This window comes from Streptomyces sp. NPDC007917 (genome assembly GCF_042959105.1).
Lineage (GTDB): Bacteria > Actinomycetota > Actinomycetes > Streptomycetales > Streptomycetaceae > Streptomyces.
Window position 1 is genome coordinate 1 of record NZ_JBIBKK010000028.1, and the last position, 56,403, is coordinate 56,403.

General features: G+C 72.2%; 54 protein-coding genes and 1 pseudogene (1 of these 55 only partly in view). 36 read left to right on the forward strand and 19 right to left on the reverse strand.

The window, feature by feature from the left end:
- The 3 genes and pseudogenes from ACFZDL_RS37475 to ACFZDL_RS37485 form a co-directional block, all read left to right on the forward strand.
- A pseudogene (locus ACFZDL_RS37475) lies at positions 1 to 148 on the forward strand (4-hydroxy-3-methylbut-2-en-1-yl diphosphate synthase); the annotation flags it as partial.
- 33 nt (positions 149 to 181) lie between these two features.
- Positions 182 to 2,191: a 1-deoxy-D-xylulose-5-phosphate synthase gene (dxs, locus tag ACFZDL_RS37480; RefSeq protein ID WP_353591653.1), complete on the forward strand. Its 2,010-nt coding sequence runs from the start codon at positions 182 to 184 to the stop codon at positions 2,189 to 2,191.
- A complete protein-coding gene (locus ACFZDL_RS37485) occupies positions 2,188 to 3,588 on the forward strand; it encodes an aspartate aminotransferase family protein (protein WP_353591652.1) in 1,401 nt (466 codons plus the stop codon). The genes dxs and ACFZDL_RS37485 overlap by 4 nt, the downstream gene beginning before the upstream one ends.
- Before the next feature lie 54 nt (positions 3,589 to 3,642).
- Here the strand turns inward: ACFZDL_RS37485 and ACFZDL_RS37490 are convergent, their stop codons facing one another.
- Positions 3,643 to 4,452, reverse strand: a complete 810-nt coding sequence (locus tag ACFZDL_RS37490) for a tyrosine-protein phosphatase (RefSeq protein ID WP_353591651.1) — start codon at positions 4,450 to 4,452, stop codon at positions 3,643 to 3,645.
- 193 nt (positions 4,453 to 4,645) lie between these two features.
- Here ACFZDL_RS37490 and ACFZDL_RS37495 point away from each other — a divergent pair, with 193 nt between their 5' ends.
- Both ACFZDL_RS37495 and ACFZDL_RS37500 read left to right on the forward strand, forming a co-directional pair.
- Complete coding sequence (locus ACFZDL_RS37495) at positions 4,646 to 6,751, forward strand: alpha-galactosidase (RefSeq protein WP_353591650.1); 2,106 nt, start codon at positions 4,646 to 4,648, stop codon at positions 6,749 to 6,751.
- Between the two features lie 79 nt (positions 6,752 to 6,830).
- A complete protein-coding gene (locus ACFZDL_RS37500) occupies positions 6,831 to 7,655 on the forward strand; it encodes an SGNH/GDSL hydrolase family protein (protein WP_353591649.1) in 825 nt (274 codons plus the stop codon).
- 95 nt (positions 7,656 to 7,750) lie between these two features.
- Here the strand turns inward: ACFZDL_RS37500 and ACFZDL_RS37505 are convergent, their stop codons facing one another.
- Positions 7,751 to 8,191, reverse strand: a complete 441-nt coding sequence (locus ACFZDL_RS37505) for an ATP-binding protein (RefSeq protein ID WP_353591648.1) — start codon at positions 8,189 to 8,191, stop codon at positions 7,751 to 7,753.
- 136 nt (positions 8,192 to 8,327) lie between these two features.
- Here ACFZDL_RS37505 and ACFZDL_RS37510 point away from each other — a divergent pair, with 136 nt between their 5' ends.
- The 3 genes from ACFZDL_RS37510 to ACFZDL_RS37520 are packed head-to-tail and all read left to right on the forward strand — an operon-like array spanning position 8,328 to position 10,313.
- Complete coding sequence (locus ACFZDL_RS37510; protein WP_353591647.1) at positions 8,328 to 9,194, forward strand: helix-turn-helix transcriptional regulator; 867 nt, start codon at positions 8,328 to 8,330, stop codon at positions 9,192 to 9,194.
- Between the two features lie 3 nt (positions 9,195 to 9,197).
- Entirely contained in the window at positions 9,198 to 9,449 is a 252-nt protein-coding gene (locus ACFZDL_RS37515) for a DUF397 domain-containing protein (RefSeq protein WP_353591646.1), read from the forward strand.
- 60 nt (positions 9,450 to 9,509) lie between these two features.
- Positions 9,510 to 10,313: an SAM-dependent methyltransferase gene (locus tag ACFZDL_RS37520; RefSeq protein WP_353591645.1), complete on the forward strand. Its 804-nt coding sequence runs from the start codon at positions 9,510 to 9,512 to the stop codon at positions 10,311 to 10,313.
- Here the strand turns inward: ACFZDL_RS37520 and ACFZDL_RS37525 are convergent.
- The 6 genes from ACFZDL_RS37525 to ACFZDL_RS37550 form a co-directional block, all read right to left on the reverse strand.
- Positions 10,251 to 11,165, reverse strand: coding sequence for an STM4011 family radical SAM protein (locus tag ACFZDL_RS37525; RefSeq protein ID WP_353591644.1), 915 nt, complete (start codon positions 11,163 to 11,165; stop codon positions 10,251 to 10,253). The genes ACFZDL_RS37520 and ACFZDL_RS37525 overlap by 63 nt on opposite strands.
- A 10-nt stretch (positions 11,166 to 11,175) precedes the next feature.
- A complete protein-coding gene (locus ACFZDL_RS37530; protein WP_353591643.1) occupies positions 11,176 to 12,558 on the reverse strand; it encodes an STM4012 family radical SAM protein in 1,383 nt (460 codons plus the stop codon).
- Complete coding sequence (locus tag ACFZDL_RS37535) at positions 12,555 to 13,358, reverse strand: STM4013/SEN3800 family hydrolase (RefSeq protein WP_353591678.1); 804 nt, start codon at positions 13,356 to 13,358, stop codon at positions 12,555 to 12,557. The genes ACFZDL_RS37530 and ACFZDL_RS37535 overlap by 4 nt, the downstream gene beginning before the upstream one ends.
- A 7-nt stretch (positions 13,359 to 13,365) precedes the next feature.
- Positions 13,366 to 14,526 carry an STM4014 family protein gene (locus ACFZDL_RS37540; RefSeq protein WP_391193486.1) on the reverse strand — a complete coding sequence of 387 codons (1,161 nt, stop codon included), beginning with the start codon at positions 14,524 to 14,526 and terminating at the stop codon, positions 13,366 to 13,368.
- Positions 14,527 to 14,539: 13 nt separating this feature from the next.
- The gene (locus tag ACFZDL_RS37545) at positions 14,540 to 15,520 is read right to left on the reverse strand and encodes an STM4015 family protein (protein WP_353591641.1); all 981 of its coding nucleotides are present in this window, start codon (positions 15,518 to 15,520) and stop codon (positions 14,540 to 14,542) included.
- 64 nt (positions 15,521 to 15,584) lie between these two features.
- Entirely contained in the window at positions 15,585 to 16,556 is a 972-nt protein-coding gene (locus tag ACFZDL_RS37550; RefSeq protein ID WP_353591640.1) for an STM4015 family protein, read from the reverse strand.
- A gap of 195 nt (positions 16,557 to 16,751) precedes the next feature.
- Here ACFZDL_RS37550 and ACFZDL_RS37555 point away from each other — a divergent pair, with 195 nt between their 5' ends.
- The 8 genes from ACFZDL_RS37555 (at position 16,752) to ACFZDL_RS37590 (ending at position 23,297) form a co-directional block, all read left to right on the forward strand.
- On the forward strand, positions 16,752 to 17,078 hold the full coding sequence (locus ACFZDL_RS37555; RefSeq protein WP_353591639.1) for a hypothetical protein: 327 nt from the start codon (positions 16,752 to 16,754) through the stop codon (positions 17,076 to 17,078).
- A gap of 133 nt (positions 17,079 to 17,211) precedes the next feature.
- The gene (locus tag ACFZDL_RS37560) at positions 17,212 to 18,321 is read left to right on the forward strand and encodes a DUF6745 domain-containing protein (protein WP_353591677.1); all 1,110 of its coding nucleotides are present in this window, start codon (positions 17,212 to 17,214) and stop codon (positions 18,319 to 18,321) included.
- Positions 18,322 to 18,423: 102 nt separating this feature from the next.
- Entirely contained in the window at positions 18,424 to 19,329 is a 906-nt protein-coding gene (locus tag ACFZDL_RS37565) for a glycoside hydrolase family 19 protein (protein ID WP_353591638.1), read from the forward strand.
- 125 nt (positions 19,330 to 19,454) lie between these two features.
- On the forward strand, positions 19,455 to 20,735 hold the full coding sequence (locus ACFZDL_RS37570) for an MBL fold metallo-hydrolase (protein WP_353591637.1): 1,281 nt from the start codon (positions 19,455 to 19,457) through the stop codon (positions 20,733 to 20,735).
- 206 nt (positions 20,736 to 20,941) lie between these two features.
- Positions 20,942 to 21,829 carry a chitosanase gene (locus ACFZDL_RS37575; protein WP_353591636.1) on the forward strand — a complete coding sequence of 296 codons (888 nt, stop codon included), beginning with the start codon at positions 20,942 to 20,944 and terminating at the stop codon, positions 21,827 to 21,829.
- 85 nt (positions 21,830 to 21,914) lie between these two features.
- Entirely contained in the window at positions 21,915 to 22,334 is a 420-nt protein-coding gene (locus ACFZDL_RS37580; protein WP_353591635.1) for a hypothetical protein, read from the forward strand.
- A 63-nt stretch (positions 22,335 to 22,397) separates the two neighbouring features.
- Complete coding sequence (locus tag ACFZDL_RS37585) at positions 22,398 to 22,715, forward strand: trypco2 family protein (RefSeq protein ID WP_353591634.1); 318 nt, start codon at positions 22,398 to 22,400, stop codon at positions 22,713 to 22,715.
- A 183-nt stretch (positions 22,716 to 22,898) separates the two neighbouring features.
- The gene (locus tag ACFZDL_RS37590) at positions 22,899 to 23,297 is read left to right on the forward strand and encodes a hypothetical protein (RefSeq protein WP_353591633.1); all 399 of its coding nucleotides are present in this window, start codon (positions 22,899 to 22,901) and stop codon (positions 23,295 to 23,297) included.
- A gap of 93 nt (positions 23,298 to 23,390) precedes the next feature.
- Here the strand turns inward: ACFZDL_RS37590 and ACFZDL_RS37595 are convergent, their stop codons facing one another.
- The 3 genes from ACFZDL_RS37595 to ACFZDL_RS37605 form a co-directional block, all read right to left on the reverse strand.
- Positions 23,391 to 24,092, reverse strand: coding sequence for a gamma-glutamyl-gamma-aminobutyrate hydrolase family protein (locus ACFZDL_RS37595; RefSeq protein ID WP_353591632.1), 702 nt, complete (start codon positions 24,090 to 24,092; stop codon positions 23,391 to 23,393).
- Between the two features lie 30 nt (positions 24,093 to 24,122).
- Positions 24,123 to 25,592, reverse strand: a complete 1,470-nt coding sequence (gene eat, locus ACFZDL_RS37600) for an ethanolamine permease (protein WP_353591631.1) — start codon at positions 25,590 to 25,592, stop codon at positions 24,123 to 24,125.
- A gap of 112 nt (positions 25,593 to 25,704) precedes the next feature.
- The gene (locus ACFZDL_RS37605) at positions 25,705 to 26,535 is read right to left on the reverse strand and encodes an FCD domain-containing protein (protein WP_353591630.1); all 831 of its coding nucleotides are present in this window, start codon (positions 26,533 to 26,535) and stop codon (positions 25,705 to 25,707) included.
- A 100-nt stretch (positions 26,536 to 26,635) separates the two neighbouring features.
- Between ACFZDL_RS37605 and ACFZDL_RS37610 the strand changes: the two genes are divergently transcribed.
- The 4 genes from ACFZDL_RS37610 to ACFZDL_RS37625 all read left to right on the forward strand — a co-directional run bounded on the left by ACFZDL_RS37610 (position 26,636) and on the right by ACFZDL_RS37625 (position 31,278).
- A complete protein-coding gene (locus ACFZDL_RS37610; RefSeq protein WP_353591629.1) occupies positions 26,636 to 28,003 on the forward strand; it encodes a glutamine synthetase family protein in 1,368 nt (455 codons plus the stop codon).
- Positions 28,004 to 28,014: 11 nt separating this feature from the next.
- Positions 28,015 to 29,397, forward strand: coding sequence for an aldehyde dehydrogenase family protein (locus ACFZDL_RS37615; RefSeq protein WP_353591628.1), 1,383 nt, complete (start codon positions 28,015 to 28,017; stop codon positions 29,395 to 29,397).
- Between the two features lies 1 nt (position 29,398).
- Positions 29,399 to 30,199, forward strand: coding sequence for a 3-oxoacyl-ACP reductase (locus ACFZDL_RS37620; protein WP_353591627.1), 801 nt, complete (start codon positions 29,399 to 29,401; stop codon positions 30,197 to 30,199).
- Positions 30,200 to 30,270: 71 nt separating this feature from the next.
- Complete coding sequence (locus tag ACFZDL_RS37625; protein ID WP_353591626.1) at positions 30,271 to 31,278, forward strand: DUF2510 domain-containing protein; 1,008 nt, start codon at positions 30,271 to 30,273, stop codon at positions 31,276 to 31,278.
- Positions 31,279 to 31,336: 58 nt separating this feature from the next.
- On the opposite strand, the gene ACFZDL_RS37630 is transcribed toward ACFZDL_RS37625, so the two are convergent.
- Positions 31,337 to 32,557, reverse strand: a complete 1,221-nt coding sequence (locus ACFZDL_RS37630) for an amino acid deaminase/aldolase (RefSeq protein ID WP_353591625.1) — start codon at positions 32,555 to 32,557, stop codon at positions 31,337 to 31,339.
- Positions 32,558 to 32,771: 214 nt separating this feature from the next.
- Here ACFZDL_RS37630 and ACFZDL_RS37635 point away from each other — a divergent pair, with 214 nt between their 5' ends.
- Positions 32,772 to 33,944 carry a hypothetical protein gene (locus ACFZDL_RS37635; RefSeq protein ID WP_353591624.1) on the forward strand — a complete coding sequence of 391 codons (1,173 nt, stop codon included), beginning with the start codon at positions 32,772 to 32,774 and terminating at the stop codon, positions 33,942 to 33,944.
- Positions 33,945 to 33,957: 13 nt separating this feature from the next.
- Positions 33,958 to 35,193 carry a type VII secretion-associated serine protease mycosin gene (gene mycP / locus ACFZDL_RS37640; RefSeq protein WP_353591623.1) on the forward strand — a complete coding sequence of 412 codons (1,236 nt, stop codon included), beginning with the start codon at positions 33,958 to 33,960 and terminating at the stop codon, positions 35,191 to 35,193.
- Positions 35,194 to 35,197: 4 nt separating this feature from the next.
- Here mycP and ACFZDL_RS37645 read toward each other — a convergent pair whose 3' ends face one another.
- Positions 35,198 to 36,031 (reverse strand): serine hydrolase, encoded by an 834-nt coding sequence (locus ACFZDL_RS37645; protein WP_353591622.1) that lies wholly within the window; start codon positions 36,029 to 36,031, stop codon positions 35,198 to 35,200.
- Between the two features lie 135 nt (positions 36,032 to 36,166).
- Here ACFZDL_RS37645 and ACFZDL_RS37650 point away from each other — a divergent pair, with 135 nt between their 5' ends.
- Positions 36,167 to 36,901 carry an SseB family protein gene (locus ACFZDL_RS37650; protein ID WP_353591621.1) on the forward strand — a complete coding sequence of 245 codons (735 nt, stop codon included), beginning with the start codon at positions 36,167 to 36,169 and terminating at the stop codon, positions 36,899 to 36,901.
- Positions 36,902 to 37,039: 138 nt separating this feature from the next.
- Positions 37,040 to 37,870, forward strand: coding sequence for an aquaporin (locus ACFZDL_RS37655; protein ID WP_353591620.1), 831 nt, complete (start codon positions 37,040 to 37,042; stop codon positions 37,868 to 37,870).
- Between the two features lie 71 nt (positions 37,871 to 37,941).
- On the opposite strand, the gene ACFZDL_RS37660 is transcribed toward ACFZDL_RS37655, so the two are convergent.
- A complete protein-coding gene (locus ACFZDL_RS37660; RefSeq protein WP_353591619.1) occupies positions 37,942 to 38,313 on the reverse strand; it encodes a DUF1844 domain-containing protein in 372 nt (123 codons plus the stop codon).
- Positions 38,314 to 38,706: 393 nt separating this feature from the next.
- Here ACFZDL_RS37660 and infC point away from each other — a divergent pair, with 393 nt between their 5' ends.
- The 10 genes from infC to ACFZDL_RS37710 all read left to right on the forward strand — a co-directional run bounded on the left by infC (position 38,707) and on the right by ACFZDL_RS37710 (position 49,560).
- Entirely contained in the window at positions 38,707 to 39,315 is a 609-nt protein-coding gene (gene infC / locus ACFZDL_RS37665) for a translation initiation factor IF-3 (RefSeq protein WP_353591676.1), read from the forward strand.
- A gap of 115 nt (positions 39,316 to 39,430) precedes the next feature.
- A complete protein-coding gene (gene rpmI, locus ACFZDL_RS37670; RefSeq protein WP_319691807.1) occupies positions 39,431 to 39,625 on the forward strand; it encodes a 50S ribosomal protein L35 in 195 nt (64 codons plus the stop codon).
- A 101-nt stretch (positions 39,626 to 39,726) separates the two neighbouring features.
- On the forward strand, positions 39,727 to 40,110 hold the full coding sequence (rplT, locus tag ACFZDL_RS37675) for a 50S ribosomal protein L20 (protein ID WP_014175141.1): 384 nt from the start codon (positions 39,727 to 39,729) through the stop codon (positions 40,108 to 40,110).
- Between the two features lie 116 nt (positions 40,111 to 40,226).
- Positions 40,227 to 41,060 (forward strand): RNA methyltransferase, encoded by an 834-nt coding sequence (locus tag ACFZDL_RS37680; protein ID WP_353591618.1) that lies wholly within the window; start codon positions 40,227 to 40,229, stop codon positions 41,058 to 41,060.
- 41 nt (positions 41,061 to 41,101) lie between these two features.
- The gene (locus tag ACFZDL_RS37685; RefSeq protein WP_353591617.1) at positions 41,102 to 42,280 is read left to right on the forward strand and encodes an ATP-binding protein; all 1,179 of its coding nucleotides are present in this window, start codon (positions 41,102 to 41,104) and stop codon (positions 42,278 to 42,280) included.
- 147 nt (positions 42,281 to 42,427) lie between these two features.
- Positions 42,428 to 43,546 (forward strand): phenylalanine--tRNA ligase subunit alpha, encoded by a 1,119-nt coding sequence (pheS, locus tag ACFZDL_RS37690; RefSeq protein ID WP_353591616.1) that lies wholly within the window; start codon positions 42,428 to 42,430, stop codon positions 43,544 to 43,546.
- A complete protein-coding gene (gene pheT / locus ACFZDL_RS37695) occupies positions 43,546 to 46,071 on the forward strand; it encodes a phenylalanine--tRNA ligase subunit beta (protein WP_353591615.1) in 2,526 nt (841 codons plus the stop codon). Before pheS ends, pheT begins: the two co-directional genes overlap by 1 nt.
- A gap of 280 nt (positions 46,072 to 46,351) precedes the next feature.
- The gene (locus tag ACFZDL_RS37700; RefSeq protein WP_353591614.1) at positions 46,352 to 47,533 is read left to right on the forward strand and encodes a PP2C family protein-serine/threonine phosphatase; all 1,182 of its coding nucleotides are present in this window, start codon (positions 46,352 to 46,354) and stop codon (positions 47,531 to 47,533) included.
- Between the two features lie 100 nt (positions 47,534 to 47,633).
- Positions 47,634 to 48,971 carry a transcriptional regulator gene (locus tag ACFZDL_RS37705; protein ID WP_353591613.1) on the forward strand — a complete coding sequence of 446 codons (1,338 nt, stop codon included), beginning with the start codon at positions 47,634 to 47,636 and terminating at the stop codon, positions 48,969 to 48,971.
- Between the two features lie 58 nt (positions 48,972 to 49,029).
- Positions 49,030 to 49,560, forward strand: a complete 531-nt coding sequence (locus ACFZDL_RS37710) for an NUDIX hydrolase (protein WP_353591612.1) — start codon at positions 49,030 to 49,032, stop codon at positions 49,558 to 49,560.
- A gap of 56 nt (positions 49,561 to 49,616) precedes the next feature.
- On the opposite strand, the gene ACFZDL_RS37715 is transcribed toward ACFZDL_RS37710, so the two are convergent.
- Positions 49,617 to 49,874, reverse strand: coding sequence for a hypothetical protein (locus tag ACFZDL_RS37715; RefSeq protein WP_353591611.1), 258 nt, complete (start codon positions 49,872 to 49,874; stop codon positions 49,617 to 49,619).
- 217 nt (positions 49,875 to 50,091) lie between these two features.
- On the opposite strand from ACFZDL_RS37715, the gene ACFZDL_RS37720 reads away from it, so the two are divergent.
- Positions 50,092 to 51,111, forward strand: a complete 1,020-nt coding sequence (locus ACFZDL_RS37720; RefSeq protein WP_353591610.1) for a glutathione S-transferase C-terminal domain-containing protein — start codon at positions 50,092 to 50,094, stop codon at positions 51,109 to 51,111.
- 29 nt (positions 51,112 to 51,140) lie between these two features.
- On the opposite strand, the gene ACFZDL_RS37725 is transcribed toward ACFZDL_RS37720, so the two are convergent.
- Complete coding sequence (locus ACFZDL_RS37725; RefSeq protein ID WP_353591609.1) at positions 51,141 to 52,001, reverse strand: 3-hydroxybutyryl-CoA dehydrogenase; 861 nt, start codon at positions 51,999 to 52,001, stop codon at positions 51,141 to 51,143.
- A 168-nt stretch (positions 52,002 to 52,169) separates the two neighbouring features.
- Entirely contained in the window at positions 52,170 to 54,452 is a 2,283-nt protein-coding gene (locus ACFZDL_RS37730) for a xyloglucanase (protein ID WP_353591675.1), read from the reverse strand.
- 352 nt (positions 54,453 to 54,804) lie between these two features.
- Between ACFZDL_RS37730 and ACFZDL_RS37735 the strand changes: the two genes are divergently transcribed.
- Positions 54,805 to 56,055, forward strand: a complete 1,251-nt coding sequence (locus ACFZDL_RS37735; protein WP_353591608.1) for a family 10 glycosylhydrolase — start codon at positions 54,805 to 54,807, stop codon at positions 56,053 to 56,055.
- Between the two features lie 15 nt (positions 56,056 to 56,070).
- Here ACFZDL_RS37735 and ACFZDL_RS37740 read toward each other — a convergent pair whose 3' ends face one another.
- Together ACFZDL_RS37740 and ACFZDL_RS37745 are read right to left on the reverse strand one after the other, a co-directional pair.
- Positions 56,071 to 56,277, reverse strand: a complete 207-nt coding sequence (locus ACFZDL_RS37740) for a DUF1918 domain-containing protein (protein WP_014175108.1) — start codon at positions 56,275 to 56,277, stop codon at positions 56,071 to 56,073.
- A 54-nt stretch (positions 56,278 to 56,331) separates the two neighbouring features.
- Positions 56,332 to 56,403, reverse strand: the 3' portion of a protein-coding gene (locus ACFZDL_RS37745; protein ID WP_353591607.1) for a DMT family transporter. The gene runs 978 nt beyond the window's last position; the window shows 72 of its 1,050 coding nt (coding positions 979–1,050); the start codon falls outside the window, past its right edge; the stop codon is at positions 56,332 to 56,334.

A 56,403-nucleotide genomic window follows, 5' to 3' on the forward strand; every position in this document is an offset into this window, starting at 1 on the left:
GGGCCAGATCTTCGTCAAGGGTGAGGTGATCAAGACGGTGCCCGAGTCGAAGATCGTGGAGACCCTGATCGACGAGGCCATGAAGATCGCCGAGCGGATGGCGGACGCCGGGGCCCCTTCGGGGATCCCCGAGGTCACCGTGAGCTGACACACGCAGATACGCAAGGAGGGGAAACCGCGCATGCCACTGCTGGAGCGCGTCGGGGGCCCACGTGACCTCAAGGCACTGACCGAGGGACAGCTGACCGAACTGGCGGAGGAGATCCGTCAGTTCCTGATCACCGCGGTGGCGAGAACCGGCGGGCACCTGGGCCCCAACCTCGGTGTCGTCGAGCTGTCCATAGCACTGCACCGCGTCTTCGACTCGCCCGTGGACCGCATCCTGTGGGACACCGGGCACCAGTCCTACGTCCACAAACTGCTCACCGGCCGCAAGGACTTCTCCAAGCTCCGCGGCAAGGGCGGGCTGTCCGGCTACCCCTCCCGCGCCGAGTCCGAGCACGACGTCATCGAGAACAGCCACGCCTCCACCGTGCTCGGCTGGGCCGACGGCCTGGCCAAGGCCAACGAGGTGCTGGGCCGCACCGACCGGCACGTCGTCGCGGTCATCGGCGACGGCGCGCTGACCGGCGGCATGGCCTGGGAGGCGCTCAACAACATCGCCGCCGCCCGGGACCGCCCGCTGATCATCGTCGTCAACGACAACGAGCGCTCCTACGCGCCCACCATCGGCGGCCTCGCCAACCACCTGGCCACCCTCCGCACCACCGACGGCTATGAGCGCTTCCTGGCCTGGGGCAAGGACGTACTGCAGCGCACGCCCGTGGTCGGCCAGCCGCTGTACGAGTCGCTGCACGGCGCCAAGAAGGGCTTCAAGGACGCCTTCGCGCCGCAGGGCATGTTCGAGGACCTGGGCCTGAAGTACGTCGGCCCCATCGACGGACACGACATCGCGGCCGTCGAGTCCGCCCTGCGCCGCGCCCGGCGCTTCCACGGCCCGGTCCTCGTCCACTGCCTCACCGAGAAGGGCCGCGGCTACCGGCCCGCGCTGGAGGACGAGGCCGACCGCTTCCACACGGTCGGCGCCATGGACCCGCTGACCTGCGTGCCCCTCGCACCCTCCGGCGGCCGGTCGTGGACCTCGGTGTTCGGCGAGGAGATGGTACGGATCGGCGCCGAGCGCCCCGACGTGGTGGCGATCACCGCCGCGATGCTGGACCCGGTCGGCCTGACCGAGTTCGCCCGGGCGTATCCGCGGCGGGTGTGGGACGTCGGCATCGCCGAACAGCACGCCGCGGTCTCGGCCGCCGGCCTCGCGACCGGCGGGCTGCACCCGGTCTTCGCCGTCTACGCCACCTTCCTCAACCGCGCCTTCGACCAGCTGCTGATGGATGTCGCGCTGCACAGGTGCGGGGTGACCTTCGTCCTGGACCGCGCGGGCGTCACCGGCACCGACGGGCCCAGTCACAACGGCATGTGGGACATGTCGATCCTGCAGGTGGTGCCGGGCCTGCGGGTCGCCGCCCCGCGCGACGCGGACCAGCTGCGCGCCCAGCTGCGCGAGGCGCTGGACGTGGCCGACGCGCCGACCGTCATCCGCTTCCCGAAGGAGTCGGTAGGCGAGCCGGTCCCGGCGCTCGGCCGCGTCGGCGGCATGGATGTGCTGCGGCACGGCGGGCCCGAGTCGGCCGACCGGGGCGGCGGCGGTGATGTGCTGCTGGTCGTGGCCGGGGTGATGGCCCAGGTCGGGCTTACGGCCGCCGAACTGCTGGCGGAGCGAGGCATCGGCTGCACGGTCGTCGACCCGCGCTGGGTCAAGCCCGTCGACCCCGCCCTGCCCGGGCTGGCGGCCCGCCACCGCGCCGTGGCCGTCGTCGAGGACAACAGCCGCACCGGCGGGGTGGGGGCGGCGGTGGCGCAGGCGCTGCGCGACGCCGAGGTGGATCTGCCGGTGCGCACCTTCGGCATTCCCGAGGCGTTCCTGGCGCACGCCAAGCGCGGGGAGGTGCTGGCCGACATCGGGCTCACCCCGTCCGAGATCGCGGGCCGGATCGGCGCGGCCCTGGCCCGTATCGACGCATCCGTCGCCGCGCCCGTCACCGCCCCCGCCCCCGCCACCACCGGAGCCGGGCGGCGCGCGGCCACCGCCCGGCCGGCCCCGCCCGCGGCCCGCAAGGAGAAGGACGCATGACAGCAGCCGAGCAGCGATCGGGCTTCGACCTGGGCAAGCTCCTGGCCGAGCGCGGGTCGGAGCGGTACGACCTGCACGCCCGGCACCTCAACCACCAGCTGCCGCGCATGCTGCACACCATCGGCTTCGACAAGGTCTACGAGCGGGCCGAGGGCGCGTACTTCTGGGACGACGAGGGCCAGGACCACCTCGATATGCTCGCCGGCTTCGGGGTGATGGGCCTGGGCCGCCACCACCCGGTCGTCCGCAAGGCGCTGCACGACGTCCTGGACGCCCAGCTGGCCGATCTGACCCGCTTCGACTGCCAGCCGCTGCCCGGCCTGCTCGCCGAGAAGCTGCTCGGCCACGCCCCGCACCTGGACCGGGTCTTCTTCGGCAACAGCGGTACGGAGGCGGTGGAGACCGCCCTCAAGTTCGCCCGGTACGCGACGGGCAAGCCGCGCGTGCTGTACTGCGCGCACGCCTTCCACGGCCTGACGACCGGTTCGCTGTCGGTCAACGGAGAGGACTCCTTCCGCAAGGGGTTCGCTCCGCTGCTGCCGGACACGGCGATTCCGCTGGGCGACCTGGCCGCGCTGGAGCGGGAGCTGCGGCGCGGCGATGTGGCCGGGTTCGTGGTCGAGCCGATCCAGGGCAAGGGCGTCCACGAGACCCCGCCCGGCTTTCTGCGCGCCGCCCAGGACCTGCTGCGCAGGCACAAGGCGCTGCTGATCGCCGACGAGGTGCAGACGGGGCTCGGCCGGACCGGGGACTTCTTCGCGTACCAGCACGAGGCGGGTGTGGAGCCGGACCTGGTGTGCGTGGCCAAGGCGCTGTCGGGCGGGTATGTGCCCGTCGGCGCGACGCTCGGCAAGGACTGGATCTTCAAGCGCGTCTATTCGTCGATGGACCGGGTGCTGGTCCATTCGGCGAGCTTCGGGGCCAACGCCCAGGCGATGGCGGCGGGCCTGGCCGTCCTCGCGGTCATGGAGGACGAGAAGGTCGTCGAGAACGCCCGGCACACCGGCGATCTGCTGCGTACCCGCCTCGCCGCGCTGGTGGACCGCTATGAACTGCTCCATGAGGTGCGCGGGCGCGGGCTGATGATCGGCATCGAGTTCGGGAAGCCGACGTCGCTGGGGCTGCGCAGCCGCTGGGCGATGCTGCAGGCGGCCCGTAAGGGGCTGTTCGCGCAGATGGTGGTCGTACCGCTGCTGCAGCGCCACCGCATCCTCACCCAGGTCTCCGGCGACCATCTGGAGGTCATCAAGCTGATTCCGCCGCTGACCATCGGGGAGCGGGAGGTGGACCGCTTCGTCGAGGCGTTCACGGCGGTCATGGACGACGCGCACGGGGGCGGCGGGCTGATGTGGGAGTTCGGGCGGACGCTCGTCAAGCAGGCGATGGCCCACCGCTGACCGCCCCCGCCTGAGCCGGCGGCGGCCCACGCCGGCTCAGGCGCATCGAACGCCTCAGCTCGCGAGCAGCCGCTCGCGCAGCCGCTCCCGCTTGGCCGCGTCGAGCCCGAGCCCCTGGGCGAGGTACTTCTCGGTGTCGCCCCAGGCCTCCTCGATGGCCTCGAAGGCGCTCGCCAGATATGTGGCGCGGGCGTCGAAGAGCGGTGCGAGCAGCGCCATGACCTCGGGGGACATCCCGTCCTCGGCATGGGCGGCGCGCCACACCTTGTAGCGGCGGTGGACGGCGGCCGACTCCAGATAGTCGGCCTCGATGGCATCCCGCTCCACGCCGAGGGCCAGCAGGGTCACCGCGATCGACAGGCCCGCGCGGTCCTTGCCGGCCGAGCAGTGCATCAGCGCGGGCGAGGCGCCGTCGGCGAGCTCGTCGAGCACCCGGCTGTGCTCGGCGGTCCGGGTGGTGATGATCAACCGATACGAGTCGATCATCCGCTGCTCCGCCCGCCCGTCCCCGAGCATGTCGCGCAGGGTGGCCAGGTTCCCCTCGCGGACCATGGTCCAGAACCCGGCGCCGTCGGCCGGGTCGGACAGCGGGAGGTTGACGGTCCGTACGCCCGTCAGCGCCACGTCCAGGCCCTCGAGCTTGATGTCGGCGGAGTTCCGGAAGTCGAAGACGGTGTGCAGTCCGAGCGAGTCGAGGAACGCGGCGTCGGTGTCGGTGGCGTGTGCCAGATGGCCGCTGCGGAACAGTACGCCACGTCCCACGCGCCGCCCGTCGACGGTCGGCAGATCGCCCACGTCCCGGAAGTTGCGCACGCCCGTGAGCTCGGGCTCGGTCGACGGAACCTGCGGCGTCTGCTGCGTCACGGGCGCTCCTTCGGCTCGGCCGCCGGCGCCGCTCTTCGGCGAGGCGGACTGTGCTGACCATACGACATGCGTGTGCGGGGACGACCCCGCCGCGACCGGGCAGCGCTCCGTCGCGGCGGTGGGCGCTTTGGGCATTGCGCGCCGGGTGCGCTACCCGGATGATGTTCTGGTCTGTGTGGAATTGGGGAGAGTAATGATTGAAATCGGTGGTAGCGGTCGGGTCTGGCTGCTGTCCGGGCGGCGCAGCAGCTATGCGCTGCACCTCACGGAGAACGACGAGTTGCTTCACCTCCACTGGGGCCCGCGCATCGCGCTCCCCGACGCGGAGGCGCTCGCGCTTATGTCCGTCCCCCTGTCCTGGGGATTCGAATCACCCTTGGACGGGCGCGAGGAGTTCCCCGTGGAAGGCGGGCCCCGCTTCGTGCGCCCCGCCCTGTCCGTGCGGTCGCAGGGCGTCAGGGGCACCGAGTGGCGCTTCGAGCGGAGCGAGGTGACCGATTCCGGCGAGGAGCTGCGGCTCCACTTCCACGATCCGCTGCACCACCTCGCCCTCACCCTCCACTACCGGATGCGCGACGACTTCGACGTGATCGAGCGCTGGACCACCGCGGCCCACGCGGGCGGCCCGGACGACGCCCCCCTGGAACTGCTGCGCATCGACTCCGCCGCCTGGTCCCTCCCCGCACGCGACCGCTGGCGACTGACCCATCTGTACGGGCGCTGGGCCGCCGAGAGCCAGGTGGCGCGCGCCGACCTCACCCCCGGCGAGAAGGTCCTCGGCAGCCGCCGCGGCCACACCAGCCACCAGCACCTGCCCTGGATAGCGCTGGACGCCGGCGAGGCCACCGAAGAAACGGGCGAGGTGCACAGCTGCGCCCTCGCCTGGTCCGGGTCCTGGCGGATCGCCGTCCAGCAGCTGCCCGTCGGCGCCGTCCAGGCGGTCGGCGGCGTCGGCCACGACGATTCGGGCCAGCTGAGCCTGGCGCCCGGCGAGTCCTTCACCACGCCCGTCTTCGCGGGCCTGTGGACCGACGGCGGGTTCGGTGCCGCCAGCCGCGCCTGGCACGCCTGGCAGCTGGCCCACGTCATTCCCGGCGCGGACAGCCACCGGCCGGTCCTCTACAACTCGTGGGAGGCCACCTTCTTCGACGTCAGCGCGGAGCAGCAGCGCAAACTCGCCCACCGCGCCGCCGAGATGGGCGTGGAGCTGTTCGTCGTCGACGACGGCTGGTTCGGGGCGCGCACCGACGACCGCGCCGGGCTCGGCGACTGGACCCCCAACCCCGACCGCTTCCCCGGCGGCCTGAAGCCTCTCGCGGACGAGGTGCACGCGCTGGGCATGCAGTTCGGCATCTGGGTCGAGCCGGAGATGGTCAACGCCGACAGCGACCTCTACCGGGCCCACCCCGACTGGGTGCAGCACCACCCCGGCCGTACCCGCACCGAGTTCCGCAACCAGCTGGTGCTCAACCTCGCCAGGCCCGACGTACGCGAGCACCTGTGGGAGCGGCTGGACACCCTGCTGACCAGCGCGCCCATCGACTATGTGAAATGGGACTTCAACCGGTCCTTCTCGGACGCGGGATGGCCGGGCGACCCGTACCCCCAGCGGCTGTGGATCGAGCATGTGCGGGGGCTGTACGAGCTCCTGGGGCGGCTGCGGGCCGCGCACCCGGGCGTTGCCTTCGAATCCTGCTCGGGCGGGGGCGGCCGGATCGACCTGGGCGTCCTCGCGCTCACCGACCAGGTGTGGACCTCGGACAACACCGACCCGCTGGACCGGCTGGCCATCCAGCACGGCTTCACCCAGCTGCACCCGGCCCGCGTCATGGCCGCCTGGGTCACCGACACCCCCAACGCCATGGGCGGCAAGCGGGTCACCTCGCTGCGCTTCCGCTTCATCAGCGCGATGGCCGGGGTGCTGGGGGTGGGCGGCGACCTGAACCGGTGGAGTGAGGAGGAACTGGCCGAGGCGCGCGACTGGGTGGCGCGCTACAAGCGCGTGAGGCCCGTCGTCCAGCACGGCGAGCTGTACCGGCTGCGGCCGCCCGGGGACGGCGGGCTCAGCGCGGTGCAGTACGTGCGCGGCGAGGAGACCGTGGTGCTGGCGTGGCTGCACGCGCAGACCCTCGGCGAGCGGCAGCCCGCGCTGCGGCTGCGCGGCCTGGACCCCGAGGGCCGGTACGAGGACCTGGAGACCGGAACCGTCCACCGGGGGGCCGTGCTCAGCCACCACGGCCTCGACACCGGGCTGGGTCACGACCTGGACGCCGCCGTATTCCACCTTCGGCGGATCTGACCGGGTGGGATAGATCACCCCTCGTCAACCCCTGCCTACGATGGCGTAGGTCACTCGTCAGGGTGGAGGATGTCGGGACGTGGCAGACGATGCGAAGAGACTCAACAGCGGTGTGATCGGGGCGTACGCCGCCATCGGGGACAGTTTCACCGAAGGCGTCGGCGACCCGGGCCCCGAAGGTGTTTTCATCGGCTGGGCGGACCGACTGGCCGTCCTGCTCTCCGACCGGCATTCCGGAGCCGGGTCCGCCGGCGGCCCGGCCCCGGCCGACTTCCGCTATGCCAATCTCGCCGTACGCGGCCGGCTCCTCGACCAGATCGTCGAGGAGCAGGTCCCGCGCGCGATCGAACTCGGCCCCGATCTGGTGACGTTCTGCGCGGGCGGCAACGACATCCTGCGGCCCGGCAGTGACCCCGACGACGTCGCCGAGCGCTACGAGGCGGCCGTGGCCGAGCTCACCTCCCACGTCGGCACGGTGCTGCTGTGCACCGGGTTCGACACCCGCGGCGTGCCGGTGCTGCGCCATCTGCGGGGAAAGATCGCCATGTACACGGCCCATGTGCGGGCGATCGCCGACCGGTACCAGTGCCCGGTGCTCGACCTGTGGTCGCTGCGCTCCGTACAGGACCGGCGGGCCTGGAGCGACGACCGGCTGCATCTGTCACCCGACGGGCACACCCGGGTCGCGCTGCGCGCCGCCCAGGTGCTCGGCCTCGACGTGCCGGCCGACCCGGACCAGCCGTGGCCGCCGGAGGGACCGCGTACGGCCGCCGAGGTGCGCCGGGACAACGTCCACTGGGCACGCGAATACCTGGTGCCCTGGATCGGCCGACGGCTGCGCGGGGAGTCGTCGGGGGACCATGTGGAGCCCAAGCGTCCGGACCTGCTGCCGCTGCGCCCCTGAGGCTCGGGCAGGGGAGTTCGGGACCACCCGAAGTGCGGCGGGGAGAAACAGCGCGGAGAATCGCCGAAGACCAAGCGGGTCGCGCCCCAGGGAGCCTAAGCTAGGTAGGCCCACACGGCGCGGCCCGTGCCATTGGCGTCCGGTCTGACGCCCCATGCCTCGGACAGGGCCTCGACCAGCATCAGCCCGCGTCCGCCTTCCTGGTCGACGCTCACCGACCGGGCCTGTGGCTCCGTGCGCGCGCATCCTTGGTCAGCCACTTCCAACCGCAAGCGCTTGCCCATGAGCTGCATGGAACACCGGACCTCCTCGCTGGAGGTGTGGCGCACGGCGTTGGTGAAGAGCTCGGAGACGACCAACTCGGCGTTGTCGCACATCTCCTGCCTGGCACCCCATGAGCACAGCCGCAGCACGACCAGCCTTCTCGCCTCCGCGACGGAAGTGCTCAGTGCCGGAAGACGAAACGCGTCCTGCGGGCACGGAGCGGAGAGCGAGCCGCTGCGCCCTAACCGGAGAGCCTCATAGGAAGGAGCCACGCCGACACTATGCTCTGCGCCACTCGCGTATGGCAAGGTTCAATCTGTAAATTGCAGAATCGAAGAGACAGTCTGTTGCTGAGGCTGAGCGCGTGCCAGACTGCTGCGATGTGAAGGTAGTTGGAGGGGGACGGTAGTGCCGGATGCGCGAGCGGGCGGCGCCCCGACCGTCCTGAGAGTCGTGCTCGGCAAACGGCTGCAGGACCTCAGGGAGAAGGCCGGGCTGTCATACGAGCGGGCAGGCCGCGCGCTCGACGTCACCCATGCCACGATCCGCCGCATGGAGAAGGCCGAAGTCGGCCTGAGGCTCCCGTATGTCGAGAAACTGCTGCGCACCTACGGGGTCACCGATCCGGAAGAGGTCGAGGGATTCCTCTCCCTCGCGCGCGAGGCCAACAAGCCCGGCTGGTGGCACCGCTTCCGGGATGTGCTGCCCGCGTGGTTCAACACCTTCGTCGCCCTGGAGGGCGAGGCCAATCTCATCCGGGCCTACGAGCCGCACTATGTCCCCGGGCTGCTGCAGACCGAGGACTACGCCCGCGCGGTGATGTGCGCCGGAATGCCGCACGCGTCAGACGCGGAGACCGAGCGCAATGTCGCCCTGCGGATGGAGCGGCAGTCCCTCCTCACCCGTCCCGACCCGCCGATGCTGTGGGTGGTGATGGACGAAACGGTGCTGCGCCGTCCCATCGGCGGGCCCGAGGTCATGCGCGATCAGATCACGCGGCTGATCGAAGCCGCGTCGATGCCCAACATCAGGTTGCAGATCATGCCGTTCGACGCCGGACCGCATCCGGCGATGTACGGCCCCTTCCATATCTTCCGGTTCCCGATCCAGGAACTGCCGGACATCGCGTACACGGAGACGCTCGTCAGCGGCTCCTACTTCGACCAGCGCGATGACGTATCGGCGTTCCTGGAGGCCTTGGACCGGATGTGTGCGCAGGCCGCGCCTGCACAGACCACTCAGGCCATTCTGAGTGGCATTCGCAAGGAGATCTGATCGATGGATCGCATTTGCAGGGACCGCGTCTACAGCGGAATGCCGGCGACGGACCTCGGTACCGAGGGCTGGCACAAGCCATGGAGCGGTGGCAACGGGGGAAGTTGCGTCGAGGCGATGAGGCTGAAGGACGGGCGAGTGGCGCTGCGCCAGTCCACGGATCCCGACGGACCTGCCCTCATCTACACGCACCTGGAGATGAAGCGGTTCATCCAGGGTGCGAAAGCCGGCGAGGCGGACTTCCTGCTCGCCTGACGCAGCCACGGGTCACACGGGAGTGAGTGACCGCGGAAACCGCAAAAACGGGAGAACGGTGTGACCGACCAAGGATTCTCCGTGCAGGAGATAGACACCAGTACGCCTCATCCGGCCCGCATGTACGACTACTACCTCGGGGGCTGGGACAACTACGAGGTCGACCGCAGGGCGGCCGACCGCATTCTCGCAACGACACCGACCATCCGCGGCACCGCCCGCGCCAACCGGGAGTTTCTGCTCCGGGCCGTGCGCACCGTCGTCGCGGGCGGGATACGGCAGATCATCGACATCGGGACCGGCATCCCGACGTCGCCGAACACCCATGAGGTTGCCCGGGAGATCGCGCCGGAAACCCGAGTGGTCTATATCGACAACGATCCGATCGTCGCCACGCACGCGGGCGCCAAACTGACCAACGCCGGCGGCACGAGCTTCGCACTGGGGGACGTGCGCAAGCCCGCCGAGGTCCTCGACCAGCCCGCGGTGCGGGAGTTCGTCGACTTCACCAAGCCGGTGGCGCTGCTGCTGGTCGCGGTGTTGCACTTCGTCAAGGACGAGGAGGACCCGGTCGGGATCCTCGCGACCCTCACCGAACGGCTGGTTCCGGGCAGCTGTCTGGTGATCAGCCACGGCACCTTGGACTTCGCCGACCGAGCCGATGTCGCCGCGGAGGTGTACCGGAAGTCCACAGCCAGCCTCAGCCTGCGCGGCCATGCCGAGATCCTGCCGTTCTTCGACGGATTCCCGCTGCTGGAGCCCGGTCTGGTCCAGGTGCCGTCATGGCGGCCGGACGGCCGCTCACCGCAGAGGAAGGGGCGCGCCGACGTCGGCGTGTACGGCGGGGTGGGGCGCAAGCCCTGAGCCCGTGCCGACGGCGGCCGGAATCCGCTCCAGCACCCCGCCCGCGAACACGTCGTACAGCGGCAGCGACTCCAGGTGCACATAGCCGATGTGGCAGTCGCAGACGGCGAGCGGGCACGGGCGGGGCGCGAGGGCCGCGCGGTACGAGCCGTCGTAGAGGTTGCCCAGCTCCGTACGGACGAAATGGCAGCGGCGCACCGTGCCGTCGCCGTCCACCGAGATCACCGAAGCGCCGGTCCGGCACGGCAGACCGGCGCTTGGGTGCGGATGGCGGCTGTAGCCGAACAGCGGGTCAAGCGCCGTCCACTCGGCCGCTTCCTCGTCCGTATAGGCGCGCCCCTCGGCGGCGTTGACCCACAGATAGACCCGCTCGGGGAGATCGGCGCGCAGCCTCCTCGCTGACTCCAGGTGCTCGGGCAGGCCGACGACGCCGACGCTGTGGCGCACCCCGCGCGCCGTCAGCTCACGGCTCTTGGCCAGAAACCGGTCGTACGGCGTCTGGCCCGGGTGGAAGGTGCACCACAGCGCCAGGGTGTCCAGATCGGCGTCCGCCATCCAGTCCGTACGGCAGCTCAGGTTTGTCTGGATCGCCACCCGCGCGATATGCGGCAGCCGGCTGAGCTCGGTCAGCGCACGGCGGTACCAGGAGCGCACCAGGCCCTCGCCCCAGGGGGTGAACAGCACCGAAAGACGGTCCCCGGTGTTCGCCGCGGCCCACGCGGTGAAGCGCTCCAGCGCGGCCCGGTCGGCGCGCAGCTGCTCCGGGGTGTCGCGCCGCTTGGCGAAGGGGCAGTACGGGCAGTCGTAGTCGCACGAGGCCAGCGGGCCTCGATACAGGATCGTCAGGTCCACGCCGCCCGCCTCACTTCAGGTCGTAGTCGGCCATGGCGGCGCGCACCGCGGGGGAGAACAGCTCGGGCCCCAGGGCGTCGGAGTACGCCAGCCCCTCGGGGGAGAGCCGCAGCAGACCGGGGGCGGCGTCCGGATCCAGCCAGCCGCGCTCGGCGAACCGCGCCAGTTCGGCGGGGAAGTCCTCGGCCGGGTCGGCGCCGAACCGGGCCCGGTAGCCGGCGACCGGCATGCCCTCCGCCTGCAGGACCGACTGCAGGAGATGGCGCCGCCGGGCCTCGTCGGAGGTCATCGCGCGGCCCACCTCGGCGCGGGCGAAGTCGGCCGCGGGCCGCGCCGTGTAGTCGTCGATGATGCCGCGGATCTCCCGCATGTCCACCGCGTAGTCGAACGAGTAGTGCAGCGCCGAGGTGTACGAACGGGCGCCGCAGCCCAGCCCCACCATGCCGTCGGTCTGACAGGCGTAGTCGTCCCCGCCGCATGGCTCCCTGCCGGTCCCCGGCGCGTCCCGGCGGCGGAACATGCGCATCGACACCTGCTCATAGCCATGGGCGAGCAGATGGTCCCGGCCCGCCCGGTACAGCCGCAGCCGCTGGGCGTCCCACTCCGCGTCCGTGGCCGCCGTGTCGCGCCGCCCCAGACCGGTCAGCGGGCGTACGTACAGCGGGTACAGATACAGCTCCTCGGGGCGCCAGGCCAGGGCGGCGTCCAGCGACTGCCGCCAACTCCGCTCGGTCTGCCCGTCGATGCCGTAGATCAGGTCGATGTTGAGCACGGGGATACCGGCCTCGCGGACGCGCCCCAGCGCGGCCTCGACGTCCTCCCGGCGCTGCGGCCGCACCGCCGAGCGCGCCTCGGCGTCCACGAAGCTCTGCACCCCCAGGCTCAGCCGGGTGGTGCCGCGCTCGGCCAGCACGGCCAGCCGGTCCGCGGTGGCGGTGGCCGGGGAGGCCTCGACCGAGAGCGGAACGGCCGCCAGATCGGCCCCCATCCGCCGGCTCGCGAGATCGCACAGCCGCTCCAGCTCCGCCGCCTCCAGGAAGGTCGGGGTGCCGCCGCCGAAGGCGGCCGTGGCGAACCGGGCCCCGTCGCCGAGCGCCTCGCGGACCGTGTCCGCCTGCCGCTCCAGGGCGTCCAGATAGGCGCCCACCAGCCCCTCGGGGGCGCCGACGCGCGTGAAGAGGTTGCAGAAGCCGCAGCGCACCTCGCAGAAGGGGATGTGCACATACAGCGACAGCGAGTCCTTGGGCTCGGCCGCCCACAGGTCGCGCAGCGCGGGGCGCGGATTCAGCGGGCGGTAGGCGGTCTTGTGCGGGTACGCGTAGACATACGACTGGTACGGGCGGACGGGAGCGGCAACGCCCGTGGCGTGGCGGGCAGGGGTGCTGGTGGTCATGAGGCCTCGAGGAAGAAGTGGGTGTACGGCACGGTCCAGACGACTTCATGGCCGAGCCGGTGGCCCGTGTAGCCGTCGTCCCCGTACGCGGTGCCGTGGTCGGAGCAGACGATCGCGAAGCCGGGGCCGCGGGCGCCCAGCGCGGAGAACAGCCGGCCGATGTGCCGGTCGACGTACTCCAGCGCGGCGGCGTGCGTGGCGCGCGAATCACCCGCCTCGCGGGTCGCGCCGGGCAGGTGGAACCAGTTGGGCTGGTGCAGCGCCGAGACGTTGACGAAGAGGAACAGCCGCCGGTCCGGCGGCAGTCCGGCGATGACCTTCTCGGCGCAGGCGACCTGCGCCTCGAAGGAGGTGGGGGACGGAACGCCGAACTCCGGCTCCCAGTGGCTCTCCTGGAAGAGGTTGGGGAGCACCGACCCCAGCGGGCCCCGCTTGTTGAAGAACCCCACCCCGCCCACGCACACCGTGTGGTATCCGACGGCCGCGAGCCCGGACACCAGGTCCGGGGTGTCGAAGACAAAGGTCCCCTCGGCGGTGGTCTCGCTGCCCGCGAAGCGGGCGGCGAACAGCCGGCGATGCGGGCCCGGCGCGGCCGGCGTGGGCAGGAACCCGGCGAACATCGCCTGGTGCGAGGCGTAGGTGAAGCTGCCGGGCGCATGCCGCTTGTCCCACACCCCGCCGGGGAGCCGGCTCGCCAGATGGGGGATCCGGCCCTCGGCGGCCAGCTCGGCCGCCACGTCGTAGCGCAGCGTGTCCAAGGTGACCAGCAGCAGATCGTGGCTGCCCACGACCTCGTTCATATCCGGCTCAGCCAAGGGCATCGGCGCCGCCCCCTTCCGTCACTTCTCCCGCTGGCTCTCCTGCCGTGGGCTTTTGCCGGCGGAGCACGGCCGCGACCTGCGCGCCGTAGGTGTCCAGGCCCTCCGCGCCGCTGCCGGGCAGTCCGGTCAGCCGGGGCAGCAGGTCGCCAAAGGCGTTGACCTCGCCGACCGAGAAGCGCCGCCATCCGGTGCCGGGCAGCAGATCGACGCCGACGCACAGGGTGCCCGGGAAGCAGGCCGCCGCGCGCTCCGCCAGGCCCAGCACGTCGCCCCAGGACACCCCGGCCGCCTCCGCCGCGGCGCGCGCGGCGGCCAGATCGCCGCGGATGCCGCCGAGGTGGAGATTGGTCATGGGGGAGCGGCTGGTGCGCACCACGGCGTGGCTCGCCCGCCCGTCGACCACCACGACGCGCAGGTCGGCGGCGCGGCCGTGCTGCGCCGCCTTGGGCACCCAGCGCTCGATGTGCAGCCCGTCGGGGGCCAGCGTGTCGACGATCGCGGCGATCTCCGCCTCCGTCTCGTACCGGCGCACCCGCAGGGAGTTGAACAGCTGCCCGTCTGCCGTGCGCTCGACCGAGGTCGCGGCGCGCACGCGGCCGTGGGCCCCCCATTCGACGGCGAGCACCCCGGACGCGGACGAGCCGTGCGCGAGCTTCACAAAGGCGCGGCGCAGCCCGCCGGAGCCGGCCAGCAGCTCCCGTACGTCCTCCCAGCCGCGGACGGGCGGCGCCTTCGGCCCGGAGGTCGGCGACGGCGGCACCGCGACCCCTGCCTCGTTCAACACGCCGTGGCACAGCCGCTTGTCGAACATGACGGCCAGCTCGTCCGGGTCGTCGAGCACGGCCGCGTCCGCCGTACGGGCCGCCGCGGCGACCTGGCGCACGGCGCCGGTGAACCGGGCGTACCAGTGCGCGGTGCCCTCGACGCGGGTCGGGTCGTCGGTGCCCCGCAGCAGCAGCTCGACCTCCTCGTCCTCGCCCGGGGAGTCCAGCCGCACCGTCTCGCCCGGCTCGAACCGGGGCCTGCCGTCGTACAGCACCTCGCGCCAGGGCAGCACCCGGGGCGCGGGCAGGCCCGCCGCCAGCACGGCGTCCGCGAACATCTCCACCCGGCGCCCACCGGGGTTGCCGACTACGGCGAAGCGCATGTCATGGCGCGCCTCATTCGGAGACGGCGACATAGCGGTGCTCCTCATTGCTGTCGTCCCACTCGTACCTCTCGCCCTGTTGCTGCTCCGAGAGATCCACCTCGACCCCCCTCGGCTCCAGCGCGTCGCGCAGCCGCTGCGCCAGCTCCTCGCTCAGGTAGTGGTGGTGGAGGTCGAGCAGCATGAGATGGGTCAGCGGCTGACCGCCGAGCAGGGCCTCGGCGCCCGTGTCGGTCAGCGTGCCCATGGACAGGTCGAGGGTGGCGAGCTGGGCGACGACGGGGGCGGCGGCGACGGCGGCGGCTATCTCGTCCTGGATCTCGCTGTTCTGCAGGCCCAGATGGCGCAGCTCGGGGAAGCGGCCGCCGGCCAGCAGCGGGGCGAGGTCGGCGACGGTCGCGTCGCCGCCGTATTGGTCGACCCCCAGCCACAGCGCGAGGTGTTCGAGGCGGGGGAGCTCGCTGTCGCAGACGGCCCGGACGACCGAGGCGGGCAGACCGCCGGACTCGAACCGCAGCGTCCGCAGCCGCTCATGGCGCACGGGACTGAAGGCCAGCGCCTCCTCGGGCCCGCCGTAGCCGCAGCCGCGCACCACGAACTCCTCGAGCAGCGGGTACGCCTCGACCACGGGCGCGACATCGGTCATCTCCAGCCAGGACAGCTCGCACTCCTCGGCCGTCACATCACCGAGAAAGATCGACCGCAGCGCCGGCAGGCCCCCGGCGGACTCCGTCAGCCGGTCGATCACCGGCTGCACGGAGTCGTACCCTCCCTCGCCCCACCAGCTGCCGATGACGATCGCGCGGACCCGGTCCGCCGGGACGGTCTCCAGGAAGTCCCGCCACAGCTTGTCGAAGGGGAGCTCGTCGTCCCAGCCGCAGGCCAGCCGCCAGGCCACGGCATCGGCGGGCGGCAGGTCACAGGCGTCGGTCCCGGAGGTGCCGAACTCGGTGACGGGGAGGCCCGCGAAGGTCTCCAGACATTCGCTGATCATGAGGCGGCACGGTCCTTTCGGGCGTCGTGGTGCGCGGCGGTCGAGGGCTCGGGTAAGGGGGTCGTCATTCGGAGACCGCGGTGTAACGCCACACCTCGACCTCTCCGTCGTCGTCCTCCTCGTCCTCGTCGCCCTTCTCGGAGAGGTCGAGCTCCACGCCGGAAGGTTCCAGGGCCTTGCGCAGCCGCTCCTCCATCGCCTCGGAGAAGAAGTTGTAGTGCAGATCGAGCGACTTGAGGTGGGTCAGCGGCTGGCCTTCGAGCAGGGCCTCGGCGCCCGCGTCCGTCAGCACGCCCATGGACAGGCTGAGGGAGGTGAGCTGGGCGACGACGGGGGCGGCGGCGACGGCGGCGGCTATCTCGTCCTGGATCTCGCTGTTCTGCAGCCCCAGGTGGCGCAGCGCGGGGAAGCGGCCTCCCGCCAGGAGCCCGCCGAGGTCCGCGACGGTCGAGTCGCCCCCGTACTCCTCCACTCCCAGCCACATCTCCAGCCGCTCCAGCGCGGGCAGTTCGCTCTCGCAGACGCCGCGCACCACCGCGCCCGGCAGCCCGCCGCTCTCGAACCGGAGCGTGCGCAGGTGCTCGTGGGTGATCGCGGGGAACACCAGTCCACTGCCGCCGCGGACGCCCAGCTCCCGCAGCCCGGGGAAGGCGTCGAGGACCCGGGTGACATCGGACTGCTCGATCCAGGAGATCTCGGCCTGCTCCGCCTCCAAGTCGCCGACGAAGACCGCCTCGAGGGCGGGAAACCGGTCCTTGGCGGCGACCAGCGGCTCGATGACCGTGCTGGAGTCGTTCGCGTACGCCTCGCCCCATACGCCGAAGATCAGCGCGCGCACCCGGGTGGTGTCCACGGTGTCCAGGAACCGCTGGAAGCAGTCGGCGAAGTCGCTGTCCGGCCCCGAGTCGCCGTACGGGTCGTAGGAGAGCCGCCAGGCCACGGCCTCCGGCTCGGGCAGCTTCGGCATCTCGTCGGGCGCCGCGAAGTCGAAGGCCGGGAGGCCGTGCAGCGCGTCGTGGTTTTCGGCGTAGTCCATGCCGGGGATCTCCTGATGCTTCGCGTGGGCGTGCCTGTTTCCGAATGGCGTGCGAAGAGTTCTACCAAGCCCCACCGACAACGGCGGCGGCGGGCGCCCCGAAGCGTTGTCAGACCCTGCGCCTAGCGTCGTGGACATCGACGGCCCCCGTACGAGCGGCGGGCCCGATCCGCTGTGCCGTGGAAGGGGAAGCGCATGTACCGACAGGGAGACGTGCTGATCGTGCCGGTGGCCGAGGAAGCGCTGCCGGTGAACACCGAATCGCTGCCGCGGCAGCCGCGGGACGCGCGGGGGCGGCTGGTGCTGGCGCTGGGCGAGGTGACCGGTCACGCCCACGCGGTGGTCGGGCCGGGCACGCTGGTGCGCGAATCGGGGCCGTTCGGCGTGTCGTATCTGCATCTGCCGGACGGCGGGCGGGTGGTGCACGAGGAACACGCGGCGATACCGCTGCCCAAGGGGTGGTACCGCGTGGTGCGGCAGCGGGAGTACGTGCCGGGCGCCGTGCGCGTCGTGGCGGACTGAGAAACGGGAGACGGAAACCATGAGCTCTGTGACGACGGCGGCGGACACCGCGGGGCCGGACACCGCCGGTGCGGACAGCACGGTGGCGGACACCGCTGGTGCGGACAGCACGGCTCCGGGCGGCGCGGAACCGCTGAGCCCGGTCGAGCGGTGGCGGGCGGTGGCCGCGGCCACGGGCCCGGCCGACCGCGAGGCCGCCGAGGAGGGCGTGCGGCTGGCCTATGACGCGGCCGGGGTGGCGCGCCCGGAGCGGATCGTATGGGTCGACTCCCCGCTGGAGGGCACGGCGGCGGCGATGCTGCTGACCGGCCAGGGCGGCGAGCTGCCCCAGGAGATCGCCGGCCGGGCGGCCGGCGCGCTGCGCGCCGCGGGGGTCGAGCCGGTCGCGGGCGCGGCGGGCGCCTGTGTCCGGGAGGCGGTGCGCACCCTTCCGTGGGCGGCCGCGCGACAGCGGCTGCACGACGCGCTCGGCAGCTCTGGCTGGGCCGAGCGATGGGCCCTGACGGGCGCGCCGCTGTGGGAGGTCACCCGTTCCCTCACCGAGCGCGTCCGCACCGGAGTCGTCGAGGCCCTGGCGGCGCAGTCGGAACGGAGCCGGGAATCCGCCGTCCGGCTGGCCATGCTGGACGCGGTGCTCGGCCAGCACGACGCGCCGTGGCTGGCGGCGGTGACCGAACAGGGCGACACCGGCGCGGAGGCCGGGGAGCTCGCCGGCCAGGCCGCGGTGGCGCGGTCCGCGGGGTGGTGGTGGCCGTACGAGAAGGCCGTGGTGATCGCCGAGCGCCCGGTCACCCTGCACCGCGACGAGGCGGGCCGCCTCGACAGCGGCACCGGGCCCGCGCTGGGCTACCCCGACGGCTTCGCGCTGTACGCGTGGCGGGGCATGCCGGTGCCCGCGGCCTTCCTGGAGCAGCTGTCCGAGCTGACCGCGGAGCGCATCCGCGCCGAGGAGAACGCGGAGCTGCGCCGCGTCATGCTGGAGCACTACGGCTACGACCGCTATCTCGCGGAGTCCGGGGCGCGGCCGGTGCACCGCGACGAGACCGGCGTGCTGTGGCGCATCGAGATGGCCGGGGACGAGCCGGTGACCATGGTCGAGGTGGTCAACTCCACGCCGGAGCCGGACGGGACGCATCGCACGTACTGGCTGCGCGTGCCGCCGCGCACCGCCACCGCCCGTGAGGGCGTCGCCTGGACCTTCGGCCTGGATGCCGACGGATACGCCCCGGAGCGCCAGACCTGATCCACCGGTTCCCGCGGCCCACATCGACTTGGTCTATACCTTGACTGGTATAGACCAAGTCCGCTTCAGTGGTGTCAAGTCCCCCCTGAAGGAGGAGCCTTGATGCCGAAACGCCTCCGGGCCTGTCTTGCCGCCGCCGCGGCCGTCTGCGCCTTGCTGTTTGTCATGCCCATGGCCTCCGCTTCGGCGGCCGCCACGGCGACCACCCCCCGCGCGGCCTGCTCCTACCCGAACTGGGTCGCCGGCAAGTGGTACGTCGCGGGCGACATCGTGAAGTACACCGACGGCAGGTACTACCGCGCCGAACACGACAACCCGGGCTATGACCCCATCATCAGCACCTGGTACTGGGAGCCGTACGACTGCGGCTCCGGGGGTCAGAACCCGGCGGGGTTCGTGGTGAGCGAGGCGCAGTTCAACCAGATGTTCCCGGGCCGGAACTCGTTCTACACGTACCAGGGTCTGACCGCCGCCCTGAGTGCCTACCCCGGCTTCGCGAACACCGGCAGCGACACCGTCAAGAAGCAGGAGGCGGCCGCCTTCCTGGCCAACGTCAGCCATGAGACCGGCGGCCTCGTCCACATCGTGGAGCAGAACCAGGCCAACTATCCGCACTACTGCGACTGGAACCGGCCCTACGGCTGCCCCGCGGGCCAGTCCGCGTACTACGGGCGCGGACCGATCCAGCTCAGCTGGAACTTCAACTACAAGGCGGCCGGTGACGCGCTGGGCATCGACCTGCTGAACAGTCCGTATCTGGTCGAGCGGGACGCCGCGGTCTCCTGGAAGACCGCCCTGTGGTACTGGAACACCCAGACCGGGCCGGGCACCATGACCCCGCACGACGCGATGGTCAACCAGCGTGGCTTCGGCGAGACGATCCGCAGCATCAACGGCAGCATCGAGTGCAACGGCGGAAACCCCGGCCAGGTGCAGAGCCGGATCGACGCCTATCAGAGGTTCGTCCAGATACTGGGTACCACCCCCGGATCCAACCTCAGCTGCTGAGCGGCGGAACTCAGCGGAACAACGTCAGCGGTCTCGCGAGTTGTACTGAGCGGCGCGGCGGTCTCCGCCGCGCTGCCCCACCGCAGACCGTACCGGGGGATCCACCCCCGCACCCAGGAGGTGCCGTGACCGGCCCCAGCCAGAAACGTGCCCGGCTCGCCGCCGCCCTGCGCCCCGCCGCCTTCGGGGCGGACCCGGCCGGAGAGCGCATGGAGCGCATCCGCCGGTCGCCGAACTTCGCCAACGGTGTCTTCGTGAACCCCGTCAGCGCCCGCACCGCGCCGTCCGGCTCCATGCTGAAGTTCCTCCCCACGTACTTCCGCAAGGAGGAGCGCGTCCGCCGGGCCCCGGCCGCGCCCGTGCCGGTGCACCCCACCACCCTCGCCGACCTGGCCGCGCCGCCCGCCTCCGGGCTGCGGCTGACGTGGATGGGCCACTCCACCGTGCTGGCGGAGATCGACGGGCGGCGCGTGCTGTTCGACCCGGTGTGGGGCGAGCGCTGCTCGCCCTTCTCCTTCGCCGGGCCGAAGCGGATCCACCCGGCGCCGGTGCCGCTGCGCGAGTTGGGGCCGGTCGATGTGGTGGTGATCTCCCACGATCACTACGACCATCTGGACATGCCCACGATCCGCGCACTGGTGCGGTCCGAGGCGCATTTCGTGGTGCCGCTGGGCGTCGGCGCCCATCTGGAGCGCTGGGGAGTGCCCGCGCGGCGGATGACCGAGCTGGACTGGCACGAGTCGACCGAGGCGGCCGGCCTGCGGCTGACCGCCACCCCGGCCCGCCACTTCTGCGGTCGCGCGCTGCGCAACACCCAGCACACCCTGTGGGCCTCCTGGGTGGTGGCCGGGCCGGACCACCGCGTCTACCACAGCGGGGACACCGGGTACTTCCCCGGCTTCGCCGAGATCGGGGAGGCGTACGGGCCGTTCGACGCGACCATGATCCAGATCGGTGCTTACAGTGACTTCTGGCCCGACATTCATATGACCCCCGAGGAGGGCATGCGGGCGCATGTCGATCTCCAGGGCGGTGAGCCGGACCGGGGGATCATGCTCCCGATCCACTGGGGCACCTTCAACCTCGCCCCGCACCCCTGGGAGGAGCCGGCCGAGGGCACGCTGACCGCCGCGCGGGCGGCCGGCGCCCAGGTGGCCATCCCCCGGCCGGGGCAGCCGTTCGAACCGGTGGCGGGGTTGCCGCTCGATCCGTGGTGGCGGGCGATCGCGTCGCGGCCGGTGGCGGGCGCGGTGGCCACGGCGGCGGTCTCGCCGCAGGTACCGGGCCGTAGCGCCGCGGTGGCCGGCGGCTCCGGTGGCCAGACCGGCGGGCCCGGTGACCAGACCGCCGGCCCCGGTGATCAGACCGGCGGGCCGGGTGCGGGGGTCCCCCTTCCTCAGGCGTAGCAGACCACTTGACCGCGGCCGTGTTGTCACGGCCGCGGTCTTCGGTTCTTCGTTCCCAACCCTTGTCGCGGGCATGGCATGCTCGCTTCAATGGTTAGGAAAGGTTCCTAACGGATCGTGCTCCCATGGCGGCCCATGGCGGCCCATGGCAATCCGTGACGATCCGTGCGCGCTTCCCCCACAGTCGACAAGGAACGGAGATCCAGATGCCCAGGAGGATCGGCCTCACGGCCGCCGCCATTGCCGTCCCGGCGGCGCTCGTCCTCACCATCGTCGGAATCGGCCAGGCGGACGAGCACACGCCGCCATCGGCGTCCGCGCAGACCGGGAAGGCAGCCCAGGCCGTGCAGGCCGGAAAGCCCGAGCACCGGACGGCCGCGGTGAAGAACCTGGACGATCCCGCGAAGAAGGAGATCGCCATGAAGCTGGTCTCCAGCGCGGAGAACTCCTCGCTGGACTGGCGCGCCCAGTTCAAGTACATCGAGGACATAGACGACGGCCGCGGCTACACCGCCGGGATCATAGGTTTCTGCTCGGGCACCGGTGACATGCTCGAACTCGTCGAGTACTACACCCAGGTCAAGCCCGGAAACGTGCTCGCCAAGTACCTGCCGGCGCTGCGCAAGGTCAACGGCAGCGACTCGCACGCCGGTCTCGACCCCGACTTCACCAAGGACTGGAAGACCGCCGCCAAGGACAAGGTGTTCCAGGACGCCCAGGAACACGAGCGCGACCGGGTCTACTTCAACCCGTCCGTCCGCCAGGGCAAGGCCGACGGACTGGGCACGCTGGGCCAGTTCATCTACTACGACGCGATCGTCATGCACGGCCCCGGCGACAGCAGGTACAGCTTCGGCGGCATCCGCAAGACCGCCATGTCCCAGGCCAGGACCCCGGCGCAGGGCGGCGACGAGAAGACCTACCTCCACGCCTTCCTGGACGCCCGCAAGAAGGCCATGCAGAGCGAGGAGGCGCACAGCAACACCAGCCGGGTGGACACCGAGCAGCGCAAGTTCCTCAACGAGGGCAACCTCGGGCTCGAACCCCCGCTGAAGTGGAAGGTGTACGGCGACCCGTTCGAGATCAACTCCTGATCACCCCCGCGCCCCTGCCGGTAACTTCACAGTCATAATCGACTGTTGTTGATCAACCCTCTTATGTTCCTCTTGAGGAAGTGACATGAAGTTCCGCAAGACCCTCAGCGCGTTCGCCGTGGCCATCGCCGCGGCAGGGGCGCCCCTGCTCACCGCGCCCACCGCGAGCGCCGCCACCACCGGCACCACCGCCGACTGGTGGGACGAGCAGATGCACACCAACGACAGCGACCCGGGCGGCCGCGTCCGCTTCAAGGCGAACGGCGATGTCGTGGAGCTGTGTGACATCGAGGCCGATGGCTGGAAGGTCAACCTGACCATCGTCCACGGCTTCACCGGCAATGCGGTCGACCGCATGTCCGTGGGCGGCAACGGCAGCTGTGTCACCCACAGCGCTTCGAACGGCCACGACCTGACGGAGAACCAGCACTACTACTTCCAGATCTACCTCAGCAAGTCCGGCACCCCCCTGGACTACGACGACTCGTCGGACTGGGTGGCCTAGCCACCGCTGTCGGTGCCCCCTTGTAGGATTTCGTCTTCCGGGACGAGTGAACGAGGGGGCGCCGTGGCGGAGAAGGTCGAACTGTCGGAGATGATCCGCGAGTTGCGTGCCCAGCTGACCACCGCGGCCGCCGCCGGCGCCCAAGAGGCGCTGAAGTTCGACGTCGGCCCGATCGAGATCGAGGTCACGGTGGCCGTCACCAAGGAGGGCGGCGCCAACGGCAAGGTCCGCTTCTGGGTCGTCGAGGCGGGTGGCAACGGCAAGTACTCGACCAGCGAGACCCAGCGCATCTCCCTCACCCTCCAGCCGACGATGACCGGCCCGGGCGGTACGACCACGACCGCCCGGATCTCCGGCGCCGAGGTGGAGGGGGAGCGCTGAGGCCGGCCGCGCTCGCAACCATCGAATACAGAAGTTGACCATGGTTGTTCCAGCCTCTTATATTCCTCGCGGCAACCACTCAGCAGGCAGATGTGCCGCACTCAACTCTGGCTAATGTCAAGAGCGTTGAAAGTGCACATCCCCGGGCACACTGCTTCGCTTTGTTTCCTCTTGGGGAGTGACATGAAGTTCCGCAGGACCCTCAGCGCGTTTGCCGTGGCCGTTGCCGCGGCGGGTGTGCCCTTGCTCGGCGCGCCCACCGCCGGGGCGGCCACCACCGCTACCTGGGACAACCAGCTGCACACCAACGACGGCGACCCGGGCGGTCGGGTTCGCTTCAGGGCGAACGGCGACGTCATGGAGCTGTGCGACATCGAGGCCGACGGTTGGAAGGTCAACCTGGAGGTCAGTGGCTACCACTATTACGACGAGTTTTCCGTGGGCGGAAACCAAAACTGCGTCACTCACAGTGCCTCGAATGGCCACGACTTGACGGAGGGCGCGGGCTACTCCATCAAGATTTACCTCAGCAAGTCCGGCCACCCCTTCGAGTACGAAGACTCGGACGTGTTCTGGGCGTAGTCGGCGTCCTCTCTTCTCTTCTGATCGGGCCCGCCGGAGCTGCTCCGGCGGGCCCGATCGCCCATAGCCGGGGATCGGCGAGGCGCTGGACGTTCAGCCCCTTGCCGCGGCCGCCGCGTCGACCAGCGCACGCATGACCCGCACATCTTCCCCTGCTTCGGGATGCCACTGCACCCCGAGCACAAAGCCCGTGTCCCCCGGCACCTCCACCGCCTCCACCGTCCCGTCCTCCGTCGCGCGCGCCGAGACCGTCAGCCCCTCGCCCAGCCGGTCCACGGCCTGGTGGTGGTACGTCGGTACGGACACCGCCTCCGGCGCGATCCGCGCCAGCAGCGTGCCAGGCACCGGCTTGACCTCGTGCCGCTCGAAGACGCCCGGCGGGCCCACATGGCCCTCCAGGTGCTGGACGAGCGTGCCGCCGCGGGCGACGTTCAGCAGTTGCAAGCCGCGGCAGATGCCCAGCAGCGGCACGCCGTTCGCCAACGCCGTGTCGATCAGCGCCAGTTCCCACGCGTCCCGCTCCCGGGCGGGCGGGCCGGTGCGTTCGTGGGGGTCGGCGCCGTAGCGTACGGGCTCGACGTCGGGGCCGCCCGCGATGACCAGGGCGTCCAGACGGGACACCATGGACGCGGCCGAGGCGGGGGCGTCGTCGGGGGGCAGCATGGCGGCCAGGCCGCCCGCGCGCTGGACGAGGCGGTGGTATCCGGCCGGGAGCAGGGCCGCGGGCTGGTGCCAGACGCCCCAGCTGACCGCCGACTCCAGGTAGGTGCTGATGCCGATGAGGGGCTTTGGCAAGGAAGGATCCAATCTCAAGGGTCCAATCTCTCAGTCGCGGGACAGTTCCGCCTCCGCCTCCGCCAGCGCGGCGAACTCCTCCTCGGGAGCCGCCGCCACCAGACGGTGCCGGCTGTAGAAGGCGAAGTAGGCGAGGGCCACGGCGTAGACACCCAGCGCGATGAAGGCGGCGTCCTTGTCCACCAGGAAGGTGGCCACGAGCGCCGAGCAGGCCAGGACGAAGGCGACGGAGGAGGTCACCACCCCGCCCGGGGTCCGGTACGGGCGGTGCAGCCCCGGCTCGCGGCGGCGCAGCACGATGTGGGAGAGGGACATCAGGGCGTAGGAGATGGTGGCGCCGAAGACCGCGACGTTGAGCATCCGGGCGCCGTCGCCGGTCGCCGCCGCGAGTGCGAAGCCGAGAGCGCCGGGGACGAGCAGGCCCAGGTAGGGGGCCTTGCGGCGGCTGGTCAGGGAGAGGAAGCGGGGGAGGTAGCCGGCGCGGGAGAGGGCGAACAGCTGCCGTGAGCCGGCGTAGATGAGGGAGAAGAAGGAGGCGACGAGGCCGGCCAGGCCCGCGTAGTTGACGATGCGGGACAGGGTGGTCGCCTTACCGTCCGGCTGCAGCGCCTCGACGAGGGGGTTGCCCGCGTCCTGGACGGCGCCCGCGCCGCGCGCGCCGGTCGCGGCGAGGAAGGTGAGCAGGGCCAGCACCAGCAGGATGCCCACCGACCAGGCCATGGCCCTGGGCAGGGTGCGCGCGGGGTCGCGGGTCTCCTCGGCCGCGAGCGGTACGCCCTCCACACCCAGGAAGAACCACATGCCGAAGGGGAACGCCGACCAGATGCCGAGCAGACCGAACGGCAGCCAGGAGTTCGAGCCGAGGGCCGAGTGGTCGACCGGGATGTCGTCGAGGGAGGCGGAGTCGAAGTCGGTGAAGGCGCCGAACGCGAAGATCAGCAGCGCGGCGACGGCGATGGCGGTGACGATGAGGCTGAAGCGCAGGGCCTCGCCCACGCCCCACAGGTGGATGCCGATGAAGACGACGAAGCAGGCGAGGTAGACCGGCCAGCCGGAATCGAGGCCGAACAGCCCGAGTGATTCGACGTAGTCGCCGATGAAGATGGAGATCGCGGCGGGCGCGAGGACGTACTCGATGAGGATCGCCGTGCCGGTCAGAAAGCCGCCCCAGGTGCCGAGGGCGCGCCGCGCGAAGCCGTAGCCGCCGCCCGCCGTGGGCAGGATCGCCGCCAGTTCGGCGAGGGCGAAGACCATGCAGGTGTACATCAGGCCCATGAGCACGGCGGCGATGGCCAGGCCGCCGAAGCCGCCCTCCGCCAGGCCGAAGTTCCAGCCGGAGAAGTCGCCGGAGACGACGTAGGCGACGCCGAGACCGGTCAGCAGCAGCGGGCCCGCGCTGCCGCGGCGCAGCGTGCGGCGTTCCAGGTAGGCGTCCTCGGCGGGCGCGGCGCCGCCGGGCGGGCTGAGGGAGGTGCGCGGGGACTCGGTTCCGTCGGCCATGGATGCTCCTGGTCCACACGAGAGGCGAGGGCAATGGTTTGGAGGCATACCTTTGCCCCGTCCGGCACGCCTGCGCAAGACCTCTGCGTAAAACGCCCGTTAACCGTGCCCGTCAACCCTGCCCGTTGTCCGTGGCGTCCGCTGTGGCGGCGGCCGCGTCATCGGCCGCGCCGTCAGCCGCGTCGTCGGCCAGAAAGCCGCGCAGCAGCGCCGCCGTGCCCTCGCAGTGCTCCCGCATCACCTCGCGCGCCCCGTCGGCGTCCCCGTCCAGCACCGCCTCGACCAGCGCGGTGTGCTGCGCTTGCGAGTGCTCCAGGTTGCGCACCAGCAGCGGGATGCAGTCCAGCAGGTCGTTGACGGTGGCGCGGACGGCCGCGTACTGGGCGGCGAGCGAGGGCGAGCCCGCCAGCTCGGCGAGGGTCAGATGGAGCATCGTGTCCAGCCGGCGGTAGTCGGGGAGCGGCGCGTCGCGCGTCGCGTCGAGGGCCGCCCGCAGCCGGGCGGCCCGCTCGCCCGACAGCCCGTGGGCGGCGCACAGCCCGGCCGCGCCCACCTCCAGGACCTCCCGGAACCGCAGGGTGTCCTCGACGTCCACCTCCCGGATCCGGCGCCGCAGCTCGTCCTCGCCGGCTACGGCCGGCTCCGGCCGGGCCCGTACGAAGGTGCCGCCGTAGCGGCCGCGCCGGCTCTCCACCAGCCCCTGGTCCGCCAGCACCTTCAGCACCTCGCGCAGTGTCACCCGGCTGATCCGCAGCCGCTCGGCCAGCTCCCGCTCGGCCGGCAGCCGCTCGCCCTCGGGGACCAGGCCGAGGCGCAGGATCCGCAGTATCCGCTCCAGCGCCTCCTCGAAGCCGTTGCCGGCCCGCACCGGCCGCAGCACCGGCGCCAGCCGGTCGCTCACGGTCCCGCCCGCGGCGCCCTCGCCGCCTCCGCCGCCGTTCATGGAACCTTCCGCACCTACTTCCCAATCAATGGTCTACCCGAATACCTTATGGCTCCGGGCGCATCGAGACGTACCGAGTCGCACCACAGGAGGCATCACCGTGGCTGACCGCACGCCCCCGCTCTCCGTCGACGAACTGACCAGGCTCGTCGACACCGGAGAGATCGACACCGTCGTCCTCGCCTTCACCGATATGCAGGGCAGGCTCCAGGGCAAGCGGTTCGCCGCCCGGTTCTTCCTCGACGAGGTCCTGGAGCACGGCACCGAAGGGTGCAACTACCTCCTCGCCGTCGACGCGGACATGAACACCGTCGACGGCTACGCCATGTCCTCCTGGGAGCGCGGCTACGGCGACTTCGCCATGCATGGTGACACCGCCACCCTGCGCCGCACCCCCTGGAACCCCGGCACCGCGCTCATCACCGCCGACCTGGCCTGGCACGACGGCTCTCCCGTGCTCGCCTCCCCGCGCCAGATCCTGCGCCGCCAGCTGGACCGGCTCGCCGAGCGCGGCTGGACCGCGTACGCCGGCACCGAGCTGGAGTTCATGGTCTTCAAGGACACCTACGAACAGGCGTGGGGCGCCGGCTACCGCGGGCTGACCCCCGCCAACCAGTACAACGTCGACTACTCCGTGCTGGGCACCGGCCGCGTCGAGCCCCTGCTGCGCCGCATCCGCAACGAGATGGGCGCGGCCGGGATGACGGTCGAGTCCGCCAAGGGCGAGTGCAACTTCGGCCAGCACGAGATCGCCTTCCGCTACGACGACGCCCTGACCACCTGCGACCAGCACGCCATCTACAAGACCGGCGCCAAGGAGATCGCCGCCCAAGAGGGCATGGCGCTGACCTTCATGGCCAAGTACGACGAGCGCGAGGGCAACTCCTGCCACATCCACCTCTCGCTGCGCGACGAGTCGGGGGCGCCCGTGCTCGCCGACGGCGACGGCCCGTACGGCATGTCCAAGACGATGCGCCACTTCCTCGCCGGACAGCTGGCCGCGATGCGCGACTTCACCCTCCTGTACGCGCCGAACATCAACTCCTACAAGCGCTTCCGCCCCGGCTCCTTCGCGCCCACCGCCGTCGCCTGGGGCCCGGACAACCGCACCTGCGCGCTGCGCGTCATCGGCCACGGCCCCTCCCACCGCCTGGAGAACCGTCTCCCCGGCGGCGACGTCAACCCCTACCTCGCCGTCGCGGGCATGGTCGCGGCCGGTCTTTACGGGGTGGAGGAGGAGCTGGAGCTCCCCGAGGTGTGCACCGGCAACGCCTACAACGGCGACGCCGAGCACGTCCCGGCCACCCTGCGCGACGCCGCCGAGCTGTGGCGGACCAGCCCCATAGCGCGGGCCGCCTTCGGCCAGGAGGTCGTCGACCACTACCTCAACATGGCGCGTGTCGAGCAGGAGGCCTACGACACCGCCGTCACGGACTGGGAGCGCTTCCGGTCCTTCGAGCGCATGTGAGGAACCACCGAGTGAGCAACGAGCACCCGCACGAACACCAGGTACTCAACCCGGCGACCGAAGAGGTCATCGCGACCGTCCCCGCCGCCGGCCCCGCCGACGTCGACGCCGCCGTCACCCGGGCCGCCCGCGCCCAGGCCGGCTGGGCCGCTCTGGCACCCGGCGACCGCGCGCGGCTGCTGCGCCGCTTCGCCGCCGCCGTCGACGACCACCTCGAGGAACTGGCCCTGCTGGAGGTCCGCGAGGCCGGACATCCCCTCGGCAACGCCCGCTGGGAGGCGGGGAACGTCCGCGATCTGCTGGAGTACGCGGCCGGGGGAGTGGAACGCCTCTCCGGCAGCCAGATCCCCGTACCCGGTGGGCTGAACGTCACCTTCCAGGAGCCCCTTGGCGTCGTCGCCGTCATCGCGCCGTGGAACTTCCCCATGCCGATCGCCGCCTGGGGCACCGCCCCCGCCCTCGCGGCCGGCAACGCCGTCCTCCTCAAGCCCGCCGAGACCACCCCGCTCACCGCGCTGCGGCTGGCCGAACTCGCCACCGAGGCGGGGCTCCCCGACGGACTCTTCCAGGTGCTGCCCGGAGCCGGACCGGTCGCGGGCGAGGCGCTGGTCGAGCACCCGCGCGTCGCCAAGGTCGTCTTCACCGGGTCCACGGCCGTCGGCAAGCGGATCATGGCCAGGTGCGCGGCGGGCGTGAAGCGCGTGACCCTCGAACTCGGCGGCAAGAGCCCCAACATCGTCTTCGCGGACGCCGACATCGAGCGGGCGGCGCGCTCGGCCCCCGGCTCGTTCCTGGACAACACCGGCCAGGACTGCTGCGCCCGCAGCCGCATCCTGGTCCAGCGTGCCGTCTACGACCGGTTCATGGAGCTGCTGGAGCCCGCCGTGCGCTCCGTGGTGGTGGGCGACCCGGCCGACCCCGGCACCGCCATGGGCCCGCTGATCTCCGCGGCGCAGCGCGAGCGCGTACGGTCCTACGTCACCGAGGACGCGCGCGTCGCGATCCGCGGCGAGGCGCCCGCGGGCAAGGGGTTCTGGTACCCGGCCACCGTGCTGGAGGGCATCGGCCCCACCCACCGCGCCGCCGTCGAGGAGATCTTCGGGCCGGTCGCCGTGGTGCTGCCCTTCGAGGACGAGGCCGACGCCGTACGGCTGGCCAACGCCACCGACTACGGCCTGTCCGGCTCCATCTGGACCCGCGACGTGAGCCGCGCCGTACGCGTCTCGCGGGCCGTCGCCGCCGGGAACCTGTCCGTCAACTCGCACAGCAGCGTGCGCTACTGGACCCCGTTCGGCGGCTACAAGCAGTCCGGCCTCGGGCGGGAGCTGGGGCCCGGCGCGCTTGCCGCCTTCACCGAGACCAAGAACGTCTTCATCAGCACCGAGGAGCAGTGACGTGACCGACAACCCCGACATCCCCGAGGCCCCGGTCTGCCGCCGTCTGGTGGGCCGTACCGCTGTTGTCACCGGGGCGGGCAGCGGCATCGGCCTGGCCACCGCGCGCCGCCTGGCCTCCGAGGGCGCGCGGGTCGTCTGCGCCGACATCGACGAGAGCGCGGGCAAGGCCGCGGCCGACGAGGTCGGCGGGCTGTACGTCCGGGTGGACGTCACCGACCCCGAGCAGGTCGAGGCGCTGTTCAAGACCGCGTACGACACCTACGGCTCGGTCGACGTGGCCTTCAACAACGCGGGCATCTCGCCGCCCGAGGACGACTCGATCCTCACCACCGGCCTGGACGCCTGGAAGCGGGTCCAGGAGGTCAACCTCACCTCCGTCTATCTGTGCTGCAAGGCCGCGCTTCCGTATATGCAGCGACAGGGCAAGGGGTCGATCATCAACACGGCCTCCTTCGTGGCCGTCATGGGCGCCGCGACCTCGCAGATCAGCTACACGGCCTCCAAGGGCGGGGTGCTGGCGATGTCGCGCGAGCTGGGCGTGCAGTTCGCCCGCGAGGGCATCCGGGTCAACGCGCTGTGCCCCGGCCCGGTCAACACCCCGCTGCTGAAGGAGCTGTTCGCCAAGGACCCCGAGCGCGCCGCGCGCCGTCTGGTGCACATCCCGGTGGGGCGCTTCGCCGAGCCGGAGGAGATCGCCGCCGCGGTCGCGTTCCTCGCCAGCGACGACTCCTCGTTCGTCAACGCCGCCGAGTTCCTGGTCGACGGCGGCATCGCGGGGGCGTACGTCACGCCGGTGTGAGCGGCCGGGGGTTGAGCGGGGTACGGCCGGTGTACTGAGTGGACGTGTGCCCATAAGGTGACCGCGTGAGCATGACGACACCCCCGGGCTGGTACCCGGACCCCGGCTACACCGGCCCCGGCCCCGCCCCCGAACGCTGGTGGGACGGGTTCGGCTGGACCGAGCACACCCGCGAGGCCCCGGGGCCGACGAGCCAGACGTTCGGCCCGCCCGTGCCCGTCTATCCGCCCGGGGAGGTCGGCGCCCCGGCGCGGGGCCGCGGTCCGAAGATCGCGGCGGCCGTCGTGGTGGCGGCCGTCGTGGCCGCCGCCATCGCGGGCGGCGTCGCGCTGCTGGGCGACGACGGAGGGTCGGGCGACGGCGGCGACCGGGCCAAGCCCGGCCCGACCGCCACGGCCCCCGCCCCGGACGGCGGCGTCGGCGGGGGCGACGGCGGGAGCGGGGGCGGGGGCACCTCCGGCGGCGGGGGCGACGGAGGGAACCCGGGCGGCCCCACCGACACCCCCACCACCCCGCAGCCCAGCGACGACCCGACCATCTCCGAGGACGCCCTGAACGGCATCGGCCTGCCGGTCCTGGACGGCTGGGAGGAGTCCCGCAGCAGCGCGGGCGGCGCGGGCATCACCACCGAGGACCGCTACCCCTGCCCGAACGACCCGAAGTCCCAGTGCCTGCGCGGCGGCGTCTTCTCCATGCCGGCCACGGGCTTCAAGGCCAAGTCCGCCGAGGGCATCGCCAAGGAGGACATCAAGCAGGCGGCGGAGAGCTCCTACGGCAGGGACCCGCAGAGCAAGAAGGAGTCGTACGGCGGGATCACCTCGCACAAGCAGCTCAAGTCCGAGGCGGTCACGGTCGCCGGGCAGAAGGGCTATCTGGTGCGCTGGAAGGTGATCACGAAGAAGGGCGAGGACGGCTACGTCCAGACCGTCGCCTTCCCGTCCCCCCTCCTGCGCGACACCATGGTGCTGGTGCGCTTCGGGTTCGACGTCAGCGACAAGGCGCCGCCGCTGTCCGACATGGACAAGATCGTCAAGGGGATCAGGGCGCTGGGCGACGGCGGCGACGGCGAGTCCGTCTGACCCCGGTCCCGGGCATCCGCCGGCACGGGTACGTGCGGTTCTACAGGTACGTGCGGCCCTACAGGTAGGTGCGGCCCTCGCCCCGGTAGGTGGGCACCGAGTCCACCACCCGGTCCCCGTCGACCAGGTGCAGCACGTCGAAGCGCTCGCACAGCTCCCCGGCCTTGGCGTGCCGGAACCACACCTTGTCGCCGATCAGCAGATCGTCGGCGGGCGACCCCAGCAGCGGTGTCTGCACCTCGCCGGGCCCCTCCATCGGGTCGTAGGCCAGACCCTCGGGGAGGTACGGCACCGGCAGCCGGTCCCGCCCGGCCGCGCCCGAGGCCGGGTAGCCGCCGCCGAGCACCGTCACCACGCCCACGCCCGGCCGGCGCACCACCGGCAGGGCGAAGAGGGCCGCGGGGCGGCCGCGGAAGCAGGTGTAGTTGTCGAACAGCCGGGGCTGGTAGAGCCCGGACCCGGCGGCGATCTCCGTCACCGCGCCCTCGGCGGCGGTGTGCTGCACGCTGCCCGTGCCGCCGCCGTTCACGAACTCCAGGTCCGCCACCGCCCGTACGGCCCGCACCACCGCCCCCCGGCGCTCGGCCAGTTCACGGCGGGCGGCGGACTGCATCAGCCGGATGGCGCGGGACCGCAGCGGGCGCCCGGCCACCGCGTCGCCCACGCCCGCCACATGCCCCTCGTACCCCATCAGCCCGACGACGCGGAACCCCGGGCGGCGCTGGATCGCCTCCGCCAGCTCCGCCAGCCGGGCCGGGTCGCGCAGCGGCGAGCGCAGCGCGCCGATCCGCACCCGGCCGCCCAGCAGCCGCAGCGAGGTGTCCAATTCAAGGCAGATGCGGACCTCTTCGGTCCCGGCGCGCACACTTTCGATCAGGTCGACCTGGCTCATGTCGTCCACCATCACCGTGACGGCGGCCGCGAGCTTGGGATCGCCGGTCAGCTCGGCGAACCCTTCCCGGTCGGCGGACGGATAGGCGAGCAGGACGTCCTCGTACCCCTCGCGCGCCAGCCACAGCGACTCCGCCAGGGTGAAGCTCATGACGCCCGCGAAGCCGTCCTTGGCCAGCGCCCGATCGAGCAGCGCGCGGCACCGCACCGACTTGCTCGCCACCCGGATCGGCTTGCCGTGCGCCCGCCGCACCAGATCCCGGGCGTTGTCGTCGAAGGCCCGCAGATCGACGATCGCCAGGGGTGCGTCGAGATGAGCCGTGGCCCGGTCGTAACGGGCACGCTCGGCACGGAGATCAGTGGGGAGGCCAGCGGGGAGTGCGGACATGGGCGAAGCTTGCCAGACGGCCGTTACCACCGGGTAGAGGGCGGCCGGTGCGAATGGCGCCCGGCGCACCGTAGAGTGTCGCGCACACCACGACCGGCAGGTCAGCGGCGTGATGTCCGCATACGGACCCGCCTGTCCGAAAGGTCGCCGGGCGAGCCGGGCGGCCCGGCGCGACCAGGTGAACACGTCTTTCGAGGGTGCGAGAGGGGTGCAGGTGAGCACCGAAGCGGAACAGGCACGCACCCCACGCCGCATCCCACCGCCCCGCCCCGCCCACCCTCCGCACACCGCGCCACCGCCGGGCGCCACCCCCGGAACCGGGCCGCTGGGCGACCCGGACACCCCGATCCTGGGCGTGCCGCTGCGGACCCCCCGCGCGCACAGGGGCGGGAGCGCGACGGGGAGCGCGGCCGCGGGCAGTGGCACGGGCATACCGCGGGCGCGGACGGCCGGCCCGCCGCGCCCCACCAGCCCTCCGCCGCGCCCCACCGGCCTCCCCCCGCGCCCCGCCTCCGCCCCCTCGGTCGCCGCACCCCCGCTCGCCCCCCGGCCCGCCGCCTTCGGCCCCTGGCGCCGTGCGGACCGCTCCACCTTCGACTCCCCGTACGGCGATGCCGCACCGGACCGGCCGGCCGGCCGCCGCACCCCCGGCAGGGTCGCGGCCGCCGCCGCGAGTCTCGTCCTCGGCCTCGGACTGCTCGGCGGCGCGGCGGCCGGATCGTGGCTGACCGGCGACTCCGGGTCCCGAACCGCCGCCGGCGACAGCTACGCACGGGCGGGCGGCGCCTGGCACAGCGTCCCCGTCGACGACCTGTTCCCCCGCACCCTGCGCGGGACCGGCCCCGGCGGCGCCGACCGCACCTGGATCCGGATCGCGGTCGCCCCGGACAGCAGCTGCGGCGGCGCCTTCGACCCACTGCTCGAAAAGGCCCTGGCCCCGGTGGGCTGCAAGCGGCTGCTGCGCGCCACCTACACCGACGCCACCAGCACCGGTGTGACCACCGTCGGCCTGCTGGTGACCAAGGCCGGATCGGGTGCCATGCGGGGGCTCAGCGACCGGTTCCAGGCCGAGGGGCTCGCCGAGCGCGCCGACCTGATGCCCCGCCCGTACGCGGCGAAGGGCACCGCCGCGGCCGACTTCGGCGACGCCCAGCGCGCCAGCTGGCGGATCCGCGTCCTGACCGACGCCCCGGCCGTCGTCTACACCGTCTCCGGCTTCGCCGACGGCCGCAAGATCACCGACCCGCAGCCGGCCGGCGAGGCCACCCGGGCCGGCGCCACGACGGCCCCGGCCCAGGCGGGGCTCGGCCATGACGCGCGCGGCATCGCCGACGAGATCGAGCGCGCCTTCCGCCGCGCCCTGTCCAAGACGGAGGACCCGCGATGACGGAGGTCCCGCGATGACCCGCCGGCGGCGGCTGTGCCGGACCGTGGGCGCCGGGCTGGCCGCGGCCGGACTGGCGCTGCTGCCCGCCGCGCCCGTCCGGGCGGACGCGATACAGGCGCGGGAGTGGGCGCTGGACGCCATCCACGCCCCGACCGCCTGGCAGACGACCAAGGGCGCGGGCGTGACGGTCGCCGTGCTCGACACCGGTGTGGACGACCAGCACCCGGACCTCGCGGGCCAGGTCCTCACGGGCAAGGACATGATCGGCTTCGGCGCCGGGCGCGGCGACAGCGCCTGGGCCCGGCACGGGACCGCGATGGCCGGGATCATCGCCGGGCACGGACACGGCGCCTCCGGCGGCGACGGCGTGAAGGGCGTGGCCCCCGAGGCGAAGATCCTGCCGGTGCGCGTGATCCTCGAGGAGGCCGACCCGGCGCGCAAGAAGGCCCGTACGCAGCGCGGCGGCGCGCTGGCCAACGGCATCCGCTGGGCGGTCGACCACGGCGCCGATGTGATCAACCTGTCGCTGGGCGACGACAGCAAGTCCGCGCACCCCGAGCCCGCCGAGGACGCCGCCGTGCAGTACGCGCTGCGCAAGGGCGTGGTCGTGGTGGCCTCGGCGGGCAACGGCGGCGAGGACGGCGACCGGGCCTCCTACCCGGCCGCGTACCCCGGGGTGATCGCGGTGACCGCCGTGGACCGCTTCGGCCTGCGCGCCGTCTTCTCCACCCGCCGCTGGTACGCCGCCCTCTGCGCGCCCGGCGACGACGTGGTCATCGCCGACCCCGACCGGCGCTACTACGAGGGCTGGGGGACCAGCGCCGCCGCCGCGTTCGTCTCGGGCTCGGCCGCCCTCGTCCGCGCCGCCCACCCCGAGCTGAGCCCCCGGCAGATCAGACAGCTGCTCATCGACACGGCCCAGGACCGCCCCGAGGGCGGCCGCAGCGACGCACTCGGCGCGGGCCTGGTGGACCCGGCGGCGGCGATCGAGGCGGGGGCGAAACTCAAGCCCCAGGCGCAGCGGCCGACCGTGGGGGCCTCTCCGCAGCGCTACTTCGGCTCGGGCCCGGGCCAAGCCCGCACCGACAGCGACGAGCGCGGACCGAACCGCCTGGCGCTCACCGCCGGGGTGGCCGGGGCGGGCCTGCTGGCCGCCGCGGTGGCGCTGTGGCGCGGGAAGGGGCCGCTGCGCGGCCCGGCGGCGGGGTTCGCCCGGTGGCGGCGGGGGGCCGGCCCGCCCGGCGGGTGAGGCCTCAAAGCCCTTGAACGGGTGAGGCCGCAAAGCCTTGAAAAACGCCCACCGCCGCGCGGGCGGCGGTCTCCACGAGGGCGACGCCGCTGTCCTTGTCCTTGTTGCCGCTCGAGAGCACGGCCACGAGGTATGTACGGCCCCCCGCCGTGACGTGCCCGATGCTGTTGATGACCCACAGGCCGGTGGCGCTGCGCGGCATCCAGCCGTTCTTGACCGGGGTGCGCGTCGCGTCGTCGGCGGCGGCCGGGACACCCCAGGCCTGGCCCGCGGCGATCTGCCCCATGAGCTGCTGGACATACGCGCGGGACGGCTCGCTGAGCGCCGCCCTGTCGCCCTCCGCACCGGTCGCGAAGATCTCCCGCAGCAGCCTGACCTGATCGGCGGCGGTGGTCTGGGTGAGCCCCCACTCGCCCGACCGGCCGCCGTGCGTCTCCGTCAGGCCGAGCCGCTTGTTGGCGGCGTCGAGGCCCGGCGCGCCGCCGATCTCCTGCCACAGCGCGGTCGCCGCGTCGTTGTCGCTCCGCTGGATCATCACGGTGGCGTACGAGCGCTCCTGAGCCGTGAGCTGGCGCCCCGCGTCCTGGGCCTGCAGCAGCAGCGCGGCGAGGATGTCCACCTTCACGATGCTCGCGGTGTCGTACGCGTCGCCGCCGTACACCGCGCTCACCGTCGAGCCGGCGTCCAGGACGGCGGCCGAGAACCGGCCGTCGGTGCCGTCCGCCACGGCGTCCAGCGCGTCGGTCAGGGCGTCGGTCAGGGCCGCGGCCGGCGCGGCGGCCGGCGGCGGTGACGACGATGCCGGTGTCTGTGCCTTCTTCCTGTCCGCGCGCTCCATGCAGCTTCCTCCCCTGGTCCCGCCGCTGCCCGCCGGGAGTCCTCGCGTGCGTGCCGACGGCGACCGCACCGACCAACAGTGCCAGGGTCGGAGCCCGTGGGAAAACACCTCGGCGGCCCCCGATACCCTCGTCGGGTGGCGCTCAAGAACATTCCCGACCCCGGCTTCTCCGGCGACGACGGCTCTGCCGACCCCCGCCTGACCGCGGCGCTCGCCGCCTGGGCCGACGATCCCTCCGCCGAGCCGGAAGTGCTCGGCGCGCTCACCGGGGCGCGGCTGCTGGTGCCGGTGGTCGCGCTGCTCGGTGAGGTCGAGGAGGGCCCGGGGGGACTGCGCCAGGAGAAGACCAGCGACATGGCGGTGCCCACGCTGCAGGCGCCCGACGGCCGGCGCGCCCTGCCCGCCTTCACCTCCCTGGAGACGCTGGCCCGCTGGCGCGCGGACGCCCGGCCGGTGGCCGTACCGCTGCGGCAGGCGCTGGAGGCCGCCGCGCACGAGAAGGCGGACACCGTGGTGCTCGACCTGGCCGGGCCGGTGCCGTACCAGCTGACCGGGCCCGCCCTGCTCGCCCTCGCCGAGGGCCGGACCAGCGCCGATCCGCTCGCCGACCCCGCGGTCGCGGCGGCGCTGCGCACGGTGCTGGCCGCCGAGCCCGGTGTGCTCCGCGCCCATCTGACGTCCGCCGCGGACGCGGACGGGATCCTCGCGCTCAGCCTGGAGCCGGGCGTTCCCGCGCCGGAGACGGTGCGGCGGGTCGCTGAGGCCCTGGCCGCGGACGAGACGCTGCGGGCCCGGCTGGTGCGCGGTCTTGACCTGGCGCTGCTGCCGCCCGGGACGCCGGTGCCGGGGGAGCCCCTGTTCAGCCGCTGAGCCCCGCGACCTTCCGGAGAGCCGGGGCCCCGCGGCTTTCCGAAGGTCCGTGTCCCCGCGATCTCCGACAGGCGGAATCTCCTGTTTCGTCCCACAATGCTAGGACGACAACTGGCGATCCGATCGAGGAGTGCGCCAATGGATACGAGTACGGCGGAGACGCGAACGACGGAGACGCGGACGGTTGTGGCCGAATTCGTCGGAACCGCGATGCTGGTCTTCTTCGGCGTCGGTTCCCTGGTCCTCGCGGGCGACTACATCAACGCCGTCGGCATCTCGTTCGCCTTCGGCTTCACGCTGATCGCGGTCGCCTACGCCTTCGGCCGTATCTCCGGCTGCCACGTCAATCCGGCGGTCACTCTGGGCGTGCTGCTGGCCAAGCGCATCGACATCCGTACCGCGGTCGAGTACTGGGTGGCGCAGCTGGTCGGCGGGATCGTGGGCGCGGCCGTGCTCTTCCTGCTGGCCAAGCAGGTGCCGAGGCTGGTGACGAGCGACGCGTTCGGCAGCAATGGCTACGGGGGGCGGTCGCCCGTGGGCATCGGCGGCGGCGGGGCCTTCCTCGCCGAGGTGGTGCTGACGTTCCTGCTCGTCTTCATCTTCCTCACGGTGACCAGCAAGGTCGCGCTGGTCGGCGTGGGGCCGCTGTCGGTGGGCGTGGCCCTCACGGCGGTCAACCTGGTCGGCATCCCGCTGACGTGGACCTCCGTGAACCCGGCGCGCAGCCTGGGCCCGGCGCTGTTCGCGGGCGGCGGGGCGCTCTCGCAGCTGTGGCTGTTCCTGGTCGCGCCGATGATCGGCGGCGTGCTGGCGGCGGGCCTGCACATGCTCACCCACGGCCACCCGGTCGCCGAGGAGGAGCAGGAGCAGGTGACCGGACCCCGGCCGCATCCGCTGTGGGGCAGACGGCTCGGCGGCAGGGGCCCCGCGACGGGCGAGCCGGAGACCAAGGGGCCGGAAGCCGCGTGAGCCGCCCGCCGAACGGCGAAGCGCTCAGCCCCCCATAGCCCGCTCGGCCCGCTCAGCGCCGCTCGGCCCGCTCAGCCCCCGAAGACCGGCCCGGTGAACTTCTCGCCCGGCCCCTGCCCCGGCTCGTCCGGCACCACCGACGCCTCGCGGAAGGCCAGCTGCAGCGACTTCAGCCCGTCGCGCAGCGGTGCGGCGTGGAAGGAGCTGATCTCCGTGGCACTGGCCGTGACCAGCCCGGCCAGGGCGTTGATCAGCTTCCGCGCCTCGTCCAGGTCCTTGTGCTGGGGACCCTCCTCGGCCAGCCCCAGATTGACCGCCGCCGCGCTCATCAGATGCACCGCGACCGTCGTGATCACCTCGACCGCGGGCACATCCGCGATGTCGCGGGTCATCTGTTCGAAGTCGGGCGCGGGTGCCGGCCGGCCGGCGTTGGCGTCGCTCATGCTGCTCGAGGCTCACTTCCTGATGGGTGGTGCGACCCAGCCTAGGCGGCGCGGCGCCGGCCCGTTCCACGGGGCGCGGGGCGGGCCGGTGACCCTCCTCGTGGTGAGCATTCTCGGCCAGTCCTGGTATCGTAGGGAAACGACCGGCCGGTCACTGGTGTGTCCGGCCCGCAAGTGGAGGCTCCGAACTCCCACCTGAACCGACCCCCGGGTCGGCAGGTCATCGGTCAGGCTGCGCCCCGCGGTGATATCGCGGCGGTGCTCCCGGTCTATGAGGAGCCCCGCCTGCGTACCGTCCGGGGCGTTTTTCGCGTCGCGGCGCGGTGGTCCAACCAAAACAGACGTTACGCGGCTGTCCGCCAGGCGGTCGCGTGGTGCAACCGAGGAGGCCCCATCAGCGCCGAGCCCCGCATCAACGACCGGATTCGCGTCCCCGAGGTGCGACTCGTCGGTCCCAGTGGCGAGCAGGTCGGCATCGTGCCGCTTGCCAAGGCCCTGGAGCTTGCGCAGGAGTACGACCTCGACCTCGTCGAGGTGGCGGCGAACGCACGCCCGCCGGTCTGCAAGCTCATGGACTACGGAAAGTTCAAGTACGAGTCGGCCATGAAGGCCCGTGAGGCGCGCAAGAACCAGGCGCACACGGTCATCAAGGAGATGAAGCTCCGGCCGAAGATCGACCCGCACGACTATGACACCAAGAAGGGTCACGTCGTCCGGTTCCTCAAGCAGGGCGACAAGGTCAAGATCACGATCATGTTCCGTGGCCGTGAGCAGTCCCGGCCGGAGCTCGGCTACCGACTGCTGCAGCGGCTGGCCGAGGATGTCCAGGAGCTCGGCTTCGTGGAGTCCAACCCGAAGCAGGACGGCCGCAACATGATCATGGTTCTCGGTCCGCACAAGAAGAAGACCGAGGCGATGGCCGAAGCCCGCGAGGCGCAGGCCGCCCGCAAGGCGGGGCGCGAGCAGGGCACCAGCCCTGCGGAGGAGCCCGCCGAGGCGTGATTCGAGGCGCGAGCCTCACCCCGGGGCGCGCGCCCCGGACACAACCCGAAACATCCCGACGCTTCACCGTGCACACAGCGGCCGGACGGCGTCCCGACGAGGAGAGAACGGCGACATGCCGAAGAACAAGACGCACAGTGGTGCCAGCAAGCGCTTCAAGCTCACCGGCTCCGGCAAGGTGGTGCGTCAGCGCGCCGGTCGCCGCCACTACCTCGAGCACAAGCCGTCCACGTTGACGCGCCGCCTGGCCGGCACGACCGAGATGGCCCCGGCCGACGCCAAGAAGATCAAGAAGCTTCTCGGCAAGTGACGCCCCGCCCCGCTACGGCGGGGCGCGCACCGAGCCGACCGGGACCTATTCGTTTCCGGGCCGCGTGAGTCAGCCGCGGCCCCGTACAAGGAGTTAAACAAGTGGCACGCGTCAAGCGGGCAGTCAACGCCCACAAGAAGCGCCGGGCGATCCTCGAGCAGGCCAGCGGTTACCGGGGCCAGCGCTCCCGCCTGTACCGCAAGGCCAAGGAGCAGGTCACCCACTCCCTGGTCTACAACTACAACGACCGCAAGAAGCGCAAGGGCGACTTCCGTCAGCTGTGGATCCAGCGCATCAACGCCGCTGCCCGCGCCAACGGCATCACCTACAACCGCTTCATCCAGGGTCTGAAGGCCGCCAACATCGAGGTGGACCGCAAGATCCTGGCCGACCTGGCGGTCAACGACGCGAACGCCTTCGCCGCGCTGGTCGAGGCGGCGCAGAAGGCGCTGCCCAGCGACGTCAACGCGCCGAAGGCCGCGTAATCGCTGCGCCGAGCTGTACGGCTACGGACCCGCAGGTGACCTGTCACCTGCGGGTCCATGCGTATCGGTAGGCCCCACGGCAGGCACCGGACAACAGAACTGAGAGCACACCCCCCATGGCGACCCCCGAGCTGACCTCCCTGAAATCGCCGCGCGTCACCGCGGCGAGACGGCTCGCCAAGCGCAGCTTCCGCGGCAAGGAGCGCAGATTCCTCGTCGAGGGTCCGCAGGCCGTCCGGGAGGCGGTCGCGCACCTGGTGGAGGTGTACGTGACCCCGGAGGCGGCCGCGCGCCACGGGGACATCGTCGCCGCCGCCCGCGCCGCGGGCGCCCCCGTGCTCACCGCGACCGACGAGGTCGTCGCCGAGATGTCGGACACCGTCACCCCGCAGGGCATCGTCGGGCTGTGCCGCTTCCTGGACACGCCGTTCGAGGAGATACTGCGCGCCCGCCCCCGGCTGGTCGCGGTCCTGGCGCATGTGCGCGACCCCGGCAACGCCGGCACCGTGCTGCGCTGCGCGGACGCGGCCGGGGCGGACGCCGTGGTGCTCACCGACGCCTCCGTCGACCTGTACAACCCCAAGTCCGTACGCGCCTCCGTGGGCTCCCTCTTCCATCTGCCCGTCGCCGTCGGCGTGCCCGTGGAGCGGGCCGTCAGCGGGCTGCGGCAGGCCGGGGCGCGGGTGGTGGCCGCCGACGGGGCGGGGGAGCGGGACCTGGACACCGAGCTCGACGAGGGGGTCCTCGGCGCGCCCACCGCCTGGATCTTCGGCAACGAGGCATGGGGGCTGCCGGAGGCTACCCGCGCACTCGCCGACGAGGTGGTGCGCGTTCCGATCCACGGCAGGGCCGAGAGCCTCAACCTCGCCACGGCCGCCGCCGTGTGCCTCTATGCCTCCGCTCGTGCGCAGCGCGCTCCCGGAGGGTGCCGCTCCGTCACATCGACCTAGTAGGGTTGCCCCCTCTGGGGGCCGAGAAGGGGGGTGCGGGGATGGACGTCAGGACCTCCGGCGCCAGGTCGAGTGAAGCCTGTGTGCCCGGAGCGCGCCTGGGGGCGCCGGGCCAGGGATATGCGCGGTGGGAGCCGGACGAGGCGACGGCGGGCCTCGGCGTGCACCCGGACGACCTGCCCGACGGCCTGGTCATCGCCGATGAGACCGGCCGCGTCAGCTGCTTCAACGCCGCGGCGGCCCGGATCACCGCGACCCGCCAGGCCGACGCCCTGGGGCGGAAGCTGGAGCGCGCGCTCCCGTTAGAGGACCTGGAGGGGCGCCGCTGGTGGGCGCTGACCGATCCGTACGGTGGCCTGGCCACCCGCGTCGGCCAGCCCGAGCGGAACCTCCTGCTGCCCGGCGGCCGTGAGGTGCTGGTCTCCGCCCGGTATGTGCGCGAGCGGCCGATGGGGCCGGTGCGCCGGGTCGTGGTCTCGCTGCGCGGCACCGAGGCGCGCCGCCGCACCGAGCGCAGCCACGCCGAGCTGATCGCCACGGTCGCCCATGAGCTGCGCTCCCCGCTCACCTCGGTCAAGGGGTTCACGGCGACGCTGCTGGCGAAATGGGAGCGCTTCACCGACGACCAGAAGCGGCTGATGCTGGAGACCGTCGACGCCGACGCCAACCGCGTCACCCGCCTGATCGCCGAACTCCTCGACATATCGCGGATCGACTCCGGCCGGCTGGAGGTGCGCCGCCAGCCGGTCGACATCGCGGCCGCGGTCCGGCGCCACGTCCAGGCGCTGACCGCCGCGGGTCACTCCTCCGAGCGCTTCCTCATCAAGGTCAGGGAGCCGCTGCCGGGCCTGTGGGCCGACCCCGACAAGGTCGACCAGGTGCTGGGGAACCTCCTGGAAAACGCGGTGCGCCACGGCGAGGGAACCGTCACCATTGAGGTGGCCCCCGAGCAGGTCAAGCCTGTCGGGGAAGGCCCCGCTGTCGAAAGGACCGCCGTCACCGTGAGCGATGAGGGCCCCGGTATCCCCGAGGAGTCGATGAGCCGCGTCTTCACCCGCTTCTGGCGGGGCAGCAAGCGCGGTGGCACCGGCCTGGGCCTGTACATCGTCAAGGGCATCGTCGAGGCACACGGCGGGACGATCACCGTCGGCCGGGCCCACGGCGGCGGCGCGGAGTTCCGATTTACCCTGCCCGTGGGTACCCCGGCCTACCTGGCCTGAGGAGCCCACGGGCCCACCACCCGACCGGGGCCCGGGGCGTCCCCCGGAACAGCGCGGTCCAGCGCCCTTTAGACTCGGCTTTTGGCACCTTTGGCGCGCCAGTGGTCGAGGCAGGCCGCGCACAGCCAATCGGAAGCACGGGAAGAGATGTCGGCACCCAATAAGTCGTACGACCCTGTCGAGGTCGAGGCATTGAAACCAGAAGAGGTCGCCCGGATGCGCGACGAGGCGCTCGCCGCCGTCGCCGCCGCCGCGGACCTCGAGGCGCTGCGCGAGGTGAAGGTCGCGCACACCGGCGACCGCTCGCCGCTGGCGCTGGCCAACCGCGAGATCGGCGCGCTGCCGCCGCATGCGAAGGCGGACGCGGGCAAGCGCGTCGGCCAGGCGCGCGGGGCGGTGAACAAGGCGCTGGCGGCCCGGCAGGCGGAGCTGGAGGCGGAGCGGGACGCCCGGGTGCTGGTCGAGGAGGCGGTGGACGTCACGCTGCCGTACGACCGGGTCCCGGCCGGCGCCCGCCACCCCATCACCACGCTCTCCGAGCGCATCGAGGACGTCTTCGTGGCCATGGGCTACGAGGTCGCCGAGGGGCCCGAGGTCGAGGCGGAGTGGTTCAACTTCGACGCGCTCAACTTCCCGCCGGACCACCCGGCCCGCGAGATGCAGGACACGTTCTTCGTGCAGGGCCCCAAGGGCGCGGAGTCGGGGGTGGTGCTGCGCACCCACACCTCGCCCGTGCAGATCCGGTCGATGCTGGACCGGAAGCCGCCCATCTATGTGATCTGCCCCGGCCGGACGTTCCGCACCGACGAGCTGGACGCCACCCACACCCCCGTCTTCCACCAGGTCGAGCTGCTGGCGATCGACGAGGGCCTGACCATGGCCGACCTCAAGGGCACCCTGGACCACATGGTCACGGCGCTGTTCGGGGAGGGCATGTCCACCCGGCTGCGGCCGAACTTCTTCCCGTTCACCGAGCCGTCCGCCGAGATGGACATGCAGTGCTACGTGTGCCGCGGCGCCTCGGTCGGCAACCCCGACCGGCCCTGCCGCACCTGCTCCAGCGAGGGCTGGATCGAGCTCGGCGGCTGCGGCATGGTCAACCCGCGGGTGCTGATCGCCTGTGGCATCGACCCGGAGAAGTACAGCGGATTCGCCTTCGGGTTCGGCATCGAGCGGATGCTGATGTTCCGGCACAACGTGGAAGACATGCGAGACATGGTCGAGGGTGATGTGCGCTTCACCCGGCCCTTCGGGATGGAGATCTGATGCGGGTCCCGCTTTCTTGGCTGCGGGAGTACGTCGACCTGCCGGCCGGTGAGACCGGCCGCGACGTGCAGGCCAAACTCGTCTCGGCCGGGCTCGAGGTCGAGACCGTCGAGCAGCTCGGCGCCGGACTCAAGGGCCCCCTGGTGGTCGGCCGGGTGCTGGCGATCGAGACGCTGGAGGGCTTCAAGAAGCCCATCCGCTACTGCCAGGTCGACGTGGGGCAGGCGAACGGCACCGGCGAGCCGCAGAACATCATCTGCGGCGCGACCAACTTCGCGGTCGGCGACAAGGTCGTCGTCTCCCTGCCCGGCGCGGTGCTGCCCGGCGGCTTCGCGATCTCGGCGCGCAAGACGTACGGCAAGGTCTCCGAGGGCATGATCTGCTCGGCCGCCGAGCTCGACATGTCCGACGACCACCAGGGCATCATCGTGCTCCCCCCGGAGTACGAGGTGGGCACCGACGCGATCGAGCTGCTGGAGCTCGTCGACGAGGTCCTGGACATCGCCGTCACCCCGGACCGCGGCTACTGCCTGTCGCTGCGCGGCATCGCCCGCGAGGTCGCCACCGCCTACGGGCTGCCGCTGCGCGACCCGGCCCTGCTGGACGTGCCCGCGCCCAACGCGCACGGCTACCCGGTCCAGGTCGCCGACCGGATCGGCTGCGACCGCTTCACCGCGCGCACGGTCACCGGTCTCGACCCCGAGGCGCACTCCCCGATCTGGCTGCGGCGCAGGCTGCAGAAGGCCGGGATGCGGCCGGTCTCGCTCGCCGTCGACGTCACCAACTACGTGATGCTGGAGCTCGGGCAGCCGCTGCACGCCTACGACCGGTCGCGCGTCAGCGGGACGATCGGTGTGCGCCGCGCCGAGCCGGGCGAGAAGTTCACCACCCTCGACGGCACCAAGCGCGTCCTGGACGCCGAGGACCTGGTGATCACCGACGACAACGGCCCGATCGGGCTGGCCGGCGTCATGGGCGGGGCCAACACCGAGATCGCCGACGCCCAGGCCGACCCCGAGACCGGCGCCGTGCGGGGCACCACCGATGTGGTCATCGAGGCCGCGCACTTCGACGCGGTCTCCATCGCCCGTACCGCCCGCCGCCACAAGCTGTCCTCGGAGGCGTCCCGGCGCTTCGAGCGCGGCGTCGACCCCGAGGCCGCCTCGGCGGCCGCCCAGCGCACCGTCGATCTGCTGGTGCTGCTGGCGGGCGGCACCGCCGAGGCGGGCGTCACCGAGATCATCGCGCCCAGCGCGCCCCGTACGATCACGGTGAGCGCCGACCACCCGGACAAGGTCGCGGGCCTCGCCTACGGCCGGGAGACCGTGGTGCGCCGGCTCCAGCAGGTCGGCTGCGACGTCTACGGCGCCGACACCCTCACCGTGACCGTCCCCAGCTGGCGGCCCGATCTGCGGGACCCCAACGACCTCGCCGAGGAGGTCATCCGGCTGGAGGGCTATGAGAACCTGCCCTCGACCCTGCCCCAGCCGCCGTCCGGCCGCGGGCTGACCGAGCGCCAGCGGCTGCACCGCCGGGTCGGCCGGGCGCTGGCCGGCGCCGGCTATGTGGAGGCCCTGAACTACCCGTTCATCGGCGAGGAAGTGCTCGATCAGATGGGCCTGGCCGCGGACGACCCGCGGCGCGATCTGGTCCGCCTGGTCAACCCGCTCTCCGACGCCGAACCGGCGCTGCGCACCACCCTGCTGCCGGGGCTGCTCGCCGCGCTGCGGCGCAACGACGGCCGCGGGACGCACGACCTCGCGCTGTTCGAGACGGGTCTGGTCTTCCGCGCCACCGGCGACGAGCCCCCGGCGGCCGTCCTGCCGGTGGACCACCGTCCGTCGGACGAGGAGATCGCCGCGCTGAACGCCGCACTGCCCAGCCAGCCGCGGCGCGCCGCCGTCGTGCTGGCGGGCGCCCGCGAGCAGGCCGGCTGGTGGGCCAAGGGCACCCCGGTGAGCTGGGCCGACGCGGTCGAGGCCGGCCGGATCGTGGCGCGTGCGGCGGGGGCCCCGCTGATCGTCCGCCAGGACCAGCAGGACCCCTGGCACCCCGGCCGGTGTGCCGCGCTGCTGACCGTCGTCGACGGCCAGGAGATCCTGGTGGGCAACGCCGGAGAGCTGCACCCCCGGGTCACCAAGGCCCTCGGCCTGCCCGACCGCACCTGCGCGATGGAGATCGAGCTCGACCGCCTGGAGCGGGCGGTCCCCGGCCCGGTCCAGGCGCCGCATGTGTCCACCTTCCCGGTGGCCACCCAGGACGTCGCCCTCGTCGTCGACGCGTCGGTCGCCGCGGCCGATGTCGAGGCGGCGCTGCGGGCCGGGGCGGGTGAACTCCTGGAGTCGCTGCGGCTGTTCGACGTCTTCACCGGCGAACAGCTCGGCGAGGGCAGGAAGTCCCTGGCCTACGCCCTGCGCTTCCGCGCCCCCGACCGCACGCTGACCGCCGAGGAGGCCTCGGCGGCCCGTGAGGGGGCGATCGCCTCGGCGCGCGAGCGCACCGGCGCCGTCCTGCGCGGCGTCTGAGGTTCCGCCTGAGCCTCCTCGTTGAGGCTCGGTTCTCCTCCGGGGCGCATCCCGTACGCGGGGTGCGCCCCACCCGCGCGCAGGGCCCCTGTTCCGCCGCTTCGGCGCTGCGTTCGACAACACGGTGAAGTCCTTCTCACCCGATCAGGTGAGAATCGGAGTGCGGCTACTCATTTTGGCAGTGGCTGTCGCCAGAATCGTCCCGGTCGTACGGCCCGTGCAGCACCGACCCATCAGGGCTTGGCCGACCGCCTCGTTGGCCGGCGTTGGGGGGCGACACATGATCGGGACATGGGCAGTCGGCGGCGCGTACGTGTCAAGAGCACGGGCCCGGCGGGCCTTCACCAAGGTCATCCCCTGTCTGTGGGTGCTCGGTGCCCTCTGCTGGGAACTGCTGACCCCGCATGACACCGAAGTGGTCCCGCTCCTCGCCGCCGCGCCCGCCATCGCCTGCGCCAGCAGCGGGCGCCGCAGGTGCATCCTGCTGCTCGGCGGCGCGAGCATGCTGTTCGCCCTCGGCCCGCCGAGCACCCTGGAACCCGACGGCGACGTGGAGGAGCCGCACGCGAGCGTGGTCAGCTGCGGCGCCATCCTCGCCGTGGCCGTCGCCAGCTATCTCACCAACGGCCGCAGACTGCGACTGGTCCGCGAACTGGAGCAGCTGCGGGCGGTCGCGGCCGCCGCGCAGGACGCCGTGCTGCGGCCGCTGCCGGCCCGCCTGGACGGCATCGAGATGGCGGTCGGCTATCTGTCCGCCAGCCGGGGCGCCGTGGTCGGCGGCGATCTGTACGAGGCGCTGGCCACCGCCCACGGCGTCCGCCTGATCATCGGGGACGTCCGCGGCCACGGCCTCGGCGCCATCGGCACCGTCGCCGCCGTGCTCGGCAGCTTCCGCGAGGCCGCCCACGACGAACCCGAGCTCACCGGCGTACTGCGCCGCCTGGACCGCGCCCTGCAGCGCCATCTGCGCGAGCGCGCCCTGGGCGATCCGCCGGCCGGCGGGGGACCGGAGAGCCCGGTCGCGGAGGAGTTCGTCACCGTACTGCTGCTCGAGGTGCGTCCCGACGGCGAGCTCACCGCGCTCAACTGCGGCCACCCCTGGCCGTATCTGCTGTCCGAGGACACGACCGGCGAGGCGCGGGCGCGCCGGCTGCCCCTGGGCGACGTGCTGCCCCCGCTCGGCCCCTTCCCGCTGCCCGACGACCTCCCCGCCACCCTCGGCGCCCCGCTGCGGCCCGGCGAGGCGCTCGTGCTGCACACCGACGGGGCCGAGGACGCCCGCGACGCGCGGGGGGCCTTCTTCGAGCTCGGGCCCGCCCTGGCCCGGGCCGCGGGCACCGGGCCGATCGTCCCCGCGGCGGTCATCGACGGGGCGCGGTCCGCGGTGCTGCGGCACACCGGCGGCCGACTCGCCGACGACGTCGCCCTGCTGGCGCTGCGCCACGAGGCGAAGACCGTCTGAACCACCGCCTGCGCCCGGTCACTTCACACCCCGTGCGAATCGACCTCCACTACGCTGGCAAAGCGGGGACACGCGGCCGGGGGCGCATCAGGAGGGGGCCATGGAGCCCAACACACTGCTCGACTCCGTACTCGACGAGGCCGGGATCTCCCATGCCGGGCTCGCCGCGCACATCAACGAGGCGGGCCGGGCCCGTGGCATGAAGCTGCGGTATGAACACACCGCGGTCGCCCGCTGGCTCAAGGGCCAGCGCCCCCGCGGCCAGGTGCCCGACCTGATCTGCGAAGTGCTCGGCGAGCGGCTGCACCGCGCGCTCACCCTCGACGACATCGGCCTCGGCACCCCCGGCTCGCCGCGCGCCCCCGCCACCCCGCTGTCCGGCTTCGTCGAGCGCGCCACCGCGCTGTGGCGCTCCGACGAGCAGCAGCGGCCCCATGTCGTGGCGGCCCCCGCGGTCACCGGCACCCCCGCCGTGATCCCGGTGTGGGAGTGGGAGAACCCGCCGGAGGACTCGGACGTCTCCCGCCGCGGCCTCACCCGCGTCAGCATGGCCGACATCGACATGCTGCGCGCCGCCCGCGCCCACTACGAGCAGATGTACCGCAAGGCCGGCGGCGTGGCGACCAGAGCCCGCGTCGTGGGCTTCCTCAACGCCGAGGCCGCGCCGCTGCTGCGCGGCAGCTACCCCGACGCCACCGGCCGCCAGCTGCACCGGGCGACCGGCGGCCTGGTGGCCATCGCCGGTATCTGCGCGTATGACTCGGACGCCCATGGCCTGGCCCAGCGCTACTTCCACCAGGCGCTGCGGCTGGCCAAGGCCAGCGGGGACCGCGGGCTCGGCGCGTATGTCATCGTGCTGCTGGTCAACCAGTCCCTGTTCATGAAGGAGTACCGGCAGGCGGTCGCGTTCGCCGAATCGGCGCTGCGCGCGTCCGGCTCGCACATCACCCCGGCGCTCGCCTCCGACCTGTACGCCATGCAGGCCAAGGCGTACGCGCGGCTGGGCGACGGGGCCGGGGCGCTGGCCTGCATCCGGCGCGCCGAGACCGCCGCCGACCGGATCCGCCCGGGACAGGAGCCCGACGAGACCGGCTACGTCCAGCCCGGTCTGGTCAACGTGCAGGTCGCGGAGGCGCTGCTGAGCCTGGGCGACCTCGGCGGGGCACGGGAGAACGCCACCGCCGCGGTCGGCACCCCCGCGCACGACCGGGGCCGGGTGCACCGGCTCGCGATGCTCACCCATATCGCGCTCAGACAGGGCGACGCGGACCGGGCGGTGGCCACGGCGGTGGAAATGACCGAGCGGGCCCGCGGCATGGAGTCCAGACGCTTACGCGACCGGCTCCGCGCCGTGCGGGAACACCTCGCCGAGAGCGGGAGCGCGGCGACTGCCGAGGCCGCCGAACTCATCGACGGGGCGCTGCGCGTGCCCCTCTGAGTCCGGTCCGCGCCCTCGTCGACAGCCTTGCCAACTGTGCGGCGAAAGGTGGCTGACAGTGCGATGGAAGAACCTCAGGGAGCGGACCGTGTACGAGAACCGGTGGTTCTCGGTGAACCTCGCAGACGTCAGACTCCCCGACGGCCGTCACCTGGACCACTATCTGATCCGGCTGCGCCCCGTGGCCGTGGCCACCGTGGTCAACGCGGCCAATGAGGTACTCCTGCTGTGGCGGCACCGCTTCATCACCGACGCCTGGGGCTGGGAGCTGGCGGCAGGCGTCGTCGAGGACGGCGAGGACATCGCGGTCGCCGCGGCGCGCGAGATGGAGGAGGAGACCGGGTGGCGCCCCGGCCCGCTGCGCCATCTGCTCTCCGTCGAGCCGTCCAACGGGCTCACCGACGCCCGGCACCACATCTACTGGGCGGAGGAGGCCGCGTACGTCGGGCCGCCGGAGGACGACTTCGAATCCGACCGGCGCGCGTGGGTGCCGCTCAAGTCCGTGCCGGACATGGTGGCGCGCGGCGAGGTGCCCGCCGCGAACATGGCGGCCGCGCTGCTGCTGCTCCACCACATCCGCTTCGGCTGACCGCCGGCGTCGCCCCCGCCGGCGGCCCGCCGACCGCGTATCCCCCCGGCCGGGCGTCAGCGGCCGACGGCCTGCCACAGGGCCAGCGCCAGGGCGCACACCCCCGTCAGCGCGGCGATGGACGTCAGCGGCCAGCGGCCGTGCTCCAAATGGCGGACACGTGCGGCCAGTTGTTCCACATCCTCCTCGGACTGTTCCCCGCGGTGGTCGAGCAGGGCGAGTTGTCCGTCGACACGGGCCAGGCTGACATCGACCCTGCGGCGGATTTCCGCGAGCTCCACGGCTAACGCGGCGTGCTCGGGCTCGGTGGTCACGGGCTGTTCCCCTTCCGGAATGTACTTCCGTGCACTTTCGACAATCCGAGTCAACCGTGTCGCGGGGTGGCGCGGGAGAGTGTGTGCAGGACGGACGCGGGTCACCGGCGCACACCCCGTGTGAAAACCGGGTGAGTGAGTTGTGCGATCGGGTACATCGAGAACGGGAGAAGGCTCACGGTGCGTGAGCACCCACCCGCCGGAAGGAGAATCCACCATGTCTGCCGCCGACCAGGACGCCCCCGGGGACGGGGAGGAGTTCACCCGCTCCCGCCCGCACTTCGCGGACCGGATCACCACCGACGGCCGGGACGGCTGGCCCACCGAGGCGGGGCGGTACCGGCTCGTGGTCAGCCGGGCCTGCCCGTGGGCGAGCCGCGCGCTGATCTCGCGGCGGCTGCTCGGCCTGGAGCCCGCACTCTCCCTGGCGGTCACGGACCCCATCCAGGACGAGCGCAGCTGGCGGTTCACCCTGGACCCGGGGGACCGGGACCCGGTGCTGGGCATCGCGTTCCTCAGCGAGGCGTACGACGCCCGCGAGACCGGCTATCCGGGCGGGGTGAGCGTGCCCGCGATCGTGGACGTGCCCAGCGGCGCCCTGGTCACCAACGACTTCCACCAGATCACCCTGGACCTCGCCACCCAGTGGACCGCCCTGCACCGGCCGGGCGCGCCGGACCTGTATCCCGAGGCGTATCGCGACGAGATCGACGAGGTGGCGGAGGGGGTCTACCGCGATGTGAACAACGGGGTGTACCGGGCGGGCTTCGCCGAGCACCAGCGGACGTACGACGACGCCCACCGCCGGCTCTTCGCCCGCCTCGACCAGCTCTCCGAGCGCCTGTCCACCAGGCGGTACCTGGTCGGCGACACCATCACCGAGGCCGACATCCGGCTGTTCACCACGCTGGTGCGGTTCGACGCGGTCTACCACGGCCACTTCAAGTGCAACCGCAACAAGCTCAGCGAGGACCCGGTGCTGTGGGCGTACGCCCGGGACCTCTTCCAGACACCGGGCTTCGGCGACACCGTCGACTTCGACCACATCAAGCGCCACTACTACCAGGTCCACACCGACATCAACCCCCGGCGCATCGTCCCGCTCGGCCCCGACCTCTCCGGCTGGCTGACCCCGCACCACCGCGAACAGCTGGGCGGCCGCCCCTTCGGCGACGGCACCGCGCCCGGCCCGGCGCCCACGGCCGAGACGGTACCGGCGGCGGGCCGGGCAGGGTGAGCGCGTCCGGCCCGGCGGCCTGGCGCGGGTCAGGCGTACTCGTAGAAGCCCGACCCCGCCTTGCGGCCCAGCCGCCCCGCGTCGACCATGCGCAGCAGCAGCGGCGGCGGGGCGTACAGGGGCTCCTTGTACTCGGCGTACATGGAGTCGGCGATCGCCGCGATCGTGTCCAGGCCGATCAGGTCGGAGAGCTTGAGCGGGCCCATGGGGTGGGCGCAGCCGAGTTCCATGCCGTTGTCGATGTCCTCGCGGCTCGCGATGCCGGATTCGAACATACGGATGGCGGAGAGCAGGTACGGGATCAGCAGCGCGTTGACGACGAAGCCGGAGCGGTCCTGGGCACGGATGGCGTGTTTGCCGAGGACGTCGTGGACCAGCGCCTCGGCGCGCTTGATGGTCTGGTCGCCGGTGGTGAGGGCCGGGATCAGCTCGACGAGCTGCTGGACCGGGGCCGGGTTGAAGAAGTGGATGCCGATGACCTGGTCCGGGCGGGAGGTGGCGACGGCCAGTTTGACCAGGGGGATGGAGGAGGTGTTCGAGGCCAGGATGGCGTCGGGGCGGGTCACGACCTGGTCGAGTACCTGGAAGATCTCGGTCTTGACCTGCTCGTTCTCCACGACCGCCTCGATGACCAGATCGCGGTCGGCGAACTCGCCGAGGTCGGTGGTGAAGGTCAGCCGTTCCAGCGTCGCGTCGCGCTCCGCCTCGGTGATCTTGCCGCGCTCGGCGGCCTTGCCGAGGGAATTGGTCAGCCGGGTACGGCCCAGCTCCAGGGCCTCGCCGGTGGTCTCCGCGACCTTGACCTCCAGGCCGGAACGGGCGCATACCTCCGCGATGCCCGCGCCCATCTGGCCGCAGCCCACCACTCCGACGCGTTCGATGTCGGTCACCTCGTGCCCTTCCGCTGATCCGCTGGTCGCCCCCGACGTTACCCTCCGGTCCGGTCCGGGGGACGGGCCGGGGGCCGGAACCATGTGGTCCGGCCCCCGGCCCGGGATCTCGCCCGGGATCTCAAGTGGGCGGGCGCCGCGCTCCGTTGGAGCGGCCGGTGCCCGCGGTCACGCCGAATCGCCGCGCAGGATGCCGCGTCCGTTCGTGCTCACGTACACCCGCCCGTAGACCCGCGGGTCACCGGTGATCGCGGCGCCGGTCCAGGCCCACTGGTGCGCGTTGTCGTTGATCCGCACCCAGCTCGCCCCGGCGTCCGTGGAGCGGAAGATCCCGCGGACGCCGCCGATCTTGGCGCTGGTGTAGAGCGCCTGGTACGAGGCGCCGGGGGCGGCCTTGCCGAAGCCGATGGTGTCGGCCTGCTGGACGTCTCTCAGCTTGGTGAAGGTCGCGCCGGAGTCAGTGGAGTGCCACAGCCCGTACGCCCCGTTCGCGGAGCCGCCGGCAAGCCAGATGTCGCCCTCGGTGCCCGGCAGCGCCTTGAAGCGCACCGGGCCGTCGGTGGGCAGCCCGGTGGCGGCCTTGGCGGTGAAGCTGGCGCCGCCGTCGGTGCTCACATAGAACGTGCCGGACTTGAAGCCGTAGAACTTCTTCGGGTTCTTGCGGTCCGATTCGACGACCGCTCCGGCCGGGATGCCGCTGGAGGCGGTCCAGGAGTTACCGAAGCCGGCGGTGTAGTAGACGGCGGAGGTGCCCTCGGGGCTCCAGACGAAGCCGCTGCCGTCGGCCGCCGCGGCCACCGTGCCACCGCCGGTGACCCCGGACGGTTCGCTGCCCTGCCACCAGTTGGCGCCGTTGTCGGTGGAGAAGGCGATCCGGGGCGCGGCGTCGTTGTTGCCGACCCGCACCACCGTGTTCGGGTTGGCCTCGGCGTAGTCCAAGCTGGTGGTCGTGGTGAAGCTCGGCGAGGTGAACATCTTTGTGGGCACCGCGTCGAGGTCGGTGTGGCGGAAGCCGCCGATGTCCCCCAGGGCGCTGAGCAGCGGGGCGCCGGAGGGCGGGCTCGCCAGGTCGTTGACCGCGGTCTCCTCCAGGCCCCTGACCATCGGCGTGATCTTGATCTGGCCGCCGGAGTCCCAGGACGAGAGGTTCTCGGTGCCGTAGACCGTGGCGCCGGTGCCGTACATCATCCGGTTGGAGTCGAACGGGTCGATTTCCAGGGCCTCGGTCATCCAGCCCAGCTTCGGGGTGACCTCGGGCGGGGACGGATTGGTGCCGAAAGTCAGCCAGGGCACGGACGAGATGTCCTGGGTGTAGCGGAAGGAGCGGTTGGGGTAGCTGGTGAAGTCCCAGGCGCGGGTCCAGGTGGCTCCCGAGTCGGTGGAGCGGAAGATCTGGGTGTCCGGCCACCAGGAGCTGTAGCCGGTCACCATCAGGGTGCCGGGCGTCGCGCGGTCCACTGTCAGCCCGCTGTAGCCGAAGGAGGTGTCGGCGTCCGTCATCGGGCTGATGTTCTTCCACTCCCCGGTGGCCGTGGCGTACCGCCACACCTGGCCCTTCTCCCCGTCGTACGGGCCGCCCTTGTCACTGGTGGTGAGGTACAGGTAGCCGTTTTTGGAGTCCAGGACGCCCTTGTGGGAGAGGTAGCCGGTCGGCTGGCCGGCGACGCGCGACCAGGTGGCGCCGGCGTCGGTGGAGCGGTAGACGGTGTTCTGCTTGTCGGCCACGCCCACGTAGATGGTCTTGGTCGCGGTGCCCGACGAGCCCGTGCGCTCGTCGAAGGTCACCCACACCACGCCCTGGTTGTCGCTCAGATAGCCGCTGGAGTCGCTGGGGTCCTGGGCGTAGTTGCCCGCGTTGGGGAACGCCGTCACCTTCGACCAGGTGACGCCGGAGTCGGTGGAGCGCCACAGGCCGTTGCCGCTGGGCGCGCCGAAGTACAGCACGCTGTTCTTGTTCGGGTCGACCGCCAGCCGCTCGCCCATGCCGCGGCCGGGCATGTTGCCGCCGACCTTGAAGGGCAGGGTGGTGGTCTGCCAGGTGGCGCCGCGGTCGGAGGAGCGCAGGATCGCGCCGTTGGCCGGGTCCCAGCTGTTGGTGTACGTGCCGACGGCCGCGTACACCTTGTTCGGCTCGACCGGGTCGCTGGCCAGGCTCGCCACCCCGCTCCAGCCCCAGTGGTCCCCGTCCACCCAGTCGAGCAGCGGCACCCACTGCTTGCCCGACTGGTCCCAGCGGTACGCCCCGCCGATGTCGGTGCGGGCGTAGGCGAGGTTCTTCTCCTTGCGGTTGAAGATGATGCCGGGGACGAAGCCGCCGCCGTCGACGCGGACGTTCTTCCAGGTGGCGGCGGCCAGGCCGGCGGTGGGCTTGCTCGGGGTGTCGTCGGGGCGGGCGGCGGCGGGGGCGGCGGCCGCGGTCAGTAATCCGCCGACGAGTGCCAGCGCGGCCATGAGCGCGCCGAATGGTCTGCTTCTGCCGTTCGAACGGACGGGAATGTCATGGAAACGCACGGGAACTTCCTCTCCGGGCATCCGCCGCGGGCCGCGGCGGTACGGGGACGGGTCTGTGCGGGTCTGTCCGTGTCCGGTTGGGAGCGCTCCCATTGTGCGTGACACCGATGCTAGCGGCCCGATGACCGGGCGAGAAGAGTGACGTCAAGGGGGCGTGGCGGCCGCTTTTTCAGGCTCGCCCGACTGAGCCAACTCGTCCGGAAGAGTGGGAAGGATTGCCGCGCGCCCGTAAGACCCGCATCATCGGCGGGAGTTAGCCACGATGCCGAGCCAGGAACAGTGAGGAGCGAGGATGGGGCAGATCACGCGCAGGGGCCTGACGGCCGCGGCCGCGGGGGCGCTGGCCGCGACCGTCACGGCGGGTTCGGCGGCGGCGTACGGGCGCGAGGAGGCGCGGGGCGGCGGGGGGCACCTCAGGCGCCAGTTCCGCGGGATGTGGCTGGCCAGCGTCGCCAATCGGGACTGGCCCTCCAAGCCCGGTCTGACCGCCGCCGAGCAGCGCGCCGAACTGCTCGCCTTCCTGGACACCGCGGTCGACCGCCGGCTGAACGCTGTGGTCTTCCAGGTCCGGCCGACCGCCGATGCGCTGTGGCCCTCCCGGTACGAGCCGTGGGCCGAATACCTCACCGGCGTCCAGGGCCGTGACCCGGGCTGGGACCCGCTGGGCACCGCCGTGCGCGAGGCCCACCGGCGCGGCCTGGAACTGCACGCCTGGTTCAATCCGTACCGCGTCGCCAACCACACCGACCCCGCCCGGCTGGCCCCCACCCACCCGGCGCGGCTGCACCCGGAGTGGGTGGTGCCCTACGGCGGCAAGCTCTACTACAACCCGGGCCTGCCCGAGGTCCGCCGCTTCGTCCAGGACGCGATGCTGGACGCGGTGGCGCGCTATGACGTCGACGGCGTCCACTGGGACGACTACTTCTACCCCTACCCGGTGGCGGGCCAGGTCTTCGACGACGACGCGGCGTACGAGCGCCACGGCGCGGGATTCCCGGACCGGGCCGCCTGGCGACGGGACAACATCGACCGGCTGGTGCGCGAGACCGCCGGGCGGATCAAGCGTCTGAACCGGCGGGTGCGGTTCGGGATCAGCCCCTTCGCCGTCTGGCGCAACCAGGCCACCGACCCGCTGGGCTCCGACACCCGGGCCGGGGTGCAGACCTACGACGACCTCTACGCGGACACGCGCACATGGGTCCGCGAGGCGTGGATCGACTACATCGTTCCGCAGGTGTACTGGAACATCGGCTTCGCCGCCGCCGACTACGCCAAGCTGGTGCCCTGGTGGGCGGAGGTGGTGAGCGGCACCGGCGTGAACCTCTACATCGGTGAGGCGCTGTACAAGGCGGGGGACCCGGCGCAGCCGGCGCCCTGGCAGGACCCGGCGGAGCTGTCCGGGCACCTCACCTTCGACCGGGACTATCCGCAGGTGCGGGGCAATGTGTACTTCTCAGCGAAGGAAGTGGCCGCCGACCGCAACGGCGCCATGGCGCGCGTGGTCGCCGACCACTATCCGTATCGCGTGCGTCCGCCCCGCTGACGGCCTGGGCCGGTGCTACGGCCGCGGGCGTCCGGTGGGCAGGTGGCGCACGACCGAGTCCGGGCCGGGGGAGACAAGGCACTCGTGACCGTCGTCCTCGTAGCGGACGCGGTACGGCGGGGTTCCATGGTCCCCGAGTACCTCGATGATCTCGGCGGTCCGGTCGTGTATTCCGACAACCCTGCCGTGTACCAGCAGCTTGTCGCCTACGGTCGCCTCCATACGCGTGACCTCCTGTCCGGTGCCCCGGAGGGTTTTGCGGTCCCTGTGGCCAGTTTATGGCCGCTCCTCCGGGTTTGCGCCTGACCGGTTCGTATCTGACGGGTTTGCGTCTACCGGTGCCCGCTT

Coding starts and splice junctions, on each gene's coding strand:
- ACFZDL_RS37550 (WP_353591640.1), bottom strand. CDS start 16,556: ATGGACTACGCCGAAAACCACGACGCGCTGCACGGCCTCCCGGCCTTC.
- ACFZDL_RS37720 (WP_353591610.1), top strand. CDS start 50,092: ATGTCTGCCGCCGACCAGGACGCCCCCGGGGACGGGGAGGAGTTCACC.
- ACFZDL_RS37605 (WP_353591630.1), bottom strand. CDS start 26,535: ATGAACGGCGGCGGAGGCGGCGAGGGCGCCGCGGGCGGGACCGTGAGC.
- dxs (WP_353591653.1), top strand. CDS start 182: ATGCCACTGCTGGAGCGCGTCGGGGGCCCACGTGACCTCAAGGCACTG.
- ACFZDL_RS37515 (WP_353591646.1), top strand. CDS start 9,198: ATGGATCGCATTTGCAGGGACCGCGTCTACAGCGGAATGCCGGCGACG.
- ACFZDL_RS37730 (WP_353591675.1), bottom strand. CDS start 54,452: ATGGCCGCGCTGGCACTCGTCGGCGGATTACTGACCGCGGCCGCCGCC.
- mycP (WP_353591623.1), top strand. CDS start 33,958: ATGACCCGCCGGCGGCGGCTGTGCCGGACCGTGGGCGCCGGGCTGGCC.
- ACFZDL_RS37735 (WP_353591608.1), top strand. CDS start 54,805: ATGGGGCAGATCACGCGCAGGGGCCTGACGGCCGCGGCCGCGGGGGCG.
- eat (WP_353591631.1), bottom strand. CDS start 25,592: ATGGCCGACGGAACCGAGTCCCCGCGCACCTCCCTCAGCCCGCCCGGC.
- ACFZDL_RS37625 (WP_353591626.1), top strand. CDS start 30,271: ATGACGACACCCCCGGGCTGGTACCCGGACCCCGGCTACACCGGCCCC.
- ACFZDL_RS37740 (WP_014175108.1), bottom strand. CDS start 56,277: ATGGAGGCGACCGTAGGCGACAAGCTGCTGGTACACGGCAGGGTTGTC.
- ACFZDL_RS37645 (WP_353591622.1), bottom strand. CDS start 36,031: ATGGAGCGCGCGGACAGGAAGAAGGCACAGACACCGGCATCGTCGTCA.
- ACFZDL_RS37530 (WP_353591643.1), bottom strand. CDS start 12,558: ATGACCACCAGCACCCCTGCCCGCCACGCCACGGGCGTTGCCGCTCCC.
- ACFZDL_RS37485 (WP_353591652.1), top strand. CDS start 2,188: ATGACAGCAGCCGAGCAGCGATCGGGCTTCGACCTGGGCAAGCTCCTG.
- ACFZDL_RS37660 (WP_353591619.1), bottom strand. CDS start 38,313: ATGAGCGACGCCAACGCCGGCCGGCCGGCACCCGCGCCCGACTTCGAA.
- ACFZDL_RS37565 (WP_353591638.1), top strand. CDS start 18,424: ATGCCGAAACGCCTCCGGGCCTGTCTTGCCGCCGCCGCGGCCGTCTGC.
- ACFZDL_RS37495 (WP_353591650.1), top strand. CDS start 4,646: ATGATTGAAATCGGTGGTAGCGGTCGGGTCTGGCTGCTGTCCGGGCGG.
- ACFZDL_RS37545 (WP_353591641.1), bottom strand. CDS start 15,520: ATGATCAGCGAATGTCTGGAGACCTTCGCGGGCCTCCCCGTCACCGAG.
- ACFZDL_RS37685 (WP_353591617.1), top strand. CDS start 41,102: ATGGACGTCAGGACCTCCGGCGCCAGGTCGAGTGAAGCCTGTGTGCCC.
- ACFZDL_RS37535 (WP_353591678.1), bottom strand. CDS start 13,358: ATGAACGAGGTCGTGGGCAGCCACGATCTGCTGCTGGTCACCTTGGAC.
- ACFZDL_RS37700 (WP_353591614.1), top strand. CDS start 46,352: ATGATCGGGACATGGGCAGTCGGCGGCGCGTACGTGTCAAGAGCACGG.
- ACFZDL_RS37590 (WP_353591633.1), top strand. CDS start 22,899: ATGAAGTTCCGCAGGACCCTCAGCGCGTTTGCCGTGGCCGTTGCCGCG.
- ACFZDL_RS37655 (WP_353591620.1), top strand. CDS start 37,040: ATGGATACGAGTACGGCGGAGACGCGAACGACGGAGACGCGGACGGTT.
- pheS (WP_353591616.1), top strand. CDS start 42,428: ATGTCGGCACCCAATAAGTCGTACGACCCTGTCGAGGTCGAGGCATTG.
- ACFZDL_RS37680 (WP_353591618.1), top strand. CDS start 40,227: ATGGCGACCCCCGAGCTGACCTCCCTGAAATCGCCGCGCGTCACCGCG.
- ACFZDL_RS37580 (WP_353591635.1), top strand. CDS start 21,915: ATGAAGTTCCGCAAGACCCTCAGCGCGTTCGCCGTGGCCATCGCCGCG.
- ACFZDL_RS37705 (WP_353591613.1), top strand. CDS start 47,634: ATGGAGCCCAACACACTGCTCGACTCCGTACTCGACGAGGCCGGGATC.
- ACFZDL_RS37540 (WP_391193486.1), bottom strand. CDS start 14,526: ATGCGCTTCGCCGTAGTCGGCAACCCCGGTGGGCGCCGGGTGGAGATG.
- ACFZDL_RS37555 (WP_353591639.1), top strand. CDS start 16,752: ATGTACCGACAGGGAGACGTGCTGATCGTGCCGGTGGCCGAGGAAGCG.
- pheT (WP_353591615.1), top strand. CDS start 43,546: ATGCGGGTCCCGCTTTCTTGGCTGCGGGAGTACGTCGACCTGCCGGCC.
- ACFZDL_RS37575 (WP_353591636.1), top strand. CDS start 20,942: ATGCCCAGGAGGATCGGCCTCACGGCCGCCGCCATTGCCGTCCCGGCG.
- rpmI (WP_319691807.1), top strand. CDS start 39,431: ATGCCGAAGAACAAGACGCACAGTGGTGCCAGCAAGCGCTTCAAGCTC.
- ACFZDL_RS37630 (WP_353591625.1), bottom strand. CDS start 32,557: ATGTCCGCACTCCCCGCTGGCCTCCCCACTGATCTCCGTGCCGAGCGT.